This is a genomic window from Lysinibacillus sp. NPDC093688 (genome assembly GCF_050280145.1).
GTDB lineage: Bacteria > Bacillota > Bacilli > Bacillales_A > Planococcaceae > Lysinibacillus > Lysinibacillus xylanilyticus_B.
Genome location: NZ_JBNNUX010000033.1, coordinates 1 through 49,401, shown reverse-complemented (window position 1 = coordinate 49,401; position 49,401 = coordinate 1). Strand labels below are relative to the sequence as shown.

General features: G+C 39.3%; 47 protein-coding genes. 41 read left to right on the top strand and 6 right to left on the bottom strand.

Features of this window, described 5'->3' with window-relative positions; all coding sequences use genetic code 11:
* The first annotated feature begins 550 nt into the window (after positions 1 to 550).
* The 15 genes from ACQKN2_RS20220 to spoVM all read left to right on the top strand — a co-directional run bounded on the left by ACQKN2_RS20220 (position 551) and on the right by spoVM (position 15,233).
* Positions 551 to 1,426 (top strand): YicC/YloC family endoribonuclease, encoded by an 876-nt coding sequence (locus ACQKN2_RS20220; protein WP_427416533.1) that lies wholly within the window; start codon positions 551 to 553, stop codon positions 1,424 to 1,426.
* A gap of 43 nt (positions 1,427 to 1,469) precedes the next feature.
* Positions 1,470 to 2,087: a guanylate kinase gene (gene gmk / locus ACQKN2_RS20215; protein ID WP_427416532.1), complete on the top strand. Its 618-nt coding sequence runs from the start codon at positions 1,470 to 1,472 to the stop codon at positions 2,085 to 2,087.
* Positions 2,088 to 2,091: 4 nt separating this feature from the next.
* Entirely contained in the window at positions 2,092 to 2,319 is a 228-nt protein-coding gene (gene rpoZ, locus ACQKN2_RS20210; RefSeq protein ID WP_053483349.1) for a DNA-directed RNA polymerase subunit omega, read from the top strand.
* Between the two features lie 121 nt (positions 2,320 to 2,440).
* The gene (gene coaBC, locus ACQKN2_RS20205; protein ID WP_427416531.1) at positions 2,441 to 3,451 is read left to right on the top strand and encodes a bifunctional phosphopantothenoylcysteine decarboxylase/phosphopantothenate--cysteine ligase CoaBC; all 1,011 of its coding nucleotides are present in this window, start codon (positions 2,441 to 2,443) and stop codon (positions 3,449 to 3,451) included.
* The gene (priA, locus tag ACQKN2_RS20200) at positions 3,448 to 5,862 is read left to right on the top strand and encodes a primosomal protein N' (protein WP_427416530.1); all 2,415 of its coding nucleotides are present in this window, start codon (positions 3,448 to 3,450) and stop codon (positions 5,860 to 5,862) included. Before coaBC ends, priA begins: the two co-directional genes overlap by 4 nt.
* Positions 5,863 to 6,217: 355 nt before the next feature.
* Entirely contained in the window at positions 6,218 to 6,712 is a 495-nt protein-coding gene (gene def, locus ACQKN2_RS20195) for a peptide deformylase (RefSeq protein WP_427416529.1), read from the top strand.
* Between the two features lies 1 nt (position 6,713).
* Complete coding sequence (gene fmt / locus ACQKN2_RS20190) at positions 6,714 to 7,655, top strand: methionyl-tRNA formyltransferase (protein WP_427416528.1); 942 nt, start codon at positions 6,714 to 6,716, stop codon at positions 7,653 to 7,655.
* A complete protein-coding gene (rsmB, locus tag ACQKN2_RS20185; protein ID WP_427416527.1) occupies positions 7,652 to 9,013 on the top strand; it encodes a 16S rRNA (cytosine(967)-C(5))-methyltransferase RsmB in 1,362 nt (453 codons plus the stop codon). The genes fmt and rsmB overlap by 4 nt, the downstream gene beginning before the upstream one ends.
* Positions 9,013 to 10,155, top strand: coding sequence for a 23S rRNA (adenine(2503)-C(2))-methyltransferase RlmN (gene rlmN / locus ACQKN2_RS20180; protein ID WP_427416526.1), 1,143 nt, complete (start codon positions 9,013 to 9,015; stop codon positions 10,153 to 10,155). Before rsmB ends, rlmN begins: the two co-directional genes overlap by 1 nt.
* A gap of 6 nt (positions 10,156 to 10,161) precedes the next feature.
* The gene (locus ACQKN2_RS20175; RefSeq protein ID WP_427416535.1) at positions 10,162 to 10,911 is read left to right on the top strand and encodes a Stp1/IreP family PP2C-type Ser/Thr phosphatase; all 750 of its coding nucleotides are present in this window, start codon (positions 10,162 to 10,164) and stop codon (positions 10,909 to 10,911) included.
* Between the two features lie 2 nt (positions 10,912 to 10,913).
* On the top strand, positions 10,914 to 12,896 hold the full coding sequence (pknB, locus tag ACQKN2_RS20170) for a Stk1 family PASTA domain-containing Ser/Thr kinase (protein WP_427416525.1): 1,983 nt from the start codon (positions 10,914 to 10,916) through the stop codon (positions 12,894 to 12,896).
* Between the two features lie 11 nt (positions 12,897 to 12,907).
* Positions 12,908 to 13,792, top strand: a complete 885-nt coding sequence (gene rsgA, locus ACQKN2_RS20165) for a ribosome small subunit-dependent GTPase A (protein WP_427416524.1) — start codon at positions 12,908 to 12,910, stop codon at positions 13,790 to 13,792.
* 2 nt (positions 13,793 to 13,794) lie between these two features.
* A complete protein-coding gene (gene rpe, locus ACQKN2_RS20160; RefSeq protein WP_427416534.1) occupies positions 13,795 to 14,463 on the top strand; it encodes a ribulose-phosphate 3-epimerase in 669 nt (222 codons plus the stop codon).
* The gene (locus ACQKN2_RS20155; protein ID WP_323645234.1) at positions 14,460 to 15,113 is read left to right on the top strand and encodes a thiamine diphosphokinase; all 654 of its coding nucleotides are present in this window, start codon (positions 14,460 to 14,462) and stop codon (positions 15,111 to 15,113) included. The genes rpe and ACQKN2_RS20155 overlap by 4 nt, the downstream gene beginning before the upstream one ends.
* A gap of 18 nt (positions 15,114 to 15,131) precedes the next feature.
* The gene (gene spoVM / locus ACQKN2_RS20150) at positions 15,132 to 15,233 is read left to right on the top strand and encodes a stage V sporulation protein SpoVM (protein WP_139376952.1); all 102 of its coding nucleotides are present in this window, start codon (positions 15,132 to 15,134) and stop codon (positions 15,231 to 15,233) included.
* Positions 15,234 to 16,172: 939 nt separating this feature from the next.
* On the opposite strand, the gene rpmB is transcribed toward spoVM, so the two are convergent.
* Together rpmB and ACQKN2_RS20140 are read right to left on the bottom strand one after the other, a co-directional pair.
* Complete coding sequence (gene rpmB / locus ACQKN2_RS20145) at positions 16,173 to 16,361, bottom strand: 50S ribosomal protein L28 (RefSeq protein ID WP_049668398.1); 189 nt, start codon at positions 16,359 to 16,361, stop codon at positions 16,173 to 16,175.
* A 273-nt stretch (positions 16,362 to 16,634) separates the two neighbouring features.
* Entirely contained in the window at positions 16,635 to 17,375 is a 741-nt protein-coding gene (locus tag ACQKN2_RS20140; RefSeq protein ID WP_427416523.1) for an IclR family transcriptional regulator, read from the bottom strand.
* A gap of 220 nt (positions 17,376 to 17,595) precedes the next feature.
* On the opposite strand from ACQKN2_RS20140, the gene ACQKN2_RS20135 reads away from it, so the two are divergent.
* From ACQKN2_RS20135 to ACQKN2_RS20120, 4 genes are all read left to right on the top strand, one after another.
* Positions 17,596 to 18,483 (top strand): dimethylarginine dimethylaminohydrolase family protein, encoded by an 888-nt coding sequence (locus ACQKN2_RS20135; RefSeq protein ID WP_427416522.1) that lies wholly within the window; start codon positions 17,596 to 17,598, stop codon positions 18,481 to 18,483.
* A 1-nt stretch (position 18,484) separates the two neighbouring features.
* Positions 18,485 to 19,246 (top strand): dimethylarginine dimethylaminohydrolase family protein, encoded by a 762-nt coding sequence (locus ACQKN2_RS20130; RefSeq protein WP_427416521.1) that lies wholly within the window; start codon positions 18,485 to 18,487, stop codon positions 19,244 to 19,246.
* Between the two features lie 156 nt (positions 19,247 to 19,402).
* Positions 19,403 to 20,815, top strand: coding sequence for an amino acid permease (locus tag ACQKN2_RS20125; RefSeq protein ID WP_427416520.1), 1,413 nt, complete (start codon positions 19,403 to 19,405; stop codon positions 20,813 to 20,815).
* Between the two features lie 367 nt (positions 20,816 to 21,182).
* Positions 21,183 to 22,787 carry a M20/M25/M40 family metallo-hydrolase gene (locus tag ACQKN2_RS20120; protein WP_427416519.1) on the top strand — a complete coding sequence of 535 codons (1,605 nt, stop codon included), beginning with the start codon at positions 21,183 to 21,185 and terminating at the stop codon, positions 22,785 to 22,787.
* Between the two features lie 463 nt (positions 22,788 to 23,250).
* On the opposite strand, the gene ACQKN2_RS20115 is transcribed toward ACQKN2_RS20120, so the two are convergent.
* Together ACQKN2_RS20115 and ACQKN2_RS20110 are read right to left on the bottom strand one after the other, a co-directional pair.
* Positions 23,251 to 23,682, bottom strand: coding sequence for a hypothetical protein (locus tag ACQKN2_RS20115; RefSeq protein ID WP_427416518.1), 432 nt, complete (start codon positions 23,680 to 23,682; stop codon positions 23,251 to 23,253).
* A 13-nt stretch (positions 23,683 to 23,695) separates the two neighbouring features.
* Positions 23,696 to 24,202 (bottom strand): hypothetical protein, encoded by a 507-nt coding sequence (locus tag ACQKN2_RS20110; RefSeq protein WP_427416517.1) that lies wholly within the window; start codon positions 24,200 to 24,202, stop codon positions 23,696 to 23,698.
* A 790-nt stretch (positions 24,203 to 24,992) separates the two neighbouring features.
* On the opposite strand from ACQKN2_RS20110, the gene ACQKN2_RS20105 reads away from it, so the two are divergent.
* The 4 genes from ACQKN2_RS20105 (at position 24,993) to sdaAA (ending at position 28,958) form a co-directional block, all read left to right on the top strand.
* Positions 24,993 to 25,355, top strand: a complete 363-nt coding sequence (locus ACQKN2_RS20105) for an Asp23/Gls24 family envelope stress response protein (protein WP_427416516.1) — start codon at positions 24,993 to 24,995, stop codon at positions 25,353 to 25,355.
* A 16-nt stretch (positions 25,356 to 25,371) separates the two neighbouring features.
* Positions 25,372 to 27,018, top strand: coding sequence for a DAK2 domain-containing protein (locus ACQKN2_RS20100; RefSeq protein WP_427416515.1), 1,647 nt, complete (start codon positions 25,372 to 25,374; stop codon positions 27,016 to 27,018).
* 351 nt (positions 27,019 to 27,369) lie between these two features.
* Positions 27,370 to 28,032 (top strand): L-serine ammonia-lyase, iron-sulfur-dependent subunit beta, encoded by a 663-nt coding sequence (gene sdaAB, locus ACQKN2_RS20095; RefSeq protein ID WP_323645225.1) that lies wholly within the window; start codon positions 27,370 to 27,372, stop codon positions 28,030 to 28,032.
* Between the two features lie 14 nt (positions 28,033 to 28,046).
* The gene (gene sdaAA, locus ACQKN2_RS20090; protein ID WP_427416514.1) at positions 28,047 to 28,958 is read left to right on the top strand and encodes an L-serine ammonia-lyase, iron-sulfur-dependent, subunit alpha; all 912 of its coding nucleotides are present in this window, start codon (positions 28,047 to 28,049) and stop codon (positions 28,956 to 28,958) included.
* A gap of 139 nt (positions 28,959 to 29,097) precedes the next feature.
* Here sdaAA and ACQKN2_RS20085 read toward each other — a convergent pair whose 3' ends face one another.
* The gene (locus tag ACQKN2_RS20085; protein ID WP_427416513.1) at positions 29,098 to 29,346 is read right to left on the bottom strand and encodes a transporter; all 249 of its coding nucleotides are present in this window, start codon (positions 29,344 to 29,346) and stop codon (positions 29,098 to 29,100) included.
* 627 nt (positions 29,347 to 29,973) lie between these two features.
* On the opposite strand from ACQKN2_RS20085, the gene recG reads away from it, so the two are divergent.
* The 9 genes from recG to ftsY all read left to right on the top strand — a co-directional run bounded on the left by recG (position 29,974) and on the right by ftsY (position 41,857).
* Positions 29,974 to 32,019 (top strand): ATP-dependent DNA helicase RecG, encoded by a 2,046-nt coding sequence (gene recG / locus ACQKN2_RS20080; protein ID WP_427416512.1) that lies wholly within the window; start codon positions 29,974 to 29,976, stop codon positions 32,017 to 32,019.
* A 129-nt stretch (positions 32,020 to 32,148) separates the two neighbouring features.
* Positions 32,149 to 32,727, top strand: coding sequence for a transcription factor FapR (gene fapR / locus ACQKN2_RS20075; protein WP_079560862.1), 579 nt, complete (start codon positions 32,149 to 32,151; stop codon positions 32,725 to 32,727).
* Positions 32,724 to 33,716: a phosphate acyltransferase PlsX gene (plsX, locus tag ACQKN2_RS20070; protein WP_427416511.1), complete on the top strand. Its 993-nt coding sequence runs from the start codon at positions 32,724 to 32,726 to the stop codon at positions 33,714 to 33,716. Before fapR ends, plsX begins: the two co-directional genes overlap by 4 nt.
* Before the next feature lie 205 nt (positions 33,717 to 33,921).
* Positions 33,922 to 34,875, top strand: a complete 954-nt coding sequence (fabD, locus tag ACQKN2_RS20065) for an ACP S-malonyltransferase (RefSeq protein WP_427416510.1) — start codon at positions 33,922 to 33,924, stop codon at positions 34,873 to 34,875.
* A complete protein-coding gene (fabG, locus tag ACQKN2_RS20060; protein WP_427416509.1) occupies positions 34,868 to 35,614 on the top strand; it encodes a 3-oxoacyl-[acyl-carrier-protein] reductase in 747 nt (248 codons plus the stop codon). Before fabD ends, fabG begins: the two co-directional genes overlap by 8 nt.
* A 58-nt stretch (positions 35,615 to 35,672) precedes the next feature.
* Positions 35,673 to 35,909, top strand: a complete 237-nt coding sequence (gene acpP, locus ACQKN2_RS20055) for an acyl carrier protein (RefSeq protein ID WP_068983180.1) — start codon at positions 35,673 to 35,675, stop codon at positions 35,907 to 35,909.
* Between the two features lie 345 nt (positions 35,910 to 36,254).
* Positions 36,255 to 37,019 carry a ribonuclease III gene (gene rnc, locus ACQKN2_RS20050; RefSeq protein WP_427416508.1) on the top strand — a complete coding sequence of 255 codons (765 nt, stop codon included), beginning with the start codon at positions 36,255 to 36,257 and terminating at the stop codon, positions 37,017 to 37,019.
* Between the two features lie 3 nt (positions 37,020 to 37,022).
* A complete protein-coding gene (smc, locus tag ACQKN2_RS20045; RefSeq protein WP_427416507.1) occupies positions 37,023 to 40,604 on the top strand; it encodes a chromosome segregation protein SMC in 3,582 nt (1,193 codons plus the stop codon).
* Positions 40,601 to 41,857 carry a signal recognition particle-docking protein FtsY gene (ftsY, locus tag ACQKN2_RS20040; protein ID WP_427416506.1) on the top strand — a complete coding sequence of 419 codons (1,257 nt, stop codon included), beginning with the start codon at positions 40,601 to 40,603 and terminating at the stop codon, positions 41,855 to 41,857. Before smc ends, ftsY begins: the two co-directional genes overlap by 4 nt.
* Here the strand turns inward: ftsY and ACQKN2_RS20035 are convergent.
* Positions 41,854 to 41,988, bottom strand: a complete 135-nt coding sequence (locus tag ACQKN2_RS20035) for a hypothetical protein (RefSeq protein WP_427416505.1) — start codon at positions 41,986 to 41,988, stop codon at positions 41,854 to 41,856. The two genes, ftsY and ACQKN2_RS20035, sit on opposite strands and share 4 nt — an antisense overlap.
* Positions 41,989 to 42,410: 422 nt before the next feature.
* On the opposite strand from ACQKN2_RS20035, the gene ACQKN2_RS20030 reads away from it, so the two are divergent.
* The 9 genes from ACQKN2_RS20030 (at position 42,411) to ylqF (ending at position 48,454) form a co-directional block, all read left to right on the top strand.
* The gene (locus tag ACQKN2_RS20030) at positions 42,411 to 42,746 is read left to right on the top strand and encodes a putative DNA-binding protein (RefSeq protein ID WP_427416504.1); all 336 of its coding nucleotides are present in this window, start codon (positions 42,411 to 42,413) and stop codon (positions 42,744 to 42,746) included.
* A 12-nt stretch (positions 42,747 to 42,758) separates the two neighbouring features.
* Positions 42,759 to 44,117, top strand: coding sequence for a signal recognition particle protein (ffh, locus tag ACQKN2_RS20025; protein ID WP_427416503.1), 1,359 nt, complete (start codon positions 42,759 to 42,761; stop codon positions 44,115 to 44,117).
* A 94-nt stretch (positions 44,118 to 44,211) separates the two neighbouring features.
* On the top strand, positions 44,212 to 44,484 hold the full coding sequence (rpsP, locus tag ACQKN2_RS20020) for a 30S ribosomal protein S16 (RefSeq protein WP_053483320.1): 273 nt from the start codon (positions 44,212 to 44,214) through the stop codon (positions 44,482 to 44,484).
* A 15-nt stretch (positions 44,485 to 44,499) separates the two neighbouring features.
* On the top strand, positions 44,500 to 44,733 hold the full coding sequence (locus ACQKN2_RS20015; RefSeq protein ID WP_004269410.1) for a KH domain-containing protein: 234 nt from the start codon (positions 44,500 to 44,502) through the stop codon (positions 44,731 to 44,733).
* 399 nt (positions 44,734 to 45,132) lie between these two features.
* Positions 45,133 to 45,648: a ribosome maturation factor RimM gene (rimM, locus tag ACQKN2_RS20010; RefSeq protein WP_427416502.1), complete on the top strand. Its 516-nt coding sequence runs from the start codon at positions 45,133 to 45,135 to the stop codon at positions 45,646 to 45,648.
* Positions 45,648 to 46,385: a tRNA (guanosine(37)-N1)-methyltransferase TrmD gene (gene trmD / locus ACQKN2_RS20005; protein ID WP_323645587.1), complete on the top strand. Its 738-nt coding sequence runs from the start codon at positions 45,648 to 45,650 to the stop codon at positions 46,383 to 46,385. The genes rimM and trmD overlap by 1 nt, the downstream gene beginning before the upstream one ends.
* 116 nt (positions 46,386 to 46,501) lie before the next feature.
* Positions 46,502 to 46,846 (top strand): 50S ribosomal protein L19, encoded by a 345-nt coding sequence (gene rplS, locus ACQKN2_RS20000; protein WP_049668419.1) that lies wholly within the window; start codon positions 46,502 to 46,504, stop codon positions 46,844 to 46,846.
* Between the two features lie 106 nt (positions 46,847 to 46,952).
* The gene (gene lepB, locus ACQKN2_RS19995) at positions 46,953 to 47,522 is read left to right on the top strand and encodes a signal peptidase I (RefSeq protein WP_323645193.1); all 570 of its coding nucleotides are present in this window, start codon (positions 46,953 to 46,955) and stop codon (positions 47,520 to 47,522) included.
* A gap of 56 nt (positions 47,523 to 47,578) precedes the next feature.
* A complete protein-coding gene (ylqF, locus tag ACQKN2_RS19990; RefSeq protein ID WP_427416501.1) occupies positions 47,579 to 48,454 on the top strand; it encodes a ribosome biogenesis GTPase YlqF in 876 nt (291 codons plus the stop codon).
* Positions 48,455 to 49,401 lie beyond the last annotated feature (947 nt).

Sequence of the window (49,401 nt, the reverse complement as noted above, 5' to 3'; positions counted from 1 at the left end):
TCACGAAGGCATTGTCACAGGACGTGACGCATTTAGCCTTCGTTCCTTTAGCGGAGGAAGCGGCTCGACGCTCGCCCACAGGAAAGCGAGTAGCCCGTAACGGAAATCGGCTTTCCCCCGATGAGTCGCCTGTTCTTCACTTTAATCATCTTCTAGACATGCATCCATTTTAACAAATGTCATCTCTATGCTTTGCTAATGAGTTTTTTCTTATGTTTATCATAGCATTTTTTAGGTGAATATTAAAATATAGCTTCAATTGTGGTAGAATTAGCTTTTGCTCTATCTTCATTCAGCAGAAAACTCTCGCCTCTGAAGGCGGTGAGATGAATGCAGAAGAGGTTCCTTTTCAGTGGGTGTCCAAACACCTGCTGAATGAAGATAGAGCCTCCTGCGGATGTCACGGATTTTGAAAGGAATGAATTGTGCGGGCACAATTCAAAATCCGGACGCAATTACGCCAAGGCGAAATTGATCTGTTTTTTTACGTCATAAATGACAGAGCTTATGTTATAATAATCCCAGTATGCAAAGAAGGGTGTGACGAACCTTGGTGCGTAGTATGACTGGTTTTGGCAGAGGTGTCACAACAACAAGAGACTTTCAATTAACAGTAGAAATGCGCTCGGTCAACCATCGATTTTTAGAAATTAATGCAAAATTCCCGAAAGAATGGCTTGAAGCAGAAATTTTTGCGAAGAAATTTATTTCGAAAGCTTTGTCACGTGGCAAAATTGATGTGATGGTTTATGTTAAAGACTTAGATAACGTCGAGCAATCTATTGAAATTAATTGGTCATTAATTGAAGCGTATCGTAAGGCAAAAGAGCAATTAGCAAGTAAAGTACCACTAGAAGAAAAATGGACGATGCAAGAGCTACTATCGCTTGAACAAGCGCTTGTACAGGAAAAACCACAGCTTACACCTGAGGATTTACTTTGTGCCGTTGAAAAGGCTATTACGCAAGCACTGGAACAGCTCATTCAAATGCGTGAGCGTGAAGGGCAAGAATTGCAAGATGTTGTTGTACAATATAAAGAACAGTTAAGAGAACAAGTGAACCAGATTCGTTCTTGTGCTTCCGCAGCTGTTGAAAAATATCGTACCCGATTATTGGAACGAGTTACTGAAGTGGCGAATGGAGCTTTGTTAGAAGATCGCCTACTTACCGAAGTAGCGATATTTGCAGAACGTGTGGACATCACCGAAGAATTGGACCGATTAGATAGTCACTTTAATCAACTGGAAGAAACACTACAAGAAACGATTTCAGTTGGCCGTAAATTAGACTTTTTAATGCAGGAAATACACCGCGAGATCAACACGATTGGTTCAAAAAATCAATCAACAGAGGCGGCGATTGCGGTAGTTCAGGCGAAAACAATTTTAGAAAAGATGCGCGAGCAAGTTCAAAATATCGAATAGCTTGCATGTATCTGTTATAAATTAAGGGAGATATAGAGAATAAATGATAAAAGAACGTGGATTATTAATTGTTCTGTCTGGCCCATCTGGTGTAGGTAAAGGGACAGTGCGAAAAGAATTATTTTCTCAGCCGAATACGAATTATGAGTATTCCATCTCGATGACAACACGAAATCCTCGCGAAGGTGAAGTAGATGGTGTAGACTATTTTTTCAAGACGCGTGATGAATTTGAAGCGTTGATTGAACAGGGCGGCTTATTGGAGCATGCTGAATTTGTAGGGAATTATTACGGGACACCGTTAGCCTACGTAAATGAAACACTTGATGCAGGGCGTGATGTGTTTTTAGAAATCGAAGTGCAAGGTGCTGCGCAAATCCGCCAAAAGGCACCAGATGCATTATTTATTTTCTTAGCCCCACCAAGCTTAACGGAATTAAAGGATCGTTTAGTTGGTCGAGGTACGGAAACAGCAGAGGTTATTGCAAAACGTATAGCAACTGCAAGTGAAGAGCTTGAAATGATGAGCCTTTATGATTACGTAGTTGAAAATGATGAAGTGACAAATGCTTGTGATCGTATAAATGCGATTATTAAAGCCGAGCATTGTCGTAGAGAACGTGTTGAAAAAAGATATTTGTCAATGTTGAGAGGAGAATAAATCTATGTTATACCCATCAGTAGATACATTAAAAAAAGAAATCGATTCAAAATACTCTTTAGTGAGTTTAGCATCTAAACGTGCTCGTCAAATGCAAGAGGAACAAGACACTGAACGCTTACACAAGTATGTTTCTCATAAGTACGTAGGGAAAGCACTTGAAGAAGTAGCGGCAGGTGTACTTACGAAGGTATCACAGGATGAGTCAACTGTGTACGAAGACGAAATCTAACATAAATAAGCTTTTGCGAAATTAATGTTAACGTCTGCAGTGGATTTTTGATTATACAGAATGCCGAGAGCTCCCGAGGAATTTTCCTTTGGGAGCTTATCATTTGAAAGGACGATTGTGCATGAATAAAAATATTTTACTTTGTGTTTCAGGTGGTATAGCGGTTTATAAGGCTGTCGCTCTAGTTAGCAAGCTATCTCAGGCTGGGGCAAATGTAAAGGTCATCATGACAGCATCAGCAAGACAATTTGTGAATCCATTGAGCTTTCAAGTTATGTCCAAAAATGATGTTTTTTTCGATACTTTTGATGAAAAGGATTCAAGTGTTATTGCCCATATTGATTTAGCAGATTGGGCAGATCTAATTTTAGTTGCACCAGCTACCGCAAATGTTATAGGGAAGCTGGCGAATGGAATTGCGGACGATATGGTAACGACGACCTTGCTTGCAGCAACTGCCCCTGTATGGCTAGCACCAGCGATGAATGTACATATGTATGACCATCCGGCGGTAAAACGAAATTTGGCTCAGCTACAATCAGATGGCTATCAATTTATTGAGCCTTCAGAAGGTTTTTTGGCATGTGGCTACGTTGGTAAAGGACGTTTAGAAGAGCCTGAAAAAATAACAGCGATCGTGCAAGAATTTTTTTCAGAGAAGGCAAAGCCATTAGCTAGTAAAACAGTAGTGGTCACAGCTGGAGCGTTTTATGTACCATTAGACGAGCACCATGTAATTAGTACACAGTCGAATAGTCGAGTGGGTCAGGCAATAGCAAAAGAGGCACAGGCACTGGGAGCAAATGTAATCCTAATAGATGAGAAAGCAACAAGCGTATATAAGCTTTTTGAACAGCTTGAGGATTATAAAAAACAATATCCATCCGCATTTTTTATCCATGCAGCAAATACGCCTACAACTGAAGAGGCACCGATATTATCCGTAGAAGGAATGACCGCAATAACTTTTGGACAAAAGGTTATAGGTGAACCAATGGTAACAATTATGTCAGACAAGTGGATTGATTTTAGTGACACGGCAGAAGTAAATGGTCAAATGTGGGATGCGACAGATGCCAAGCAATTTGCACAAGCATTTTGGACATATCTATTACAGGGTGAGAAGCAATGAGTTTTTTGATTGCAGAGGTTATAGTGGATGTTTCAACTTACCATGTAGATCGTCCATTTGACTATGAAGTTCCTGCAGAATGGGCACATGTTATAGAGATGGGCTGTCGTGTAAAAGTACCGTTTGGACCAAGAAATGTACTCGGCTTTGTGGTCGGATTAAAAACTGAAACAGATGTACCATCTAACAAATTAAAGTCTATTGCACAAATTTTAGATATTGAGCCTGTATTAACCGAAGAAATGCTGTTAATGGCCAAATGGCTAAAAAATGAAACGATTTGCTATGAAATTGATGCCTTACAGGTTATGCTTCCGTCAGCGCTTCGAGCAAAGTATGAAAAAATCATAATGCTACAAGCGGAGAAAGATGTTTTACCAGATGAGGCTAATGCTATTTTTGGCAAGCGACAACAGGTTAATTTCAAAGAATTCGAGCGTGCTGAATTACTTCCTTTATTAAAGCAACTTATAACCGATAAAATCGTAAAAATTGAAAATGTTGTGAAGCAGCAAGGGAATGTAAAAGAAATACGTATGGTCAAAATTTCAGATCATCAGCAAGATATCGACAAGGCCATGGAAGGTGCAGCGAGAGCAGCCAAACAGCGCCAGCTGATTGAATGGATGGGCAGACACCTTGGAGAAGTTCTTTTACCACAGAAAATCTATGAGGAAACAGGTGCATCTTCTGCGGTACTACAGTCAGTTATCGAAAAAGGAGCCGCTCACTTTATACAAGAAGAGGTGTATCGAGATCCCTTTACGAAGGAGGTTTCTCGTACTCAATCTTTACAATTGACGGATGAGCAGCACATAGCCTTAAAGGCTATTACTGGATCGATGGATGAACAGACTGCGAAAACTTTTTTACTACACGGCGTTACCGGGAGTGGTAAAACGGAGATCTATTTGCAAGCAATTCAAAAGGTGTTAGATGAAGGCAAGGAAGCCATTATGCTAGTACCTGAAATATCATTAACACCACAAATGACAGAGCGTTTTCGTAGTCGTTTTGGTGAGATGGTTGCTGTCATGCATAGTGGCTTATCTGTCGGTGAAAAGTATGATGAATGGCGTAAAATTCAACAAGGGAAGGTGAGCGTTGTTGTTGGAGCTCGTTCGGCAATTTTCGCACCTTTTACAAATTTAGGTCTTATCATTTTAGATGAAGAGCATGAATCGACATACAAGCAAGAAGATTCACCACGTTATCACGCTAGAGATGTAGCAATTTGGCGAAGTGAATTTTACAAATGTCCTGTTATATTAGGCAGTGCAACGCCTGCGCTGGAATCATTTGCGAGAGCAAAGAAGGGCGTGTATGGTTTGCTATCGTTAAAACAGCGTGCTTTGCATCAAGCATTACCGACAGTTTTTATTGCGGATATGCGAGAGGAGCTTCAAAATGGAAATCGTTCTATGTTTTCCGAGCAGCTTGTTGATGCAATACGTGTAAGACTAGAGAAAAAAGAACAGATGGTCATGTTTTTAAATCGTCGTGGCTATTCTTCTTTTGTGCTTTGTCGTGATTGTGGAACGGTTGTACAATGTCCAAACTGTGATATCTCGTTAACATATCATCGAACAACAGAGAAATTAAAATGTCATTATTGCGGTTATGACGAGCGTGTTCCTCAAATATGTCCACAATGCCAGAGTGAGCATATACGTTATTTTGGTACGGGAACGCAAAAAGTTGAGGAAGAAATTTACAAGTTGTTTCCTGAGGCAAGGGTTCTCCGAATGGATGTTGATACGACAAAGCAAAAAGGTGCACATGAAGAAATTTTACAGGCATTTGGGGAAGGACAGGCAGATATTTTGCTAGGTACGCAAATGATTGCTAAAGGTCTTGATTTTCCTAATATTACGCTTGTTGGTGTACTTAGTGCTGATACATCTCTGCATCTACCCGATTACCGTGCAGCGGAGCGTACATTCCAGTTATTAACGCAGGTTAGCGGTAGAGCTGGACGACATGATAAGCATGGTGAGGTTGTTATTCAATCGTATACACCAGAGCATTATGCAATTGAATTGGCAAAAATTCAAGATTACGAGCCATTTTACGAACGTGAAATGCTTTTACGCCGTCGCTCTAGCTATCCACCATATTATTATGTAGCACTTGTCCAAATATCCCATGAAGATGTCATGATGGCGGCAGAATATGCTGGACGTGCGGCAGATTGGCTCAAGGGAAATTTATCAGACCGAGTTGCCATTATTGGTCCAACAACTGCAAGCATTAGCCGTCTCCAAAATAGATATCGCTATCAATGTTTGATAAAATATAAAATTGAACCAAATCTGATTCCCGTATTACAGCGCCTTCTTGCGATGTATCGTGCGGAATGGATTAAACAGGGGATTTTAATGACGGTAGATTTAGATCCGTCGACTATATAAAATAGTTCATCACCGAAGTTTGAGCATGACTTTTTGTTGAAAAGTATATCATGGGGATAAGTTGATTGGAGTGGAGGCTGGGCGACTCCTCGGGGATTAGCAATAGAGGAACGAAGGCTAAAAGCATCACATCCTGTGATAACGCCTTCGTGACCAACCTCCTGTTGCCCCGACGCCCCCAGGAAGCTTTGCTCTGTGCGAAAGCGAAGCGACAGCAACAAAGCGCCCAGCCGGAACGGAAATCACCCCCACGTTATGATGCAAAGGCATAATTGATATAAACTAGTTAGAATATGAAGTGGCGTTACAATTAGACAAGGTCCCAAGCCTTAAATATAGAAATGAGGAACATAACATGGCAATTAAAAAAGTTGTAGAACATCCAGCAAAAGTATTATCAACACCGTGCGCGGAAGTAACAGAAATCAATGAAGAAATTATTACATTACTAGATGATTTATATGACACAATGGTTGAGTACGATGGCGTTGGTATTGCAGCACCTCAAATAAATGTAGGATTACGTGTTGCAATTGTCGAGCTTGGCGAAGAACGAGATGTTTTAGAAATGATTAATCCGACTGTTATTGTAACGGATGGAGCTGAAGTAGATATTGAGGGTTGCTTAAGCTTCCCGGGATTATACGGTGAGGTTGAACGCCCTGAATATGTGAAAATTGAAGCATGTGACCGTGAAGGACGTGTTTATGAGCTAGAAGCGGGAGGCTTTGATGCACGAGCAATTTTACATGAAATCGATCATTTAGATGGCGTGCTATTTGATTCAAAAATCAAACGCATTTTAACTGAAGAAGAGCTTGAAGCAATATACGCTGAAGAGGAGGAATAAGATGACTTCATTAATTTTTATGGGGACTCCTGATTTCTCCGCGCCAATTTTGCGTATGCTACATCATGAAGGTTATGATATTAAAGCTGTAGTGACACAACCAGATCGTCCAGTTGGGCGTAAGCGTGTGTTAACACCACCACCTGTTAAAGAAGCAGCGATGGAGTTAGGTTTACCTGTTATTCAGCCGGAAAAGCTACGTGGTTCTGAGGAATTACAGCAAATCATTGATTTACAGCCAGACTTAGTCGTAACGGCTGCTTTTGGACAAATTTTGCCGAAAGAATTGCTAGATGCACCACCGCTTGGTTGTATTAACGTCCATGCGTCACTTTTACCGAAGTATCGTGGTGGAGCACCTATTCACCAAGCAATTATTGATGGTGAAAAAGAGACGGGTGTAACGATTATGTATATGGCGCAAAAGCTAGATGCTGGTGATATCATTTCCCAAAAGGCTATCCCAATTGAAAACGATGATTATACAGGTAGACTATTTGATAAGCTGAGTGCTGTGGGCAGCGAATTATTAAAAGATACACTTCCTTCTATTATAAATGGAACAAATAATCGTACCGTGCAGGATGAAGCACAAGTAACCTTTGCAAGCAATATTTCACGTGAGCAAGAACGTATCGAGTGGACAAAGGATGCTACAACTTTATACAATCAAGTGCGTGGTCTTCATCCATGGCCAGTTGCCTATACAACATTTGAAGATGGTAACTTTAAAATTTGGTGGGCACAGGTTGGTAACACAACGCATGATGCTGTTCCTGGTACAGTTGTTGAGATTTCAAAGGATTATTTTGAAGTAGCTTCAGGAAATGGTACAACACTTGCCCTGTATGATGTACAACCAGCTGGTAAAAAACGCATGACAGCAGAGGAATATTTGCGTGGTACAGGTTCTAAATTACAGATTGGGGACCAATTTAAATGAGTAAAAAAAGCGTAGTAATTTGGGATGGAAATGTGCGTGATGCCGCACTTTCTATTCTGTTAGCAGTAGATAAAAATCAAGCCTATAGTAATTTGCTTTTAAATGAAACGATTAAGCGCCATAAAATTGAAGCGAAGGATCGTGCACTTTTAACAGAAATTACGTATGGTACTCTCCAATATAAAATGACACTTGACTACTATTTAGAGCCATTTATTCGTGGTTCAGTGGATCATTGGGTGCGCTGGCTTTTACGTTTATCTTTGTATCAAATGCATTATTTAACGCGTATACCACCTCATGCAGCAGTGAATGAAGCTGTAGAAATTGCAAAGCGTCGTGGTCACCAAGGGATAGCTTCGATGGTCAACGGTATTTTACGATCTATTTTACGTCAGGGTGTAGCTTCTACTGATGACATTAAAGATCCGATTGAGCGCCTTGCTATTGAAACGAGTCATCCTGAGTGGTTAGTGCAACGCTTTGTCGATAACTATGGTATGGAAGTAGCGGCTCAAATGTTACATGAAAATAATGTGCCTCCAGTGCAGACTGTACGTGTAAATACAACGAAAGCAAGCGTCGATCAAGCGATTGCGAGCATAGAAGCGGAAGGTTTAACTGCGAAAAAAAGCGATCTAATGCCGGAATGCTTACATGTAACAAATGGTCAGCCAGCTCGAACGAAGGCTTTCCAAGAAGGGCTTATTACTATTCAGGATGAAAGCTCCATGATTCCAGCAAATGTGTTGAATCCATCTCCTGGCATGCGCGTCTTAGATATGTGTGCGGCACCAGGTGGAAAAACTACACATATAGCTGAGATTATGAAAAATGAAGGTTCGATTTTAGCGACCGACCTTCATCCACATAAATTAGATTTAATCGACCATAATACGAATCGTCTAGGGATTGATATAGTAGAGACTGCTCCGATTGACGGACGTAAGGCACCGGATTTTTTACAACTAGAATCATACGACGCTATTTTAGTCGATGCACCTTGTAGTGGCTTAGGTGTTATGCGCCGCAAGCCGGATATTAAATATACAAAACGTGAGGAAGATTTAGAAAACCTCCAAAAAATACAATTGGCGCTATTAGATGCTGCAACAAAAGTATTGAAAATAGATGGCAAGCTTGTGTACAGTACATGTACAGTAGATATAAGAGAGAATGAAGGTACTGTAGAGGCCTTTTTATCAACGCATCCTGAAATGGAAGCTATACAACTAGAATCTTTACCAACAAAATTAGCGGAAAAGCAAGCAAATGGCATGCTTCAAGTCTTTCCACAAGACTTTGGCAGTGACGGTTTCTTCGTTGCCGCCTTTCGTAAAAAAGGAGAATCCAACTAATGGTGGATCAAGAGAAATTTAATGAGCGTATTAGCGACTTAGTTGTCGAAGCAGAAGACAAGCCTGTTCGACGTGCAAAAAAAGAAAAACCAAATTTAAAGGAATCGGTATACTCATTACAGCTGAAACAACTAGAAGAATGGTTAAAGGAAAATGGTGAAAAACCGTTCCGTGCAGCACAAATTTTTGATTGGCTTTACAATAAACGAGTAAAAACATTTGAAGAGATGTCTAACCTTTCAAAGGGATTACGTGAAAAGCTTGAAGCAAGTTTTTCATTAACGACATTATCAACAATTATTAAACAGGAATCTAAAGATGGTACGATCAAGTTTTTATTCCAATTACAAGATGGCTATTCTATTGAAACTGTATTAATGCGTCACGAATATGGGAACTCTGTTTGTGTGACAACACAAGTAGGCTGCCGAATTGGCTGTACGTTTTGTGCCTCAACTTTAGGTGGTTTAAAACGTCACTTATTAGCAGGTGAAATCGTGGAGCAAGTTGTAAAAGTACAGCAGACTTTAGATGAAATGGGCGAACGTGTATCACATATCGTCATTATGGGTATTGGAGAACCTTTCGATAATTATGATGCGATGATGAACTTCTTAAAAGTCATCAACCATGAAAAAGGGTTAAACATTGGTGCTCGTCACATCACTGTATCAACATCAGGAATAGTTCCGAAAATTTATCAATTTGCTGATGAACAGCTACAAATCAACTTTGCAGTTTCCTTACACGCACCAAACCAAGAGGATCGTCAAAAACTAATGCCGATTGCACGTGCTTATAAGTTAGATGAATTAATGGAAGCCGTCCAATACTATACGCAAAAAACTGGCCGACGTGTTACTTTTGAGTATGGTTTAATGTCTGGTGAAAATGATTCAGTTGAAATTGCAGAAGAATTATCTGCATTAATAAAGGGAATTAAATGCCACGTGAACTTAATTCCTGTAAACTATGTACCAGAACGTGATTATGTTCGTACATCTCGTAGTCAAATTTTTGCCTTTGAAAAAACATTAAAGAAGAATGGTATTAACGTAACGATCCGCCGAGAGCAAGGTTCTGATATTGCAGCTGCGTGTGGTCAATTACGTGCGCAAGAGAGATCTGAAGAGACGAGGTGACCAGTGTTGGAATACACAGTCGAAAGTGATATTGGGTTAAAACGGGCAATTAATGAAGACCGTGCGGCATTTTTTAATCGTCAAGACGGGCTTGCACTAGCACTTGTAGCGGACGGCATGGGTGGCCATAATGCTGGCGATGTAGCGAGTGATATGGCAATGAAACAGATGGAAACCGTTTTTTTACAGGCAGAGGCACATCATTTTGCATCAACAACATCAAAAAAAGAGTGGTTATTACAAGCTGTCAAGCAATTGAATAAAAGTATATATGACTATTCTTTATCACATGAAGACTGTAAAGGAATGGGCACGACGTTTATTGCAGTGTTAATTGAAAAAAATCATTGCTTTATCGCACATGTTGGTGATAGTCGTGTGTATTATTTCTTTGAGGATGGTGCACAACAAATAACAAGAGATCACTCCTATGTAAATGTTCTGGTTGAAAATGGTGAAATCAGTGAAGAGGAAGCGTTGACGCATCCGAAGAAAAATTTCATCTTAAAAGCTGTTGGTACAGAAGAAACGATTGAACCAGACTTTTATGAAGTTGATTTAGCATCAGAATCGTATTTTCTCATTTGCTCTGATGGTTTAAGCAATAAACTTACAGTGTATGAAATGGCATCAATTATTACGTATCCAGATTCAGTAGAAGAAAAAGGACGAAAACTTGTGGAATTAGCAAATGCAAGCGGGGGAGAAGACAACATCTCCCTCGTGCTGCTCACAAGGCAAGATGAGGAGGTGTAAGTATGCTTGTAGGTAAACGAATTAGTGACCGCTATAAAATTATAGGGCTTATTGGTGGCGGTGGTATGTCTAATGTTTATTTAGCACATGACATGATTTTAAACCGTGATGTAGCGATCAAAATATTGCGCTATGATTTTACCAATGAGGATGACTTGTATCGCCGTTTTCAACGTGAAGCACTTTCTGCCACAAGCCTTACACATCCGAATATAGTTAGTGTTTATGATGTAGGTGATGATGGTGATCTGCATTATATTGTGATGGAGTATGTCCAAGGAAAAACATTAAAGCAGTACATACAGGAATTTGCACCAATTTCTCCTGCCAGATGTGTGCATATTATGAAGCAGTTAACGTCAGCAATTGCTAATGCTCATGAAAATCATATTATCCATCGTGACATTAAACCTCAAAATATTTTAATGGATGCAGAAGGTAATGTGAAAATAACTGATTTTGGCATAGCGATGACGCTTAGTGCAACATCATTTACACAAACGAACTCCGTGCTTGGAACGGTGCATTATTTATCACCAGAGCAGGCTCGTGGTGGTACGGCAACGAACAAATCTGATATTTATGCACTTGGCATTGTTTTATATGAATTATTAACAGGGGAATTGCCATTTTCAGGCGAGTCAGCTGTTTCTATCGCGCTTAAACATTTACAATCAGAGACACCATCAGTTCGTGCCTTCGATGCTACAATTCCGCAAAGCGTGGAAAATGTTGTGCTAAAAGCTACTGCAAAAGATGCTTCTCATCGTTATTCAACTGTAGAAGAACTGCAAGCAGATTTAGAAACAGTTTTATCGCCAAATCGTATGAATGAACCGAAGTTTGTCATACCGGTAGATAATGATGTGACGAAGGCTATTCCGATTATAAAAGAACCAATTGGACGTCAAGACGAAGATTTAATGCAGACAAGAGCAATCGAACCAATTACACAATCAAAGCCGAAACCCGAAGCGAAGAAGCCTGTTGAAAAGACAGTGCCTGTAAAGAAAAAGAAAAAGAAAAAGTGGCCAATAGTTGTTGCTGGATTAGTAATAGTAGCCATCGCCATTTTCCTATTCGTTTTTTTTGCAACAGATCTATTTAGCCCGAAAAAGATACCTGTACCTAGTGTGGCTAATATGACAGTTGAAGAAGCTACTAAGAAATTAGAGGCTGAAGGCTTTACTGTTGGTCAGCCGCAGGAGCGTTATGACGAGGACGTTGAAAAGGATAAGGTTATAGAAACAGACCCTTCAGAGGGAACGGAGCGTGTAAAAGGTACAGAAGTAGACTTGATCGTGAGTCTTGGGGTAGAAATGACGAAAGTGGAAGATTATAGAGGCCAGCAAATCAGCCAAGTTCAATCAGTGCTAAAGGATAAATTTTTAGATTCTGAAGTTAGCTATGTGAATTCAAAAGAGCCTGAAGGACGAATTATTGAACAAGAGCCGGCGCCACAAGAAGAGGTAGTCGCTAAGAATACAATAATGAAATTTACGGTCAGCGTAGGTGTAAAAATGATCACCGTAGATGATGTTGTGAATTACAGCAAAGCTCAAATGGATGAGTATGTAAGAAGAGAAGGCTTGACATGGCGTATTGTTCGTGAAGAAAATGATGATACAATACCAGCTGGAAATGTTAAATCACAATTGCCAAGAGCAGGAACGCGGGTTGAAGCCGGCACCGCAATCGCTGTTGTTTTAAGTAAAGGACCTGCAGCAAAGCCTGATAAAACTTTGGTGTTAACTGTGCCAATTGAATATAAACCAAAAGAGGAAGGTTTAGAGCAAACTATTCGAATTGATATTCAAGATAAAAACCATAAAATGTTAACAAAAGTTGAAACATTTACTATTACGGCTGATCAAGAGCACCGAATACAGCTTGTTATTGGAGATGGTCAGGATGCGGCCTATAAAATTATTCGTGATTCAGAAATTATTGCTGAAGAAACATACAACTACGATGATGTCAAATAAGGGGGTATTGGATGGCGCAAGGCCAAATTCGTAAAGCATTAAGCGGTTATTATTATGTATATGATGGAAAAGAACTAATACAATGTCGAGGACGTGGGGTATTTCGCAATCGCGGGGAATCCCCACTCGTTGGCGACTTTGTAGAATATACTGTGGAAACAAAAGGCTCGGACGGGACTATTCAAAAAATTATGGAACGCCAAAATGAATTAGTACGTCCCCCAATAGCCAATATTGATCAAGGTATTCTTGTGTTTTCTGTAAAAGAACCTAATTTTAATACAATTTTACTCGATCGTTTCTTAGTTGTTTTAGAGTCATTTCATGTTCATCCGATTATTTGTTTAACAAAAATGGATCTGCTAGAAGACCATGAACGTGAGGAATTGCAAGGCTATATAGCAGATTATGAACGTATGGGTTATACCGTGCTACAAACCTATAAGGATGAGGAAGAATTAGTTGAACGTCTACAACCTATTTTAAAGGAGAAAACGTCCGTATTAGCAGGTCAATCTGGCGTTGGAAAATCCACACTACTAAATACATTGATTCCAGATTTAAATTTAAAAACAGGCGTTATTTCACAAAGCTTAGGGCGTGGAAAACATACAACTCGCCATGTCGAATTAATCGAGGTATGTGATGGTTTATTAGCAGATACTCCAGGATTTAGTTCATTTGATTTTGATGAAATAGAAAAAGAAGAATTAGGCGCATGTTTCCCTGAAGTGGCCCGTATTGCAGAGGATTGTAAATTTAGAGGCTGTTTACACTTAAAGGAACCCAAATGTGCAGTAAAAGCAGCGGTGGAGACGGGGGAAATTCGTGACTATCGTTATAAACACTACGAACAATTTATACAAGAAATTATGGATCGAAAGCCGAGGTATTAATGATGATACAAATAGCACCATCAATTTTAGCAGCCAACTTTGCTAAATTAGGAGAAGAAGTAAAGGAAGTAGAAAAAGCAGGTGCACAGCTTATTCATATCGATGTTATGGATGGTCATTTTGTGCCGAATATTTCATTTGGCTCTATCGTATTAGACGCTATTCGTCCTTTAACGGATTTACCGTTAGATGTACATTTAATGATCGAAAATCCTGATCAGTATATTGAACAATTCGCCAAAGCAGGGGCAGACTATATTACGGTGCATGTAGAAGCTTGCCGCCATTTACACCGTACGATTCAATTAATTCGTTCATTTGGAGTCAAACCGGGTGTTGTATTAAATCCACATACACCAATAGAATCTATTCAACACGTATTAGAGGATATTGATATGGTGTTGTTCATGACTGTGAATCCAGGGTTTGGTGGGCAAAAATTCATTCATTCTGTAGTGCAAAAAATTGAAGCATTAGCAGCTATTATTAAAGAACGTAATCTTGATATTGCTATAGAAATCGATGGTGGAATTAATGCAGAGACTATTGTTCCTTGTGCAAAAGCAGGAGCAACCATTTTTGTAGCTGGTTCAGCAATTTACAGTAAGGAAGATCGTTCAGCGGCACTTCAAGAAATTTTAGCTGCTGGTGAGGCAGCGATTCAAGGATGACCAAAGTCGTTGTTTGTGCAGGTGGACCAAAAGAGGAACTCTGTTCATTTAGTCCGTTTAAAGAGCAAAGTGATGTAGTATTTATCGGAGCTGATCGAGGAGCGTTATATTTAATCGAGCAAGGCATCACACCACATGCCATAGTAGGAGATTTTGACTCTTTATCAAAAGAGGAATACGAACTGGTGATGGCACATACAAATGATAGACAACGATTCCAAGAAGAAAAAGATGAAACAGATACGGACTTAGCGTTATTAAAAGCCTTGACCTATACACCACTAGAAATTGTTCTTACAGGTGTTACGGGTGGACGTTTAGATCATTATGAGGCAGCAGTTCGTTCGATTTATCGTTTACAAAAAGAGTATCCGCAGGTAGTATTGAAGATTATTAATCATGCAAATATGTTGCAATTTTTAATGCCAGGCAAGCACATCATTGAAGCAGATAAGCAATATCGTTATTTATCTTTCTTTGCACATGAAGAGCCGATTAAAGATGTGACATTAAGGCAAGTAAAATATGAAACAACAAATGAAGAAATCTCTCTCGGCACATCCCGCTTTACAAGTAATGAAATAATAGGCAATTCAGGGTCTATATCTTTCTCGCAAGGCATATGTTTAATGATAAGAAGCATAGATTAGCGTAAGGGGGAGAGAGTCCTGAAAGTATATACATTCCAGCTACCGAAATTTGTAAGTAGTATTACGCGTACGTGTATCAACATTTTCAAAAAAGATAAGAAAGTAAAAAAATCCGACTAACACTAGTCGGATTTTTCTTATGGTGTTGAAAAACAAAACGGTCAAGGATTTCTTGTGAATATTGTGGTGGGTGATTTCCGTTCCAGGTTACTCGCTTTGTCGCTGTCGCTTCGCTTTCGCACAGATAAAACATTTGTCGCTGACGCTTCGCTTTCGCGCAGATAAAACATTTGTTGCTGTCGCTTCGCTTTCGCACAGATAAAACATTTGTCGCTGACGCTTCGCTTTCGCGCAGAGCAGAGCTTCCTGTGGGCGAGCGTCGAGCCGCTTCCTACGCTAAAGGAACGAAGGATAAATGCGTCACGTCCTGTGACAATGCCTTCGTGACCAACATCATGTTGGCCTCAGGGTCTCGCCTGTCTCGCTTTCCCACGGGAGTCGAGTAGCCTTCCACTCCAATCGGCGATAGTGTAGAACTTTTATTAATTTTATGTATATCAAAAGTGAATGCTATGGCTACTCACCATAATCAAACAGAAGAAACTTATAACAATAATGCTATTGTACACCTGATCTTGCTGACGCTATGTTAACACTACGCTTTCGCGAAAGACATGCTAGAAGGTACATACTATGAGAAGTGGTTGATTGGAGTGGAGACTAGGCGACTCCTTGGGGATCAGCAATAGAGGAACGAAGGCTAAAATCATCACATCCTGTGATAACTCCTTCGTGACCAAAATCCTGTTGCCCCGACGCCCCCAGGAAAGCGCCCAGTCGGAACGGAAATCAACCCCTCGCTTTGCTGAAGAACTATACTTTATTATATCGTAACTGCCATTCTGCATAGGTGTTTGGTTGTGCTGCTATATGTAAAGAAAGCCGCTAGCAATTACGTTTCCTTGTCGTTGCTAGCGGCTTAATCATGCTTGCCTAGTTATTAAGACAGAAAAAAATCGATTTGCGCCAAATGCGAAATCGATTTTTTGGAAGCGACGATTAAACGCGCTCGATTTTACCTGATTTTAATGCACGAGCAGAAACCCATACACGTTTTGGTTTACCGTCTACTAAGATACGAACTTTTTGAAGGTTAGCACCCCATGTACGTTTGCTAGCGTTCATAGCGTGGGAACGGTTGTTACCAGTACGAGCTTTACGTCCAGTGATTACACATTGTTTTGGCATGTTGTATTCCCTCCTTACTGTTAATGCTGAAAGATTATTATTTCAGTTCGGTATTTCACATACCATAATAATTTAACATACGATGACGTTCAGTGCAATAGTTTTCACATAACCTTTCAAGAAAAAAACCTTTACAGACAAAAAACACTTGTTAAAAAATGGGTGTTAATTCCTAGATAAAACAATTATTGGGAGAAATAATTGGAAGTTTTCAATTTTACCCCGCCCGATTGGAGAATACTCATCATCAATAGGTGATCAAAAAGCTTCATTTTATTTTCCTCGGTAACCAAGCTTCATGGAAACACGTTTACCAGTTTCCACTAAACGCTCTGCAAGGGTATTAATATGTTCTGCTGAAACGTTAAAGCTAACAAAACCTATACTTATTGCACCGACTACTTCATTGAAACCATTTACAATGGATACTGCGATTGAGGATGTTCCTGCCGTTCTTTCCCCATGACTAATGGCAAATCCTTGTAGTCTTATTTGATCAAGCTGTGCCTCTAATTCAGAGATTTCTTCATGAGGAATAAGCTGTTCAATAATTTCCCTTGCTTGAGAAACAGGCAGTGTGGCTAAAATTGCTTTATTTGCGGCCCCGATATGCATCGGTATACGAATGCCTAACTGATCGTAAATTCGAATCGGGTTAGTTGCACTGTCTATTCTTTCAATAATAATTGTATCTAAACCAGCGGGCTTACTTAAATAGACGCTTTCTTCGACTTCTCTTGCTAAACGTTCTAGTTCTGGCCTAATTTTACTAATGTAGTCCATCGTATCATACACTTGCAAGCCAAGTTCCATCCATATCGTACCAAGCCGATATTGTTTAGTTTGATCGTCTTGTTCGATCATTCCTTCTTTAATCATCGCTTTTAAAATTCTATGTAATGTACTAAGTGGTAAATTGCATTTTGTCGAAAGCTCTGAAATGGACAAGCTATTTTCACTTGCTTTAGAAGCCAAAACTTTAGCGATTGTCATAGCTCGTTCTAATAATTGCATTCATAACCCACCTCTCCTTCATTTATTTTATTTTTATTCATGGCCTACGTCTAGCTACATAATCGTGGATATTTGTTTCATTCTGTCTCCTTCTTATAGGTGATGAATATATTAATTTTTCTAAATATATTGACATTATACCTTAAAGCACATATATTTTTCATATAAACTTTCCTCTTAACGGAAACGTTTTCCACTACGCGGAAAAGGGGTGAAAGGAATGCATTATTGTTCATCAATGTATGCACCTTTGAGACACGTAATAGTAAAACATCCAAAAGATGCTTTCCGAAACCAAGAGCATCTTAGCGATGAATGGAAAACATTTAACTACTTATCAGAACCTAGCTATAATGAGGCTCTTAAAGAATATGCAAAATTTATGAGCATTCTAGAAAAGTATGTTGAAAAAATTGATTTTTTACCAGAATCAGGTGAAGTAGGGCTTGATTCGCTGTATGCGCATGATCCTGTAAAATTCACACCAAATGGTGCCATTATCTTAAAATCGGGCAAAAAATCAAGACAGCCAGAAGCAACTGTTTATAAAGAGTTTTTACAGGAAAAGGGCATTCCGGTTATCGGAGAATTGACTGGAGAAGCTGTATCAGATGGTGGCGATATTGTTTGGCTTGATGATCGTACACTTGTTGTAGGTCGAGGCTATCGAACGAATGATGAAGCTATTCGTCAGCTAAAGGACATGACGAAGGATGTTGTCGATGAATTCATTGTTGTGCAGCTACCGCATGATTTAGGAGAAGCAGAATGTTTACACTTAATGTCTTTCATTAGTATGGTAGACAAGGATTTAGCGGTTGTCCATTCACGATTAATGCCAGTTTTCTTCCGTCAGCTTCTAATCGACCGAGATATTAAATTAATTGAGGTCCCAAAAGATGAATACGATGCGCTAGGCTGTAACGTTTTAGCACTTGCACCTAGAGTATGTCTTATTCCAAATGGAAATCCGATGACAAAGCAACAATTACTTCATGCAGGTGTAACAGTTTACGAATATAAAGGAAATGAAATTTCGATAAAAGGAACAGGTGGACCAACGTGTTTAACCTGCCCGGTAGTAAGAGAAAAAAAGGAGATGAAGTAAAATGTTTAAAAATGTTATTGTAAAAAACCCAGGAAATAGTTATGTAAATGGTTTAACGACTAGTGACTTAGGAAAGCCGATGTTAGAAAAATTATTTGAGCAGCATGAAAAATATGTTGAAGCCTTAAAGAAATGTGGCGTGGAAGTTACACAGCTTCAAGCGAATGAAGCCTTTCCGGATTCAACGTTCGTAGAGGATACGGCAGTTTTAACACCTGAATTTTCCATTATTTCAAATCCAGGGGCCGAAGCTCGTAATCGCGAGATTGAGGAAATCGTACCGGCTGTTAAAAAGTTCTATGAAAAATCATATTATATCGAAGGCCCAGGAACACTTGATGGCGGAGATGTATTGCAGGCAGAAAAGCAATTTTATGTCGGTATCTCTGATCGTACTAATGAAGAAGGGGCTCGACAATTTAAAGAAATCGTAGAAAAAGAAGGCTATGAGGCAACGATTGTTCCGCTAAAGGAATTTTTCCATTTAAAAACGGGCATCGCATATGTTGGAGAAAATCGTATGGTAGTAGCAGGTGAGTTTATCGATCACCCTGCATTCGAATCCTATGAAAAAATTATTATTCCAAAAGAGGATGAGTATTCAGCAAACTGTATTCAAGTTAATGATTATGTCATTATTCCAGCAGGCTACCCAGAAACAAATCGTAAATTAAACGATCTAGGTTACCAAACAATTGAGCTTGAAATGTCTGAATTTAGAAAACATGATGGTGGGCTAAGTTGTTTGTCATTGCGTTTTTAGTTCAATGAAAAAATACCCAATCAATATCAAGTATACCTTGGCATAATCCCGTGACACCCGCTGAAAGAAGTTAAATAGGATAAATTGATTAGGTACTTTAGTAGGATTAATGTCAGAACATTCAATATATTAATAACAACTAGAGAGTGGGGATGGATGTTGAGTAAAGGGGAACAACGGCAAGATCATCAATTAAACCGTTCAATGAAGAGTCGGCATTTATTAATGCTATCGCTCGGAGGAGTTATTGGAACAGGACTATTTTTAAATGTTGGCTTTACAATTAATCAGGCAGGTCCTGGAGGGGCATTAATTGGTTATTTATTTGGTGGCTTAATATTGTACATGGTTATGAATTGTCTTGGAGAATTAGCGGTTTATATGCCTGTAACTGGTTCTTTCCAAACCTATGCAACACGTTTTATCAGTCCTTCAGCAGGGTTTTCTTTAGGATGGATGTATTTTGTCGGGTCAGCTGCCACAGCGGGGGTAGAATTTACAGCAGCGGGAATTTTGATGCAGCATTGGTTCCCCGGTGTCCCTATTTGGATTTGGTGTGCAATATTTATGGTCCTGTTATTTACTTTAAATGCATTAACAACTAGAGGCTTTGCAGAAGCAGAATTCTGGTTTGCAAGTATTAAAGTTATTGCAGTGATTGCATTTATCGTTATAGGGGTGGCAGCAATCTTTGGGTTGATTCCGTTAGCTGATCGTCCTACACCACACTTTACGAATTTAGCACCGTCTGGTTTATTACCGGCAGGTATTTCAATCATATTTGTCACAATGATGAATGTTATCTTTTCTTATCAAGGTTCTGAACTTGTTGGTATTGCTGCAGGAGAAACTGAAAATCCAGAAAAAAATATTCCTCGGGCAATAAAGACAATTCTTTTCAGGATTATTGTCTTCTATATTGCTTCTATTATTGTTTTATCTGCGATATTCCCTTCATCGGAGCTTGGACTACTGGAAAGTCCATTTGTCACATTGATGAATTTAGCTGGCGTTCCATATGCAGCTGGTATTATGAACTTTGTTATTTTAACGGCGATATTATCAGTAGGTAACTCGTGTCTATATGCGTCCACACGTTTATTATGGTCGATGTCAAAAGAGGGAATGGCACCTAAACTATTTGGACGACTAACGAAAAATAAAGTGCCATTCAATGCACTCGTTTTTACGATGCTTTTCTCGCTGCTTTCTTTATTAACGAGCGTGATGGAAGCAGATGCAGTTTTTGTTTTACTCATGTCTATTGCAGGGATTTCTGTAACCATTTCGTGGATGGGAATTTGCGCATCTCAATTGATGTTCCGGTATCGTTATGTGAAAGCAGGAGGGGATGTGGCTAATTTGAAATTTAAAACGCCATTTTATCCGTTGATTCCGGTGTTCAGTATTATTTTTTGTATGCTAATTCTTGTCTTTTTAGCATTCGATCCAACACAAAGAGTTGGCTTGCTATATGGTATTGGATTCTTTATCGCTTGCATGACTTTCTATAAATTGAAATTGAGTAAAACTACTACAGTTTCTTCTGAGGTTAACTCATCACCATAACGTGTGGTTGATTTCCGTTCCGACTGGGCGCTTTGTTGCTGACGCTTCGCTTTCGCACAGAGCAAAGCTTCCTGGGGGCGTCTGATGAGCCGCTTGGGCCAACACGATGTTGGTCACGAAGGCGTTATCACAGGATGTGATGCTCTTAGCCTTCGTTCCCCTATCTGCTCGCTCCAGGGTCTCATCTGTGACGCTGATCCCCAAGGAGTCGCCCAGTCTCCACTCCAATCAACTTATATACATGGTATTCGTTTTATAAAATGTCATCTCAACTTTTGGTGATGAAATTGAAGTGAAAAATGAGGAATCATGTGATATACATTGAAATGAAATTGTAATTGATTTGAGAAAATGAAGGAGAATTTTTATGAATGTTTATCTTTGGAATACGCCTGAAAAGCTACGTGCATTATTATGTGAAATTGTCAGTTGGGAAAGTAGGACATTAACTAAAGGTGAACATGAATTTGCCTATAAATTAAAAACTAAATTGCAAACGCTTTCTTATTTTCAGGAAAACCCAGAATTTATTGAATTACATGATGCGGGCCTTGAACGCAATGCTGTGACTGCCTTGTATAGGCACCCATCTGCAACAGAAACAGTTGTGTTAATTAGTCATTTTGATACGGTCCATACTGAAGAATATGGCGAGCTGGAACCATTAGCCTTTTACCCTGAAGAGCTGACAAAAAAGCTAATGGAACCTAAATACAAAAAGGATTTACCTGAAGCGGCAAGAATTGATTTGGAAACAGGCAACTATTTATTTGGTCGTGGGACGATGGATATGAAAATGGGACTTGCTTTGCATATGCAGTTGATTGAAAAGGCAAGTATTGAAGAATGGCCCATCAATCTTATTTTAACGGCAGTGCCAGATGAAGAAGTAAATTCTGCTGGGATGCGTGCAGCAGTTGTAGAGCTTGTCAGACTTCGCGAACAGCACGGACTTACTTATAAACTATTTTTAAATAGTGAGCCTTCTTTTTCACAAGGACCAGCTGATACCAATGAATATATTTATTCAGGAACTATCGGTAAAATTATGCCTGCTGCCTTATTTTACGGAAAAGAGACACATGTGGGTGAGCCATTAAAAGGAATGACCGCAAATTTTATTGCTTCCTACATGACGCAGCATATGGAGTGGAATCCGATTTTCCGTGAGACAGATCTTGGTGAAAGTACGCCATTACCTGTATCCTTACAATTAAAAGATTTGAAAATGGAGTATTCTACACAAACACCATATCGTGCAGCAGCCCTTTACAATGTGTTTTTATTAAAGCGCACGGCATCGGAAGTAATGGATATTTTTGAACAAGTTGCATGGGAAGCAATGTCAGCTTGTAATGAACAATATAAGCGAATTTGTGAGCGAGAAAAGGTACAAGGCGTAGGTGAAGTCAACGTACTTCGTTATGAGGCACTTTTAGAGTATGCGATGAATAAATTAGGCGCCGAGGAAGTAAATTTTATTAAAAGGCAAGTTCTTGAGAATAGCGCATGGGATGATCGAGAGAAATCTATTCGTATTGTGGATCAGCTAATGATTCGTTGCCAAGAATTATCACCAGCAACAGTGTTGTTATATGCACCACCTTACTATCCGGCGATCAACTCATCCAATCATCCTCTTGTTATACAATCAATTGAATTGATGAAGAAAACAGCCCAAACATTTACTATTGAAGTGGAGCAAATTCACTATTTTAATGGAATTTGTGATTTGAGTTATGTCAATTATTCGGATAACTCTAATGAATGGATAGCATTCGAACGCAACACACCTGTATGGGGAGACACGTATAGTATTCCGTTTGAAGCAATGTCAGCATTACAGGGCCCTGTTTTAAATGTTGGGCCTTTCGGCAAGGATGCCCACCAAAAGACGGAAAGACTACATGTGGATAGCGCATTTAAGGAAATGCCAGTGATGCTTGATACGCTTATTAAAAGCCTGTTTTAAATTGATAATAGAAATGGATCTAAGTAAGGAAGCTGATGCTAAATGGTATCGGCTTTTTTGATGATTTGCTAAATAAGTGCAACAGTTACTTCTTAAAAGTCCAGTGCTGTTTTCTAACCAAGACATTTTCTTGTCGATTAATATTAGCGTTTGTGTTTCTGTGGATTTTCTCTTGAGACATGATTAAAATTCATTTTCGTTAAGTGGCTATTGTGGGGATGACACTGTTTGATACGGTTTTTGGAAACATTGGTGCGAAACTTCTAAAAGCCGCAGATATCATAAGATAATGGACAGACAAAATGCCTGTCCATTCTGTGTTTTAGGATAGGGAAATTATAACGCAAGTGATTATTCTTTTATTTCTGGTAAAGTATCTGCTCATTTGTTGAATACTACTAATCATTTCTATTAAGTCAGTGGTTGTTCTGTAACTATTGAATGAGCATTCAACTAAACCATTTTATTGATAAATCCATTGTTTTTCTGATGTGCTGTTTAAATTGTATTCTGCACTTGTGATTTTTCCTGATGAATCTTCAGAAATAATACCAACCGTATCAAGATTTTTTTCTATTAAAATTAAAGTATTTGGTTTTCTCTCAATATTCTTATTGTAATACTCTGAGTAAATAATATTAGAAACTTTTTCATAATCTTCTGTACTATAAATCTCTTTTAAGATGCTATCTACATCTTCCAAATTGCTTATATAGTAAGAATCAAAATCAAGAGCCAACTGATTTTTCGCTCTATTTAGTAGCTGTGTTTCATATGTGTGTAGCATTTCATCAGAATACTCTTCATGTGAAGTGGAATAATTAGAAGCACATCCTCCAACCAAAAACAGGGGTATTATTATACAAGAAGTAGTAATAATTATTACCTTTCTCAAAGGTATTTCCCCCTTAGTTTACGGTGATTTTTCCATTTTGATCACAGTATATAGTCAATGTATGAGAGTTATTATAAATTGAATCCTTGTAAAGTGTAAAATAACCACTCACATACATGTAACTATTAGATATCCAGTTCCATCCAGATACAGCGGTACCTGACCATCCCTTAGCGTAATTTCCCATCCATGCTCGGTTCCCTGATTCTAAAACTCTCTTTCCATCATAATAAAATGTGACACTTAGAGAATATTCTGCAACTGTAGAGCCAGAAGAAGTAAGGTAAAACCTTCCCGTTGCGGTTTTACTTTTATAGGATCCACGCGCATTTGGATTTGTTACATCCACTTCATCAATTTCATAATAGACCACTTCATCACTAGTTAGTACAATTTTCTGCAATCCTTCTAACTCATAAACTTCTGCATCCGTCTGTTCCTCAGCAAATACACTACTTGATACACTAAAGAAAATTGTTAGAGATAATACTATACTTAACATATTTTTAAGTTTTTTCATGTCTATCACTCCATTCTTATTGTCATAGTTTCTTTAATCCCGACAAAATACATAATTAGATTTGGCTCATCCGAATGTCTAATAAGAAATATCCTTTGGCATAGAAGAAAAATGAAATAATGTATCATTGTTTGTCAGCTTTTACCACCCCCGAAAAATAAATTATATATATAGCTTAACCAATGTACTGAATTTTCGCAATATTCGACAAAAAACAACAAGAATGATTTCTTTGCGTAGAACAATCCAAAATGTTTAGGTTTGTTTGATCTTCTTTTACTTCTGCTTTCCTGTGACTTGCGTACTAAATATATCGATCATTCTGAAGTCGATGAAGCAAAGAGCTATTGATTTTTTCGGTTGCTCCTACCATTGTTATGTTTGGTATCATGACTTGCTTTCATGGCTTTGTATCGATATGCAATTGCTTTTATTATAAAATTGCTGATCTTCATGTTGACAAAATGAAAGGATTGTCGGCTGATGCCGTTTTTAACTGCTTAAAATGCTATGTGTACACAAAATAGTAAGTAGCTAATTGCATAACATTGGTTGTGGATGCCATTTGTTAAAACTTATTCCATAGCTGATCAAGCACTATACACAGCAAAGCAAAAAGCTCGTAACAACTTTTACAGCAAAAGTGGAAATTTCGATGAAGATGTATGTTTACCTTTATAATGTCAGAAAAACGTTGGTACAGTGCGCTTTCATGCCTTCCAAGGTTGCTTAATGTATAACGAAAGTGTTACAATATCATTTAGTCAAAAAGAGCCAAGGGGGCATTTCTATGTCAATTGAGTTAAATAATGAATTCGGCCAAATTGATATTTCAACTGATGTACTTGCACAAATAGCTGGTGGCGCTGCTGTAGAGTGCTACGGTATTGTTGGCATGGCATCTAAACATCAAATTCGTGATGGTCTAACTGATATTTTACGTAAAGAAAATTTCGCAAAAGGTGTTGTAATTCGAAAAAAGGACGACGATTTACATATTGATATGTACATTATTGTTAGTTACGGGACAAAAATTTCGGAAGTTGCTTACCAAGTACAATCGAAAGTGAAATATACAGTAGATAAAACATTAGGTATGAGCGTAAAATCTGTCAATATCTTTGTGCAGGGCGTTCGTGTAGCGAATGATTAAGGAGGAACTAAATCGAATGCAGTCTTTAGACGGAATAAAGTTTGCAGAAATGGTGCAAATGGGTGCCCATCACCTATTCCAAAATGCAAATTATGTTGATTCATTAAATGTATTTCCAGTACCAGATGGTGATACAGGAACGAATATGAACTTATCGATGACATCTGGTGCAAAGGAAACAGAGCAATATGTCTCAGAACATATCGGCAAAACATCCCAAGCTTTATCAAAAGGTTTACTTATGGGAGCACGCGGGAATTCTGGCGTTATTTTATCGCAGTTATTCCGTGGCTTTGGTAAATTTATTGAAAAAGAAGCGACAATTGATGCCAAAGGTTTAGCAGGTGCTTTCCAAGCTGGCGTTGAAACTGCCTATAAAGCAGTAATGAAGCCGGTTGAAGGAACGATTTTAACAGTTGCGCGTGAAGCGGCGAAAAAAGGCGTGGAAGTGGCAGAAACTGAAACCGATATCATTGCAGTGATGGAAGCATTTACTGCTGAAGCACAGGCTTCATTAGAGCGTACACCTGAGCTTTTACCTGTTCTAAAAGAAGTAGGTGTTGTAGATAGTGGCGGCCAGGGTCTATTATTTGTATATGAAGGATTTTTAGCATCCTTAAAAGGTGAGCCATTACCGGTGAAAAATGAAGCAACTTTAGATGATTTAATTAATGCAGAGCATCATAGAGCACAAGATTTCATGAGTACTGTGGATATTGAGTTCGGGTATTGTACAGAAATCATGGTACGTTTTGAAGAAGGAAAAGAGCCGTTTAGCGAGGAACAATTCCGTAATGAATTAAACCCTCTAGGTGATTCTTTACTTGTTATTTCAGATGAAGAGATTGCAAAAGTGCATATTCATTCTGAGCAACCAGGCTCTGTTTTAGCAATGGGTCAAAAATATGGTAGCCTTATTAAAATTAAGGTCGACAATATGCGTGAACAGCATTCTGCCATTGTTGGTGAGGATCATAAAGCACCTTCTGCCAAAAAAGCAGAAAAGCATCCATATGCAATTGTAACGATTGCAATGGGCGAGGGAGTTGCTGAATTACTTCGTTCAATTGGTGCTTCTTATGTTATTGAAGGCGGTCAAACAATGAACCCTTCAACTGAAGATATTGTGAAGGCGGTACAGGAAATTGGTGCTGAAAAAGTATTGATATTACCAAATAACAAAAATATCGTCATGGCAGCAGAACAAGCAGTAGAGCTTTTAGATATCGAAGCGGCTGTAGTTCCAACGAAAACAATCCCTCAAGGTATGGCGGCGATTCTATCGTTTAATCCTGAGGCGACAGTTGAAATGAACCAAGCAACAATGACAGAAGCTTATGCAAATGTTAAAACAGGTCAAGTAACTTATGCAGTTCGAGATACATCTATTGATGGTGTGGAAATTCATAAGGACGATTTCATGGCTCTTGCTGAAGGTAAAATTGTATTATCTACTCCAGCATTAAAAGATGCCGCTGAGAAGGTAATTACTGATTTAGTGGATGAAGATGCAGAAATTGTAACAGTTATTTATGGTGAGGATACAACAGAAGAAAATGCCTCGGAATTAGTGAAATTTATTGAAGCGAAGTATCCAGAGGTTGAAGTAGAGTTATTTAATGGTAAACAAGGATTATATCCATATATTATTTCGGTAGAATAATTCAATGCTACTTTGCGGATAAGTAGACAAAGCAGTGCACACAACGTGTACTGCTTTTGTTTATGGTACAAAGAGATCAGGGGATTATATAGTATATAAGTTAGCTAAAATTAACGATTTGATGTACGCATCCATAGGACAGTGTATTTGGAAATGCTGGAATATCGGCAGTTTGAAATCACTGTTTATTGGGAGTAGACAAAAGTTAATCAATATTTCCATTGTATAAATTATAGTCGTGTAAATTTTCTGAAAGTTGATAAAGAAATGTTTTGCTTTTATAGTAACTATCAAGCATTATATAAGTAAAAAATCAAAAAAATTATATAGATAGAATAGAGGGGTGTTATTATGAAGTTTACTTCAGTATTTGATATTATTGGACCAGTGATGATTGGGCCTTCTTCTTCTCATACGGCAGGTGCCGCACGAATTGGACGTGTTGCTAGAGATTTATTTGGAAGACAACCAAAGTGGGCGAAAATACACTTATATGGTTCGTTTGCGGAAACGTATAAAGGACATGGAACAGATGTAGCTTTGATAGGGGGCTTATTAAATTACGATACATTTGATGAGCGGATTAAAACAGCTTTTGCCGATGCAGAAAAGGCAGGCTTAGATTATGAATTTATCCCAGAAACAGCAAATATGGAGCATCCGAATACAGCTCGCCTTGTGATTGGCGATGATGAAGGAGAGATGTCCGTTGTAGGTATTTCTATCGGTGGCGGTAAAATTGAAGTCAGTGAGGTTAATGGCTTCAAGTTGCGTCTAACAGGTGGTATGCCAGCAATTCTTGTTGTCCACGATGATCGTGCTGGTTGTATTGCCAATGTGGCAAATTGCTTAGCGATGCATGCGGTCAATATTGGACATATGGAGGTTTCTCGTATTGAACGTGGTTTAACAGCCCTTATGGTGATAGAAATCGATCAAAACATCGAGGATAAAGTATTACAACAAATTTCTTTAATACCACATATTTCGAAGGTTTCTAAAATTAATAACTAAGGAGGTGTCCCAATATGGACGTATTGTTTCATAATGTTCGTGAACTAGTTGAACGAGCAGAGCAAGAAGGAAAGCTAATTTCTGAAATTATGATAGAGCAGGAAATGTTAATAACTGGACGCACTAAGGAAGAAATTATACAGCAAATGGACAATAATTTAACGGTGATGGAGGAAGCTATTGAAAGAGGCTTGAAAGGTGTTAAATCTGTAACGGGTCTAACAGGCGGTGACGCCGTATTGCTTCAGAATTACATTGCACAAGGAAATTCATTGTCGGGGGATTTATTACTAGACGCGGTAAGTAAAGCAGTTGCGACAAATGAAGTTAATGCGGCTATGGGTACAATTTGTGCTACCCCAACTGCAGGCTCTGCTGGAGTTGTACCAGGGACGCTGTTTGCAGTGAAGAACAAACTAAATCCGACACGCGAGCAAATGATTCGTTATTTATTCACATCAGGTGCTTTTGGCTTCGTTGTTGCCAATAATGCTTCGATTTCTGGTGCTGCTGGTGGCTGTCAAGCAGAGGTTGGCTCAGCTGCTGGTATGGCAGCGGCTGCAATTGTTGAGATGGCTGGTGGTACGCCACAGCAATGTTCAGAAGCATTTGCCATTACACTCAAAAATATGCTAGGGCTTGTTTGTGATCCAGTAGCTGGATTAGTAGAGGTTCCTTGTGTTAAGCGGAATGCTATGGGAGCAGCAAATTCACTTGTGGCTGCGGATATGGCACTTGCAGGAGTCACAAGTCGCATTCCATGTGATGAAGTGATTGGCGCAATGTATCGAATTGGACAATCTATGAGTCCGAATTTAAAAGAAACGGCACGTGGAGGCCTAGCTGCAACACCAACAGGTAAAGCTATTAGCAAAGCCATTTTTGATAATGGGAATTTAGAAAGTATTAAGTCACTTCAAAAATAAAAATATGAAACACGCTTTTCCTAAGGGGAGGCGTGTTTTTTTGAGCTAAAGAGAAATACGTTCTTGGTGATACTACGTATTGTAAGGCAATTAAAAAGAAAATGACCTTTTGGTTTTTGACCTGAAGGCTTCTGCGTTTTTAGTAAGGAGTTGGGGTAGGATAACAGGCAACAGCATCAATCAATCCTTCGTCAAATCCGTAGAATGCCCAGTAGGAACCGTTCCATCTATATCCAGATACTTCACCCATTTCTATACGAGTAGGATAAAACCAAAATTCTCTACCATTTCTAAGCCATACATAAGTGTTTTGATATACACAGTCAATAACATAGGACACAGGAGGTTTTGATGGTCTGAAGGTTGGTGGTGGTTGTTGTGGCCTCATTGTCCCTTGAAGTGGAAAATATCCCAAGCGATTTCACTCCTTTTTCAACATTATATGCTGAGAAAAAATTAATGCATTTATTTAACAGGACTATTAAAAACCTAAAAATTGTAAAGCTATGTATTTCAACTAAAGGTGGGCTTTATTTGAAGCTCGAAATACAACAGAAGGCATCGAGGTGCTCTTTATGTGGGCCTACTTAAAGAAATAACTATCTAGGTGTGTTGATTAGAAATAAATAAGTTTATTATGGAGCGATAAAAGGGTTTTTTTGTTGCTATTTTGCTAATATATTCCCCATCTTAACTGATCGTAGCGGGAATCAGAGCCTTCTAATTAATTAGTATGGATAAAAATGGTTAATTAACACACCTGATAACTAGCAATCTAATTATTGATGAATTAAATTGCTATGTTAGTGAAAATGAAAAGTTATATAATAATATTGAAATTAATAATGCACAGGGTGAATTGATCAGAAGTGTTAAACGTAAGCAACAATATAACGAAAGCCAAAACAATCGTTAAGAAAGGGGAAAACTCATATGCTGAAAAATAGTATGGTGATACGAATGACTGCAGATAAAGTACTTGTGGTGAAAAACTTTGAAGGAGCTGTCGTGCAAGGTGACTGATTTAACGAACCCCGTTACTAATTTAAAGGGAATCGGGAAAGAAACAGCAGGACATTTAGAAGCATTGGGCATCGAGACGGTAGCGGATTTGTTATGGACGTTTCCGCATCGACACGAGGATTTTCGTTTAAAAGATTTGGCGCAAACACCACATAATGAACGTGTCACTGTTGAGTGTAAAGTTGAACGTGAACCAACAGTTTTGTTTTTAGGTCGCAATAAATCACGATTACAAGTGACGGTGTTGGCAGGTCGACATTTAGTGAAGGTTGTTTTTTTTAATCAAGGCTACTTGAAACAAAAGCTTGTACCTGGAGCTATTATTACCGTTACAGGTAAATGGGACCGAGGCAGACAAGTTATTAATGGAACGACAGTAACATTTGGTCCTAAGACCGATCAAGTTGACTTTGAACCTGTTTATAGTCTAAAAGGTTTGATTCCGCAAAAGCGTTTTCGTAAATATATGCGACAAGTGCTAGATGAGTTTGGTGCTGACATACCTGATGCTGTTCCGCAACGTTTACGGGAGGATTATAAGCTCGCTGCAATACGGGATGGGCTTGAAGGAATTCATTTCCCTATCGATGCAGGACATGCGAAGCAAGCTAGAAGACGCTTTGCCTATGAAGAGTTACTAAACTTTCAACTACGGATTCAAGCGTTACGTAAAATTCGAAAGGACAGTGAGCGTGGAACCGTTATACAGTTTGATTTGCAAAAGATACGTGCCTTTATTGCATCGTTACCATATGAATTAACGGGTGCACAAAAACGCGTCGTCAATGAAATTTGCAAAGATTTAAAAGAGCCACATCGTATGAACCGTTTACTCCAAGGTGATGTAGGGTCAGGGAAAACTGTTGTTGCGGCAATATGTTTATATGCGGCTATAACTGCTGGTTTTCAGGGGGCATTAATGGCACCGACGGAAATTTTAGCTGAGCAGCATGCTGAGAGTTTGAAGGAATGGTTTGAGCCATTTGGCGTAAGTGTAGCTTTACTATCGGGATCGACGAAAGCGAAGGAACGTCGTTTGCTTTTAGAAGAACTGGTAAATGGAGACATAGATATTTTAATTGGTACACATGCGCTAATTCAGCCAGATGTCGTTTTTTACAAGCTTGGTTTTGTAATTACAGATGAACAGCACCGTTTTGGTGTTGAGCAGCGTAGAATATTGCGTGATAAAGGAGAAAATCCAGATGTGCTCTTTATGACGGCGACGCCAATACCGCGTACACTCGCGATTACGGCATTTGGAGAAATGGATGTTTCAATGATCGATGAAATGCCGGCAGGGCGTAAGCAAATTGAAACACATTGGATGAAAAAAGAGCAATTTGGTTCTGTTATGTCAAAGCTAGAATTGGAGCTTGCTGCTGGTAGACAGGCTTATGCTATTTGTCCACTGATCGAGGAATCAGACAAGCTGGATGTACAAAATGCTGTGGAAATCTATGAGCAGCTTGCTGCATATTTTAATGGGCGTTACAATGTCGGATTAATGCATGGTCGCCTATCCGCGGATGAAAAAGACGCTGTCATGCGGGCCTTTAGTGAAGGAACTATTCATGTGCTTGTATCTACAACCGTTGTTGAGGTTGGGGTTAACGTGCCGAATGCAACTTTTATGATTATTTATGACGCTGAACGCTTCGGCTTAGCTCAGCTACATCAGCTACGCGGGCGTGTTGGACGAGGAGAACATCAGTCATATTGTGTGTTGCTTGCTGATCCAAAATCCGATGAAGGCAAAGAGCGAATGCAGTCGATGACGGAAACAAATGATGGCTTCCGCCTTGCTGAAAAGGATTTGGAATTACGTGGACCAGGGGATTTCTTTGGGCGTAAACAAAGTGGGTTGCCAGATTTTAAAGTAGCGGATTTAGTGCACGATTATCGAATCCTTGAAACTGCTAGAAAAGATGCGACGGATATGATTGGAACAGATGCTTTTTGGCATGATGATGAGTACAAATATTTACGTGACATGCTTGAAAATTCTGGCGTTTTACAAGGGGATCGCTTCGATTAATTGAACATGGATGCTTAATTAGGAATGTGAGTACTTGTTTATAAAACAAGTCTTGCATTCTTTTTTTATACTCTATATACTGATATTAGTACCAAGTGCTAATAACAACTAAAAAGGTGGCGAATGATGTTGAGACGAACGAAAAAAGAGCGACAGCGACTATTATCCGAAACGATAGCTGATAATCCATTCGTCACAGATGAACAGCTAGCAACACAGTTTCAGGTTAGTGTCCAAACAATTCGTTTAGATCGTATGGAATTAGCGATTCCGGAATTACGAGAACGAATTAAAGATGTTGCTTCAAAAACCTATGAAAATGAAGTAAAATCACTACCGATTGATGAAGTAATCGGAGAAATAATTGATATTGAATTGGATAATCGTGCATTATCTATTTTTGACGTAAAAGAAGAACATGTTTTTCAGCGCAATGGCATCGCACGTGGACATCATTTGTTTGCGCAGGCAAACTCATTAGCGGTAGCAGTTATTGACGACGAACTAGCATTAACAGTACACTCTAACATTTCCTTTGTGAAACCTGTTAGAGCTGGAGATCGTGTTATTACAAAAGCGATCGTTATCGGACGTGATGAAAAAAGTCATCGTACAAAAGTAGAGTTAACGTCCACTGTTAACGGTGAAACAGTTTTTGTTGGTGAATTTGATATGTACCGCACGAAAGGTAAAGGTGAACAACAATGAAATTAGCGCTTGATGGAATGGGTGGCGACAACGCACCGAAATCAGTTGTTGAAGGTGCTTTATTAGCATTAGAGCAAATTCCAAATTTAGAAATTCAATTATATGGTCAGCAGGAAAAGCTTGAACCATTTATAAAAATACATGATCGATTAACTGTAGTACATTGTGATGAAGTTGTCGAAGGGACAGACGATCCAGCACGCGCGGTTCGTCGTAAAAAGGATTCATCGATGGCACGAATGATGGATGCAGTTGAAGAAGGAAAGGCAGATGCTTGTCTTTCAGCAGGTAATACAGGAGCTTTAATGGCAGGAGGCTTATTTAAAGTAGGACGTATTGAAGGGATTGCTAGACCTGCTCTAGCTACTACACTTCCTACTTTAGATGGTAAGGGCTTTTTAATGCTTGATTTAGGAGCAAATGCAGACGCGCGACCTGAGCATTTATTGCAATATGCGATTATGGGCGATATTTATGCGAAAAAGGTAGGCGGTTTACAAAAGCCACGTATCGGCTTGTTAAACATCGGTACTGAGGATAAAAAAGGGAATGAATTAACGAAGGCGGCTTTTGGTTTATTAAAAGAAGCGGATTTAAACTTTATCGGTAACGTAGAAGCTCGTGATTTACTTGAAGGGGTAGCGGACGTTGTTGTAACAGACGGCTTTACAGGTAATATGGTGCTGAAATCGATAGAAGGTACTGCTGGTGCGTTATTTTCAATGTTAAAAGAAGCATTTATGGCTTCAACAAAAACAAAAATCTCGGCAGTGCTTATGAAAAATAATTTACGTGACCTAAAAAATAAAATGGACTACACAGAGTACGGTGGTGCAGGTTTGTTTGGTTTACAAGCACCTGTGATTAAGGCACATGGCTCATCCAATGCTAAAGCAATATACAGTGCAATTCGCCAAGCGAATACGATGGTTGAGCATACAGTCATCTCGACGATTACAGATACAGTACGTCACTTAGAAATTGAGTAACTTCTTTCAGCACCGGCTGAAATAGAAGAACTCAGTCTAAGAACGCCACGTCCTGTGGCAAAGACTGAGTGACCAACATCGTGTTGGCCCAAAGCCTCCGGCGGATGTCACGAAATCGGAAGGGAGTGCTTTGTGCAAGCACAAAGCCGATTCCGGACGCAATTATGCCGAGGCATAATTGATTAAAAAAGGGGATTAATGAGAAATGACGAAAATAGCATTTGTTTTTCCAGGCCAAGGTTCTCAAGTAGTTGGGATGGGGCAAGAGTTTATTGAGAATTCGGCAGAAAGTAAAGCATTTTACGAGCGTGCAAATCAATCACTTGGCTTTGAGCTATCTAAGCTTATGCTAGAGGGACCAGCCGAGGAGCTAACATTGACTTACCATGCTCAGCCTGCACTCCTAACTACAGGTGTGATGGTTGCAGAAAAATTACGTGCAGCAGGTATTGTGCCAAATTATGCAGCTGGACATTCACTTGGGGAATATGGCGCATTAGTAATCGCTGGTGTGCTATCGTTTGAGGATGCAGTGTCTGTTGTGCATAAGCGTGGGCTTTATATGAATGAAGCTGTACCTGCAGGGCAAGGTGCTATGGCAGCCATTCTAGGGATGGAGCTTGAGGCATTGCATGAAGTAACTGAAAAAGTATCTGCGGCAGGTGATCCAGTTCAAGTAGCAAATGTAAACTGTCCAGGACAAATCGTTATTTCTGGCACAAAGGAAGGCGTTGAAAAAGCTTCCTTAGCGGCAAAGGAAGCTGGTGCAAAACGAGCAATTCCTTTAGTTGTTAGTGGTCCATTCCATTCAGAACTAATGAGACCATCATCTGAAAAATTAAAAGAAACATTGGCTAATCTATCAATGTCAGCTCCACAAATTCCTGTAATCGGCAACGTAATGGCGAAAGAATTAGAGGATGTTCCGGCTATTCAACATGAGCTAGTAGAACAAGTATATAGCGCTGTGCAGTGGGAAGCATCTGTGCGTGAAATGATTGCACAAGGTGTGGATGTCTTTATTGAGTGTGGACCAGGCAAAGTATTAAGTGGATTAGTGAAAAAAATCGATCGATCTGTTACGACATACTGTGTTTATGATGAAACATCATTAGAGGCTGTACTAGAAGCGGCGAAGGAGTGGACAATTAATGCATAAATTAGAAGGTAAAGTAGCTGTTGTAACTGGTGCTTCACGTGGAATAGGACGTGCTATAGCATTAAAGCTTGCTAATGAGGGTGCTAAAGTTGTCGTAAACTACAGCGGTTCACAGGCAAAAGCAGAAGAAGTGGTCGCGGCGATTCAAGAGAATGGCGGCGAGGCAATTGCTGTACAAGCAAGTGTTTCAAAAACAGAAGAAGTTACAGCATTAATGGATGCAGCGGTGAAAACATTCGGCTCGCTTGATATTTTAGTGAATAATGCAGGTATAACTCGTGATAACTTGTTAATGCGTATGAAAGAAGATGAATGGGACGATGTGCTAGATACGAACCTAAAAGGCGTTTTCCTTTGTACAAAAGCAGTAACACGTCAAATGATGAAGCAACGCGCAGGCCGTATCATTAATATTTCATCGATTGTCGGTGTAGCTGGTAATGCGGGGCAAGCTAATTACGTAGCTGCAAAAGCAGGTGTTATTGGGTTAACTAAAACGACTGCTAAGGAATTAGCATCACGTAATATTTTAGTGAACGCGATTGCACCAGGCTTTATCGAAACTGAAATGACTGAACAACTACCAGAAGATCTAAAACAAGGTATGCTTACGCAAATTCCGCTAGCAAAACTTGGGCAGCCTGAGGATATCGCAAAGGCAGTAGCTTTTCTAGCTTCAGATGATGCTAACTATATGACTGGTCAAACGTTACATATAGATGGCGGCATGGTCATGTAATTTCGATTAGTCATAAATAATGATTTTTTGTATAATCATTTGAGGGGAGGTGAATGATTTGACTACAGTATTAGAACGCGTAACAAAAGTAATCGTGGACCGTTTAGGTGTTGAAGAAAGTGAAGTAACTCTAGAAGCTTCTTTCCGTGATGATTTAGGTGCTGACTCATTAGACGTAGTTGAGCTTGTAATGGAGCTTGAAGACGAATTCGATATGGAAATTTCTGATGAAGATGCTGAAAAAATCTCAACAGTAGGTTCTGCAATTTCATACATCGAAAGTAAAATAAACTAATTCGTTTTAACTTTATCTAGCAGAAACTTAATCACCTCTAGCGGTGCTGACATGACTGCGGTCATTTTACAATAAAAGTTTATGATTGAATAAAGTTAAAGCTTTTAGCAGAAATTACTCCTGCTTTTTCTTACATGTGAAGAGCAGAAAATGCTAAGGTGTATTTTTAAAAAAGGGACGAAATGGTTCGTTATGCGAACTGTGACCGTCCCTTTTTTTTATTTTGGAAAATAATTAAATGATAAAACTTCCAAAACATTGTATTTAAGCCGAAATACTTTTGCATAAATGCCTTGAAAAAGGTACACTTAAACGGTAGAAACTATTAGGAAGGCAGATTGTTCAATGGCTATGAAAAGAAAAGGAATTATGCAGAAATCGGGCGTACTTCCTGAAAAAGTACGCAATCAATTCGAGCTGTTACAGCATGAATTAACTATCACATTTAGTAATAAAAATTTATTGTATCAAGCATTCACGCATTCATCTTATGTGAATGAGCATCGCCGTAAATTGTTTACGGATAATGAGCGTCTTGAATTTTTAGGAGACGCAGTACTTGAACTGTCTGTTTCTAAATACCTTTTTGAGAAATACCCTCATATGAGTGAAGGTGAGTTAACGAAGCTACGGGCATCCATAGTATGTGAGCCATCACTTGTTATCTTTGCAAATGAATTAGGTTTTGGCCGCTTTGTATTACTCGGAAAAGGTGAGGAATTAACAGGTGGACGGGAACGCCCGGCGCTACTTGCAGATGTATTTGAGTCATTTGTTGGCGCCCTTTATTTAGATCAAGGCTTACAAACGGTTGTGTCCTTTTTAGAACGAATCGTATTCCCGAAAGTAGAAGTCGGTGCTTTTTCGCATGTGATGGATTTTAAAAGCCAATTGCAAGAAATGGTACAGCAAACAAATAACGGTCTTCTTCATTATGAAATTGTTGATGAAAAGGGTCCAGCACATAACCGTACCTTTGTATCGAGCGTACTGTTAAATGGACAGGAGCTCGGAATTGGTCGTGGGAAATCAAAAAAAGAAGCCGAGCAGCAAGCAGCGCAATGCGCAATGCGTATGATGCGTGAGCGCACTGCAAAAGAGGAGGCTTAATAGATGTTCCTAAAACGACTCGAAGTGATTGGCTTTAAATCTTTTGCGGAGCGCATTGGAATTGATTTTGTACCCGGTGTTACAGCAGTAGTTGGACCAAATGGCAGTGGAAAAAGTAATGTCATTGATGCCATTCGTTGGGTACTTGGGGAGCAATCGGCAAAGTCGTTACGTGGGGCAAAGATGGAGGATGTTATTTTTGCTGGGAGTGACTCACGTAAGCCACTAAACTTTGCAGAGGTAACACTAATTTTAGATAACACAGATGAACAGCTTGCTTTTTCGTATACAGAAGTCAGTGTAACAAGACGCGTATACCGTTCAGGTGATAGTGAATATTTACTTAATAACCAGCAGTGTCGCCTGAAGGATATTACGGACTTGTTTATGGACTCGGGACTTGGGAAAGAGGCCTTCTCCATTATTTCACAAGGCCGTGTCGATGAAATTTTAAATAGCCGACCTGATGACCGTCGTTCAATTTTTGAAGAGGCAGCTGGCGTGTTAAAGTATAAACTAAGAAAGAAAAAGGCAGAGCATAAGCTTGTTGAAACAGATGAAAATTTGTATCGTGTTTTAGATATTTTACATGAGCTAGATAGTCGTCTGGAGCCGTTAGAAATTCAGGCATCAAGTGCAAGAGATTATGTGCAAATGTCAACAGAGTTAAAGGATTTTGATATCGCCATCCTTGTGCACGATTTAAAAAATTGTGCACAATCTTTGCATGCTCTGAAAACTGAGTACACAGAGCTTTATGAAACAGAGCAAAAACAAGCTCATCATATTTCTTCGATAGATAAACAAACTGCTAGTATTCGTAAGCTTTTAAAAGAGCTAGATGACTATTTAGATACGACTCAGGCTGAGTTTGTTAATGCAACGATGGAGGTAGAGCGTTGGGATGGTCGTAAAGCGTTAATGGCTGAAAAGCGCCAAAATGCTTCTAATCAACTACTTCAATTAAATACGGCATTACAAGAAGCAAAAGATGAGGTTGAGGCTCTTATAGCTCAAGAGCAAGAGAAAAAAGAATTGTTCGGTGAAAAGCAGCAAGAGGTATCAGAGCTGAAACAAAGCATTAAGCAAGTAGAGCAATCTTTAAATCGCTCTGTTTCTGAAATTGAACAAGAAATTGAAGAACAAAAAAATCGATATATCGACTCCTTAAACGAAGAAGCAACAGTAAAAAATGAATTAAAAAATATTGAACAACAATTAGTGCAGCAAAAAGCGATGGCGGCACGAATGTCAGGCCAAACGGATGAAATCGGGCAAGAACTTGCAGAAATTCTAGCGGAAAAAGAGAAGTTAGTTGTTGCTCATACTACAACAACAAACGAATTACAGGAAAGACTTGAGCAATATGAAGCATTTCAAATACAGCTTAAGAACGTGAATGCATCATTTAATGAAAAGCAGGATATGCTTTATAAAGCTTATCAGCATCAGCAGCAACTTAAGGCTAGAAAAGATACGCTAGCTGAACTAGAAGCTGATTTCTCTGGGTTTTTCCATGGAGTAAAAGAAGTATTATTAGCGCGTGATAAAGGTGAATTAGCTGGAATTGAGGGAGCCGTTGCTGAGTTAATTCAAGTGGAAGGGAAATATTCTCAGGCTATTGAAACGGCTTTAGGGGCAGCCTCTCAGCATATTGTGACAACCGATGAACGATATGCGCAACAGGCGATTCATTGGTTAAAACAAAAAAGAGCTGGACGCGCAACATTTTTACCGAAAACCGTTATCAAGTCACGGAAAATCAATCTATCTATGATTCAGCAAGCCACTGAGCATCCAGCATTTGTTCGAATGGCTGATGCACTTGTCACGTTCGGTGAGGAGAACCGCACAATTGTCGAGAACCTCCTTGGCAATGTCATTGTTGCATCAAGTTTAGAAGGTGCAAGTCAAATTGCTCGATTATGTGGGTTTAGATATCGTGTTGTAACACTTGATGGTGATATCGTCAATGCAGGCGGTTCATTAACGGGTGGTGCAACGAAGCAACAATCTTCACTTTTTACAAGAAAAGCGGAATTAGATGGTTTAATAGTAAAGCTAGAATCATTGGAAGCATCTATTTATAGTGCTGAACAGGCTGTCACGGATGAAAAAGAGAAGCTTGCAGTATTGCGAGACAAAGTAGAACAATTGAAACTTGACGGTGAACAACTACGAAAAGATGAAATGCAACAAGCGGGTCGTATTCGTGAGCTAGAGGTTGTCGAGAAAAGCTTATCTGCACGAGTATCTTTTGCTTCTAATGAAACGCAAGATGTAAAAACTCGCGAAGAGGCATTGTTAGCTCAAAAGGAAGCGGCTACGGAGCGTTTAACGGCACTAGCAACAGAGCTGTTAGAGATAAATGAAACAGTGGAACAACTAAGTAAAGTGAAGCTACAAAGTGAATCGGAGAAAGATGTACTTCGTGAGCAGTCAGCAGAAAAACGCTCGCAGTTAGCAGTAATGCAGGAGCAAATGTCACAAGTGCAAATTGCTACAGCAGAGTTAGCCCTACAATTAAACAAAGCTCGTCAAAAAGTCGACAATATTTCTCAGGAAATAATCTGGCTTCAATCTGATGAATCGACAAAACTTTTAAGCGATGAAGAAGTGGATGAGCAGGTTGCTACGTGGAAAGCGCGAAGAGATTCGCTGCAGGATACTATTTCACAGAAAAAAGATGAAAAAGTAGCACAACAACAAGAGCTTACTTCTTTAGAAGAACAGCTGAAAGAATTGCAACGTACACATAAAGGCTATCTTGAGGCGATCCGTGCAAATGAATTGAAGCGAAGTCGTGTAGAATTCGAAATCAATAATTTCAATGACCAGCTAGAAGAGAATTACCAGCTAACATTTGAAGAAGCTGAAGAGTTAGCCCTTGCAATTGAAGATGAAGAGCATATGCGACGTCGAGTGAAATTACTGAAGAAATCTATAGAAGAGCTAGGTCCTGTTAATTTGAGCGCCATTGAGGAATACGATCGGGTACTTGAACGCCATTCATTTTTAACAGAGCAGCGCGAGGATTTACTTGCTGCACAGGAAACATTACATGAGGCTATTAAAGAAATGGATGAAGAAATGACGCTACGATTTAGTGAAACATTCTATGCCATTCGAGAGCAATTTAAACGTGTATTCCGTGAATTGTTTGGTGGCGGTCAGGCAGATTTAGTATTATTGGACCCTCAAAACCTGCTTGAAACAGGGATAGAAATTGTAGCTCAACCACCAGGGAAAAAATTACAAAATCTAAGCTTGCTTTCTGGTGGTGAACGTGCACTAACTGCAATCGCTTTATTATTCTCCATCTTAAATATACGACCTGTACCATTCTGTATTCTCGATGAGGTAGAGGCGGCTTTAGATGAGGCAAATGTCGTTCGATATAGCCAATATTTGAAGAAATTTAGCCTTAATACGCAATTTATTGTCATCACACATCGTAAAGGAACGATGGAGGGAGCAGATGTGCTGTATGGTATTACAATGCAGGAATCTGGTGTATCTAAACTTGTATCAGTAAAATTAGAAGATGAACCCGAACTTGCGGAGCAAAGGAGCGAACAAGCATGAGTTTTTTTAAACGTTTAAAAGATAAATTGGTAGGCAACCCAGTCGAGGAAGAAAAAGTAGAAGAGATTACTGAAGAAGAAGCTGCTGAACAGAAACAAGACGAAGCAACAGAGCCTACTCAAATTGAAGAAATTGTAGAGGAAGTTGAAAAAGTAGAGGAAGTTTCTGTAACGGAAAGCTCAATTGAAACTGAAATTCCTGAAGCAATGGAAGATCAAGAACAACTAGAGCAACAAGAAGTGCAAGAAGTCGCGATAGTAGAAGAACCAGAAGAGGAGAAAAAACCTTCTGCATGGTCTATTACACAAAAGTTCAAGGCTGGACTGGAAAAAACACGTAATTCATTTACTTCAAAAGTGAATGATCTAGTTGCTCGCTATCGAAAAGTGGACGAAGATTTCTTTGAAGAATTAGAAGACTTATTATTACAGGCAGACGTTGGCTTTGAAACAGTAATGGAGCTAATGGACAAATTACGCTTCGAAGTTCAGCGTAAAAATATAAAAGATACAAACGGAATTCAAACGCTTATTTCTGAAAAACTTGTGGAAATTTATGAGCAAGGAGAAGAGGATTTAATCGAACTTAATATGCAACCTGAAGGTGAGCTTACTGTCGTTTTATTCGTTGGGGTAAACGGTGTTGGGAAAACGACTACCATCGGTAAACTTGCTCATCGTCTAAAATCACAAGGTAAAACAGTTGTTTTAGCGGCAGGCGATACTTTCCGTGCTGGTGCCATCGACCAATTACAAGTTTGGGGAGACCGTGTTGGTTGTGAAGTGATTAAACAATCGGAAGGCTCAGATCCAGCGGCGGTTATGTACGATGCAATTCGTGCAGCGAAAAACCGTAAAGCAGATGTGTTAATTTGTGATACAGCAGGGCGTCTGCAAAATAAAGTGAACTTAATGAATGAGCTTGAAAAAGTTCATCGAGTAATTTCTCGAGAGATACCGAATGCTCCGCATGAAGTACTATTAGCATTAGATGCAACAACAGGTCAAAATGCACTTGTTCAAGCACAAACATTTAAGGAAGCTACAAATGTAACAGGGATCGTTTTAACAAAGCTTGACGGCACTGCTAAAGGTGGTATTGTTCTTGCTATTCGAAATAAATTACACATTCCTGTGAAGTTTATTGGTCTTGGTGAAAAGATGGATGATTTACAACCATTTGATGCAGAGCGCTATGTGTATGGCTTATTTGCGGATGGTTTAGATAAAGAATTACAAAATAGTGAGGATTAACTTCTTTCAGCGGATATCCAAACACCCGCTGAAATAGAGGAACTCAGTCTAAGAACGCCACGTCCTGTGGCAACGACTGAGTGACCAACATCATGCTGCTGACGCTGCGTTAGCACTACGCTTTCGCGCAAAAAACATCTGTTGGCCTAAAGCCTCCGGCGGATGTCACGGAATCGGAAAGGAGTTCTTAGAGGATGTTAGCCTAAAATCATCGCATCCATGCGATAACGGCTAACTGACCTGCATCGGTAAAAACGCCACGTCCTGTGGCATTACCGAAATGACCGACATCGTGTCGGCCCTCGTGCAGGCCTAAGCACAAAGCCGATTCCGGACGCAATTATGCCGAGGCATAATTGATCAAGTAATTTGTTAATTGAAGCGCTCGTCTGTAGTCAGGTGGATCGCGTTGTTTAAAAGGGAAATACTAGCTATAGGTGAAAAACGCCTAAAAAGCAGTTAATTAAGGCTTTTAGACAAGGAGATTACCTTGACACAGACGGGCGCTTTTCGTTATGATACAAATGACTAATAACGGGAGGAGAAACATTCGATGCTACTTGAAAAAACAACACGCATGAACTTTCTCTTCGACTTTTATCAAGCATTATTAACAGATAAGCAACGAAGTTATATGGAGCTCTATTATTTAGATGATCACTCACTTGGAGAGATCGCTGAATCGTATGGGATTTCACGCCAAGCTGTTTATGATAATATTCGTCGAACAGAAGCGATGCTTGAAGAATATGAAGAAAAACTATGTTTACTTGAAAAATTTCAACAACGTACACAAATGCTTGCGCAGCTAACAACAGGGATTACAGAACAAAGTATGACAGTTGAAGAGCAGCTAACGCTTATAGAACAGTTGAAAGAATGGGATTAGGAGGCGAAAGCAATGGCTTTTGAAGGATTAGCGGAACGACTCCAAGGAACGATCCAAAAGATTAAAGGTAAAGGTAAAGTATCGGAACAAGACGTTAAAGAAATGATGCGAGAAGTCCGATTTGCTTTAATCGAGGCGGATGTTAACTTAAAAGTAGTCAAAGAATTCGTTAAAAAGGTCAGTGAACGTGCTATCGGTGTAGATGTTATGCAAAGCTTAACACCAGGTCAGCAAGTTATTAAAATCGTACAAGAAGAGTTAACAGAATTGATGGGTGGCGAGCAAAGCCCAATTAAATTTAATACAAAGCCACCAACTGTTATTATGATGGTCGGCTTACAAGGTGCAGGTAAAACGACAACTACTGGTAAATTGGCAAATGTGTTACGTAAAAAATATAATCGTAAGCCATTACTAGTTGCTGCAGACGTTTATCGTCCAGCTGCTGTTCAGCAGTTACAAACATTAGGAAAACAGTTATCCCTACCTGTTTTTGCGTTAGGAACCGATGTATCTCCAGTAGAAATTGCACGTCAGGCAATTGAATTGGCAAAAGAAGAACATCATGATGTCGTTATTATCGATACAGCTGGTCGCTTGCATATCGATGAAGATTTAATGCAAGAATTAAAAGATATTCGTGCGTTAAAAGAGCCGGATGAAGTATTCCTAGTTGTAGATGCTATGACAGGTCAGGATGCTGTCAACGTGGCAGAAAGCTTTAATGAAGCAGTCGGTATTACAGGGGTTGTTTTAACGAAGCTTGATGGTGATACACGTGGTGGTGCGGCGTTATCAATTCGTTCCGTTACACAGAAGCCGATTAAGTTTGTCGGTATGGGTGAGAAGCTGGATGCGCTAGAACCTTTCCATCCAGAGCGTATGGCGTCTCGTATATTAGGTATGGGTGACGTATTATCGCTTATTGAAAAGGCTCAGGCAAATGTTGACGAAGCGAAGGCTAAAGAACTAGAGGAAAAATTTAAAACCCAGAGCTTTACATTTGATGATTTTGTTGAACAATTGCAGCAAGTAAAGAAAATGGGTCCGCTTGACGAAATTTTAAAAATGTTACCAGGTGCCGGCAAAATCAAAGGCTTAGACAATGTTAAAGTTGATGATAAGCAAATGGGCCGCGTAGAAGCGATTATTTATTCGATGACACCTGCTGAGAAGACGAATCCGGAAATTATTAATGGTAGCCGTAAAAAGCGCATAGCGAAGGGTTCAGGGACATCAATTCAAGAGGTAAATCGTTTAATAAAGCAATTTGATGAAATGAAAAAAATGATGAAGCAAATGACAGGCATGGCAAGTGGCAAAGGAAAGAAAAAGATGAAACTACCAGGCTTCGATTCATTGTTTAAATAATAATTTTTAGGTGTTAAGAAAAAACACTTTACAAACAACCTAAACATTGATAATATACTATCTTGTGTGAAACTTATTCGGAGGTGCTATTAAAATGGCAGTTAAAATTCGCTTAAAACGTATGGGAGCTAAAAAATCTCCTTTCTATCGTATCGTAGTTGCAGACGCTCGTTCACCACGTGACGGTCGTTCAATCGAAACAGTTGGTACTTACAACCCACTTACTCAACCAGCTACTGTAAACATCGATGAAGAGAAAGCTCTTAAATGGTTAACTGACGGTGCGAAACCATCAGATACAGTGCGTAACTTGTTCTCAGAACAAGGAATCATGGAGAAATTCCATAACCAAAAATTCAGTAAATAATCGGGGGCGACGTCTTTGAAGCAGCTGATTGAAGCAATCGTTTTACCGTTAGTCGATTATCCAGAAGAAGTTCGTATAGAGACGGATGAAAATGCAAATCGAATTGTTTATAAACTTTTTGTTCATCCAGAGGATCGAGGGAAAGTCATAGGCAAGCAAGGGCGAGTAGCGAAAGCAATTCGTACAATTGTTTATTCAGCGGCGGGTAGTCACCATCAAAAAAAGACCTACGTCGATATATTGGATTGATAGAAAAGATTTTCACGCTCTTTTACATGCAACAAGCACTGGAGAGTCCTGATAGGTATGTTTACATGCATTTGGGAATTCGAAGTGGCCTTGAGGTAAAGCGGAAAATCTGGACTACAAAGGAAGGAGCTTGCCGGTTCCTTCCTTTTTTCATTATCATCATTACTTTGAGAGGTAATTGAACATAATGACATTAAGGGAGACTAGTCAACTTCTTAGCTATAACATCGTCCGCCAAAAGTTAATCTGCTACTTTAGGTGAAAGTGAGAGAAGGTTACTTTTGTTCTGGCTAGCTAGTAGCTTGACGGGGATAGGCATGTTTAGCAATTGTGTACTGTGCGAAAGCGAAGCGACAGCACAATTATGTCAAGGCGAAATTGATACGAGGTGAGATTTGAATGGAATGGTTTAATGTAGGTCGTATTGTCAATACACACGGTATTCGCGGCGAGGTGCGTGTGTTATCAACAACAGACTTTGAAGATGAGCGCTTCACAGTAGGAAATAAGCTTGCGGCGTTTAAAAAAGACGATAAAAAGCCAACATGGGTAACGATTGAATCAATGCGTCGTCATAAAAACTTCATTTTATTAACTTTTGAAGGAATGAATAACATCAACATTGTTGAACCTTTTAAAGAAGGAATGCTTAAAATTACAAAGGATCAATTGACAGATGATTTATTAAAGGAAAATGAATTTTTCTTCCATGAAATAATTGGCTGTACAATTGTATCTGAAGAAGGCGAAACGATCGGAGTAGTGGCCGATATTCTTCAAACAGGTGCAAATGATGTATGGGTAGTCAAGGGCAGTAAAAAAGAGCATTATATCCCATATATCGAGGACATCGTTAAGGAAATTGATGTTGATGAGAAGAAAATTGTGATACATGTAATGGAAGGCTTGTTATGATGAATATCAATGTGTTAAGTCTATTTCCTGATATGTTTACAGGCGTCTTTGGTGCATCCATATTAAAGAAAGCACAGGAAAAAGGTGCTGTACAGTTAGAAGTAACTGATATCCGTGGGTTTTCGGGTAACAAGCATAATCAAGTAGACGATTATCCGTATGGTGGTGGCGCGGGAATGGTATTAAAACCAGAGCCGATGTTTAGCGCTGTCGAGTCCATTACGGAAGGAAGAAATCCTCGTATCATTTTGATGTGTCCACAAGGTGAGCGTTTTACTCAAAAAAAGGCAGAAGAGCTAGCGCAAGAACAAGAACTAGTATTTTTATGTGGCCATTATGAAGGCTATGATGAACGCATTCGTCAGCATCTTGTTACAGACGAGATTTCAATTGGAGATTTCGTATTAACTGGTGGAGAGTTAGGGGCTATGACGGTTATAGATAGCGTTGTACGGCTTCTGCCGGGGGTTTTAGGACAAGAGGATTCCCACATACAAGATTCGTTCTCAACAGGTCTTCTAGAGCATCCACATTATACACGACCTGCTGAATTTCGTGGAATGAAAGTACCTGATATTTTACTATCGGGCAATCATGCGAAGATTGAGCAATGGCGTGAGGAAGAGTCTTTGAAAAGAACATTCGAGCGTCGTCCGGATTTACTCGAGAATTATCCGTTAACAGATAAGCAAAAATTGTATGTAGAAAAACTTAAAAACAACAATAAAGATGCTTGATTGCTATCTATATTTATGATAACATCTAATCTGTACTTCTATGTGGAGTACTGAATTACGGTGTTCCGCTGTGGCATAGATTGCGTGCAAGAGCATCTGTCTAAGGAGAGAAAACAATGTCAAACATTATTACAGAAATTACTAAAGCTCAGCTTCGCACTGATCTACCAACTTTCCGTCCTGGTGATACTGTTAAGGTACACGTGAAAGTAGTAGAGGGTACTCGTGAACGTGTCCAAGTATACGAAGGTGTAGTAATCAAACGTCGTGGTGGCGGTATTAGCGAAACTTTCACAGTTCGTAAAATTTCTTATGGTGTAGGTGTTGAACGTACATTCCCTGTACACACACCAAAAATCGCTAACTTAGAAGTTGTACGTCGTGGTAAAGTACGTCGTGCTAAACTTTACTACCTACGTAACCTACGTGGTAAAGCTGCTCGTATTAAAGAAATTCGATAATTATGACTTAAAAGTGAGGGGCTTGTGCAACAAGCCCTTTTTCTTTTTGCTTGTCATCTTAAATAGCTATCAACTAAAATGAGGATAGACAAGGGGGCAATTCTCGATGGAAAAACAGGTTAAGGAAAAGAATGAACTATGGGAATGGACAAAGGCACTTCTAATTGCATTTGCGATTGCAGCGATTATTCGTTATTTTTTATTTACACCTATTGCAGTAGATGGAGAGTCCATGATGCCAACCCTTGAAGATGGCGATCGAATGATTGTGAATAAAATTGGTTATAAAATAGGTGAACCAAAACGCTTTGATATTGTTGTATTCCATGCTCCAGAAAAGAAGAACTATATTAAACGTGTTATTGGGTTACCGGGAGATACTTTGGAATATAAAAATGATCAATTATACATTAACGGTGAACCGATAGACGAGCCTTATTTAGATGCTTACAAATCAAAAATTACAGAAGGTACTTTAACAGAGGATTTTACGTTAAACGACATTGATGTAAACCTAAAAGATAATGTAATTCCAGATGGTTATGTTTTCGTTATGGGAGATAATCGTCGATACAGTAAGGACAGTCGTCATATTGGACTCGTCGATCAGAAAGAGATTATTGGTAATACAAGTCTGATTTTCTGGCCGTTTAGTGATATTAAAATTGTAAAGTAATTCTTGAAAGGGAGGGCTAAACACTCCCTTTTTCTTTTAGTTTAGGAGGTATAGATATGACTATACAATGGTTTCCAGGGCATATGGCAAAGGCCCGAAGAGAAGTAACAGAAAAATTAAAGCTCGTTGATATTATATTTGAATTAATAGATGCACGTTTGCCTCTATCTTCCCGAAATCCGATGATAGACGAAGTGATTAATCAAAAACCACGTCTTCTTATTTTAAATAAATCAGATATGGCGGATGAGCAGGAAACACGTAAATGGGTTGAATACTTTGCTCAACGGGGCCATAAGGCAGTAGCAATCAATTCCCTTGAAGGCAAAGGATTACAGCAGGTGACAAAGGCTGCTCAAGAAATATTAAAAGAAAAATATGAGCGTATGAAGGCACGTGGGATGAAGCCAAGAGCTATTCGTGCAATGATTGTTGGAATTCCTAACGTAGGGAAATCGACGCTAATTAATCGTCTAGCAAAGAAAAATATAGCCAAAACAGGTAATACTCCGGGTGTAACTAAGGCTCAACAATGGATAAAGGTTGGCAAGGAGCTTGAATTACTCGATACGCCAGGTATTTTATGGCCGAAATTTGAAGATCAAGAAGTAGGCTACAAATTAGCCCTAACAGGTGCTATAAAGGATACTATAACGAATATGGAGGATTTAGCTGTATATGGTCTACGCTTTTTATCCATTCATTATCCAGCACGAATGGAAGAACGCTATGGCTTCCAGTTTGTACATGAAGATTTAGTTGAGACTTTCGACCATATCGGTAAACTTCGTCGTGTGTTCGGTCCTGGCGGAGAAATTGATTATGATCAAGTATCTCAACTAATCGTTAGAGATATTCGTGGTTTACAATTAGGCAAACTAACATTTGACTTTGTTCACGAACAACTTGAAAAAGAAGCAGAGCAGCAATAAAGAAAACTGTCATACTCACGTCATAAATCGTGAGCGTGACAGTTTTTCTTTTAGGAATACTTCTTCTTGCCGATATAGGATATAGAACGAGAAAAATAAGCAATAAATATTTTTGAATCAAAATAGGAGCTTTCCATTATAACGTAGGATTGATTTCCGTTCCGACTGGGCGCTTTCCTCGGGGCGTCCGATGAGCCGCTTGGGCCAACAGATGTTTTCTGCGCGAAAGCGTAGTGCTAACGAAGCGGCAGCAGCACCGATGTTGGTCACGAAGGCGTTATCACAGGATGTGATGTTTTTAGCCTTCGTTCCTCTATCGCTGGTACCCGAGGAGTCGCCCAGTCTCCAATCAATAAATATGCATGAAATACTCTAAATATAATTTTAGTGATGATTCAAAATCTGTTCTTTATAAAAAAGAATTGTTAGTATAAAAGCATATTGAGCAAAGTACGAGTGACGAGGAGGTTCAGGCCAAACACGTCGAAAAGCGTCCTCCTGAAGTGATTGTGCATACAAGTACATATTCCAAAATGGGAACACGCCAAAACGTTAAGGCGAATCTTTAGCAATAAAAAAACTATGAACTGAAAGAAGTATCGTCGAAAACTACTAGAACGTAAAATTAACGATTAACTTCTTTCGGCAAATGTCTTTTGTACCGAAAGCGTAGCGACAGGTACAGGTGTCCAAACACCCGCTGAAGTAGAGGAACTCAGTCTAAGAACGCCACGTCCTGTGGCAATTTATCTGTGCGAAAGCGTAGCGACAGCAACACATGACTGAGTGACCAACATCACGTTGGCCCAAAGCCTCCGGCGGATGTCACGGAATCGGAAAGGAGTTCTTAGGGGATGTTAGCCTAAGATCATCGCATCCATGCGATAACGGCTAACTGACCTGCATCGGTAAAAACGCCACGTCCTGTGGCATTACCGAAATGACCG

Excerpts from the sequence above, each read along its gene's own strand:
- ACQKN2_RS20125 (WP_427416520.1), top strand. The coding sequence starts at position 19,403 with ATGTTGAGTAAAGGGGAACAACGGCAAGATCATCAATTAAACCGTTCA.
- fabD (WP_427416510.1), top strand. The coding sequence starts at position 33,922 with ATGACGAAAATAGCATTTGTTTTTCCAGGCCAAGGTTCTCAAGTAGTT.
- rplS (WP_049668419.1), top strand. The coding sequence starts at position 46,502 with ATGTCAAACATTATTACAGAAATTACTAAAGCTCAGCTTCGCACTGAT.
- rpmB (WP_049668398.1), bottom strand. The coding sequence starts at position 16,361 with ATGCCAAAACAATGTGTAATCACTGGACGTAAAGCTCGTACTGGTAAC.
- rlmN (WP_427416526.1), top strand. The coding sequence starts at position 9,013 with ATGGTGGATCAAGAGAAATTTAATGAGCGTATTAGCGACTTAGTTGTC.
- ACQKN2_RS20030 (WP_427416504.1), top strand. The coding sequence starts at position 42,411 with ATGCTACTTGAAAAAACAACACGCATGAACTTTCTCTTCGACTTTTAT.
- ftsY (WP_427416506.1), top strand. The coding sequence starts at position 40,601 with ATGAGTTTTTTTAAACGTTTAAAAGATAAATTGGTAGGCAACCCAGTC.
- sdaAA (WP_427416514.1), top strand. The coding sequence starts at position 28,047 with ATGGACGTATTGTTTCATAATGTTCGTGAACTAGTTGAACGAGCAGAG.
- rsmB (WP_427416527.1), top strand. The coding sequence starts at position 7,652 with ATGAGTAAAAAAAGCGTAGTAATTTGGGATGGAAATGTGCGTGATGCC.
- ACQKN2_RS20100 (WP_427416515.1), top strand. The coding sequence starts at position 25,372 with ATGCAGTCTTTAGACGGAATAAAGTTTGCAGAAATGGTGCAAATGGGT.
- smc (WP_427416507.1), top strand. The coding sequence starts at position 37,023 with ATGTTCCTAAAACGACTCGAAGTGATTGGCTTTAAATCTTTTGCGGAG.
- priA (WP_427416530.1), top strand. The coding sequence starts at position 3,448 with ATGAGTTTTTTGATTGCAGAGGTTATAGTGGATGTTTCAACTTACCAT.
- ACQKN2_RS20155 (WP_323645234.1), top strand. The coding sequence starts at position 14,460 with ATGACCAAAGTCGTTGTTTGTGCAGGTGGACCAAAAGAGGAACTCTGT.
- rpsP (WP_053483320.1), top strand. The coding sequence starts at position 44,212 with ATGGCAGTTAAAATTCGCTTAAAACGTATGGGAGCTAAAAAATCTCCT.
- ACQKN2_RS20130 (WP_427416521.1), top strand. The coding sequence starts at position 18,485 with ATGTTTAAAAATGTTATTGTAAAAAACCCAGGAAATAGTTATGTAAAT.
- fabG (WP_427416509.1), top strand. The coding sequence starts at position 34,868 with ATGCATAAATTAGAAGGTAAAGTAGCTGTTGTAACTGGTGCTTCACGT.
- ACQKN2_RS20135 (WP_427416522.1), top strand. The coding sequence starts at position 17,596 with ATGCATTATTGTTCATCAATGTATGCACCTTTGAGACACGTAATAGTA.
- coaBC (WP_427416531.1), top strand. The coding sequence starts at position 2,441 with ATGAATAAAAATATTTTACTTTGTGTTTCAGGTGGTATAGCGGTTTAT.
- ffh (WP_427416503.1), top strand. The coding sequence starts at position 42,759 with ATGGCTTTTGAAGGATTAGCGGAACGACTCCAAGGAACGATCCAAAAG.
- gmk (WP_427416532.1), top strand. The coding sequence starts at position 1,470 with ATGATAAAAGAACGTGGATTATTAATTGTTCTGTCTGGCCCATCTGGT.
- ACQKN2_RS20105 (WP_427416516.1), top strand. The coding sequence starts at position 24,993 with ATGTCAATTGAGTTAAATAATGAATTCGGCCAAATTGATATTTCAACT.
- def (WP_427416529.1), top strand. The coding sequence starts at position 6,218 with ATGGCAATTAAAAAAGTTGTAGAACATCCAGCAAAAGTATTATCAACA.
- ACQKN2_RS20140 (WP_427416523.1), bottom strand. The coding sequence starts at position 17,375 with ATGCAATTATTAGAACGAGCTATGACAATCGCTAAAGTTTTGGCTTCT.
- ACQKN2_RS20110 (WP_427416517.1), bottom strand. The coding sequence starts at position 24,202 with ATGAAAAAACTTAAAAATATGTTAAGTATAGTATTATCTCTAACAATT.
- rsgA (WP_427416524.1), top strand. The coding sequence starts at position 12,908 with ATGGCGCAAGGCCAAATTCGTAAAGCATTAAGCGGTTATTATTATGTA.
- rpoZ (WP_053483349.1), top strand. The coding sequence starts at position 2,092 with ATGTTATACCCATCAGTAGATACATTAAAAAAAGAAATCGATTCAAAA.
- rimM (WP_427416502.1), top strand. The coding sequence starts at position 45,133 with ATGGAATGGTTTAATGTAGGTCGTATTGTCAATACACACGGTATTCGC.
- fmt (WP_427416528.1), top strand. The coding sequence starts at position 6,714 with ATGACTTCATTAATTTTTATGGGGACTCCTGATTTCTCCGCGCCAATT.
- ACQKN2_RS20085 (WP_427416513.1), bottom strand. The coding sequence starts at position 29,346 with ATGAGGCCACAACAACCACCACCAACCTTCAGACCATCAAAACCTCCT.
- rpe (WP_427416534.1), top strand. The coding sequence starts at position 13,795 with ATGATACAAATAGCACCATCAATTTTAGCAGCCAACTTTGCTAAATTA.
- plsX (WP_427416511.1), top strand. The coding sequence starts at position 32,724 with ATGAAATTAGCGCTTGATGGAATGGGTGGCGACAACGCACCGAAATCA.
- trmD (WP_323645587.1), top strand. The coding sequence starts at position 45,648 with ATGAATATCAATGTGTTAAGTCTATTTCCTGATATGTTTACAGGCGTC.
- rnc (WP_427416508.1), top strand. The coding sequence starts at position 36,255 with ATGGCTATGAAAAGAAAAGGAATTATGCAGAAATCGGGCGTACTTCCT.
- pknB (WP_427416525.1), top strand. The coding sequence starts at position 10,914 with ATGCTTGTAGGTAAACGAATTAGTGACCGCTATAAAATTATAGGGCTT.
- ACQKN2_RS20120 (WP_427416519.1), top strand. The coding sequence starts at position 21,183 with ATGAATGTTTATCTTTGGAATACGCCTGAAAAGCTACGTGCATTATTA.
- lepB (WP_323645193.1), top strand. The coding sequence starts at position 46,953 with ATGGAAAAACAGGTTAAGGAAAAGAATGAACTATGGGAATGGACAAAG.
- sdaAB (WP_323645225.1), top strand. The coding sequence starts at position 27,370 with ATGAAGTTTACTTCAGTATTTGATATTATTGGACCAGTGATGATTGGG.
- ylqF (WP_427416501.1), top strand. The coding sequence starts at position 47,579 with ATGACTATACAATGGTTTCCAGGGCATATGGCAAAGGCCCGAAGAGAA.